This window comes from Micromonospora vulcania, from assembly GCF_042658605.1.
In the GTDB taxonomy this organism is placed as follows: Bacteria; Actinomycetota; Actinomycetes; order Mycobacteriales; family Micromonosporaceae; genus Micromonospora; species Micromonospora vulcania.
The window spans coordinates 337676-394841 of record NZ_JBHSQS010000001.1; the positions used below are offsets into that span (position 1 = coordinate 337676).

Sequence of the window (57166 nt, forward strand, 5' to 3'; positions counted from 1 at the left end):
GGCCGATGTGCGCAGCGTCGGCGTACAGGGTGACGGGCGCAGCTACGGGCATCCCGTGGTGCTGCGCCCGGTCTCCAGCGAGGACGCGATGACCGCCGACTGGTCACGGCTGCCCTACGAGGTGGTGGCCCGGATCTCCACCCGGATCACCAACGAGGTGGCCGAGGTGAACCGCGTGGTCCTAGACGTAACCAGCAAGCCCCCAGGCACCATCGAGTGGGAGTAACCCCCCCCGCCGCCCGCCCCCGCCGCCCGCCGTCGGCGGCCTGTCGCCGTCGATGCCTGTCGCCGTCGATCTAGGGAAAATCGTCGCGATCGGAGATCAACTAGCGGTGATTCTCCCTAGATCGACGGGGTGGGGGTGGTTGGCGCGGGCGGCGGGCCCTGCGGCGCGGCGGCCGTCGGATGCGGCCAGGCTGGGGCGGTGGCGGGCTCCTCGGGCATCAGGAACCACATGATCGGGTACGCGAGCAGTACGAGCCCGCCGGTGAGCAGGCCGCTGACCGCGAAGATCACCCGAACCAGGGTGGGGTCGACGGCGAAGTAACGGCCGAGGCCGCTGGCGACACCGGCCACCATGCGGTCGGTGGTGGGTCGTCGGAGCTGCTTGTACGGGGCGTGGGGAGCAGTGGTGGAAGTCATGCCTCCACGTTCCGCGCCGGTGCTCGATCCGACCTCGGTGACCGCCCGGATCCTTACCCTGACCGATCCCTGAGCGGCAGCAGACAGTCAGGAATCTGACTCTTTTCCGTCCCGGTAACCCGGCCCGGGGAGAATTTCCACCCGTGACCACCTTGCTGGAGCCGCTCCGCAGAATCGCGGCATACGCAGTTTGTGCTGATTCAGACGGCCGAGTGTTGCTGGTCCGCGCATCGGAGCGCTCCGGCACACCCGGCACGTGGTCGTTGCCGGGCGGTGCGGTCGACCACGGCGAGGACCCCAACCACACGGTGGTCCGGGAAACCGCCACCGAGACCGGTCTCTCGGTCGCCGTCTCGGGCCTGGCCGACGTCCTCGCCGACATGCGAGCGCTGCCGGAGCGCGGCATCACCATCCACACCGACCGGCTGATCTACCGAGTCGCGATCCGCGGCGGCACGCTGGCCGACCGGGTCGGCGAGCGCTCCACCGATCTGGCCCGGTGGTACACCCTCGACGAGGCGCGTGAGCTGCCGCTGCGCTCGTTCACCGCGCGTGCCCTCGGGCTGCCCGCCTCCGCGGCCGACGTGGTGCCGGACGAGGCGCCCGAGTTCCCCTCCTTCTACGCGGTGCCGGGCCCGGACGGGCTGCACCGGGCGCAGCGCTTCGCCGCGTACGCGGTGTGCACCGACCCGGACGGCCGGGTGCTGCTCACCCGGATCTCCGCCGGCTACCCGGGCGCCGGCTGCTGGCACCTGCCCGGCGGCGGCACCGATTACGGCGAGCAGCCCGGCGCGGCGCTGATCCGGGAGTTGGTTGAGGAGACGGGGCAGACCGGCCGTCTGGTCGAGCTGCTCGGGGTGGCCAGCCACCGGGACGCCGCCTCCCTCGGCCCGGAGGGCTACCCGATCGACTGGCACGGCGTACGCGCCTTCTATCGGGTGGTGGTCGACAAGCCCGACCCGCTGACCATCGCCGATGTGGGCGGCTCCACCTGCGAGGCCCGCTGGTTCGGCCGCGACGAGCTCGCCGCCCTTCCCACCCACCGCCTCACCGAGGTGACCGCCGAAGCAGTCCAAGCAGCCCACCTGTCCTAACCCCCGAGCTTCTCCCTCCCGCGGACCCCTTCGCTGCGTCGATCATGAAGTTATTGTCAGGGACACGCCGAAGTGGCGGCGATAACTTCATGATCGATGGGGTGCTTGGCGGGTGGGCGGGGTGGCCGGGGTGGAATTCGTGCGGCGGGTTGAGGTTTTTGGGGTTCTGGAAGATTCTGGGCGGGTTTTGGTTGTCCGGGGGACAGGTGCGGGGGACTGGCGGTTGCCGGGTGGTGTTGTCCCGCACGCCGAGCACCCGGAGCACGCCGTGGTTCGTGAGGTCGGCAGGCAGACCGGGCTGACCGTGACGGTGGGCCGCCTGCGGGCGGTGGTCGCGGACGTGACCACCTATCCGGAGGACGGCGTCGCGCTGCACGTCGACCGACTGCTGTTCGAGCTGGGCGGGCCCGGCGAGACGTCGTACAGCGGCCCGGCCGAACAGGTCCGCTGGGTTACCCCGGACGAGGCGGCCAACCTGCCGCTAGCGCCGTTCACCGCCGAACTGCTCGGCCTGCCGGTCACCCCGCTGTCGACCGGGGCGCACCGACACCACGAGCCGGTCGAGCCGCCGCACCCGGATCGCCGGTTGCGCTTCGGGGCGTACGGGCTGGTCACCGACCCGGCCGGGCGGATCCTGCTCACCCAGATCGCGGACGGCTACCCGGGGGCCGGCAAGTGGCACCTGCCCGGTGGCGGCACCGACCACGGCGAGCAGCCCACCGCCGGGCTGCTCCGGGAGTTGGTCGAGGAGGGTGGTCAGCTCGGCCGGGTGGTGGAGCTGCTCGGCGTGGACAATCTGCACAACCCTGCCGCGGTCGGCCCGGAGGGTCGCCCACTGGACTGGCACGGCGTTCGGGTGATCTATCGGGTGCTGGTGGACGTACCGACCGACGCGGTGGTCACCGAGTCCGCCGGCGGCTCGACGGCCAGGGCCGGCTGGTTCACCCTGAAGCAGGCCGCTGACCTGCCGTTGACCGGCATCGCTGCCTCGGCAATCGGACAGCTGGGCTGATACCACCACGCTCGCTGAGCCGAGATGGGTCCCTCCGGTACAGTCAATGGAGGGAATGGTGGAGGAAACGGGCAGCGAAGCCCGGGATGGGAATAAGAGGGCGGTTCGCGCGGTTTAAGCCAGATATACGTACCGCCGGCAGCTATCGCCAAGCCCCGTTTCCCTATGCGATGGTGTACTCCGCAAAACGGCTGCCGGGCCACGCAAGGTCCGGCACTAGACAGCCGGACACCCGCCCCACGGCGGCCAGCCGATCCGGTGATGGAGGAAACGTGCCGAGAGCCCCATGGCGCCGGCGTCGTACGACTGACAGTCCGCGCCCCGCAGGGCGTCGCTGGGCGGGCCGCTTGCGCCGCAGCAGCACGTTCGCCCGCCAGGTGCTACTGGTCCGGGTCGGTCGCCGTGACGGCGACCTGCGCACCACCGACGTGGCGCTGCCCGAGCACCGGTACGCCGACCGGCAGCGCCGTCGCTATGGCCTGGACCGGCTCGGCCGATCCTCGCTCCGGGTCGATCGGGGCGGCCTTGAGGCAATCATGCCGGTCAGCCCGGCACTGCCGACGGTGGCCGAGCCCGACGAGGCTGCGGCCGGGTCCATCCCGCTGCTCCCCGGCGAGCGCACCGCCGCCCGTCGGATGAAGTTCGGCCTGGTCAACGCCTGCACCCTGGCCAGCCTGATGCTCGGCATGCTGGCCATCTTCCTGGCCATGCAGGGCGACGTGCGGACCGCCGCGCTCTGCCTGATCGCCTGCGTCGGCTTCGACGGCCTGGATGGCGCGCTGGCTCGCAGGCTCGGCGTGGCCAGCCCGTTCGGCGCGCAGATGGACTCGCTGGCCGACATGTGCTCGTTCGGCCTCGCCGCGCCGGTCGTGGTCTACGCCTCGCTCGCCGGCTCGGTCTCGACCGCCGCAGCGGCGGTGGCCTGTGCCCTGGTCGCGGCGTGTGCCGCGATCCGGCTGGCCCGCTTCAACGTCTCGCCGAAGGACGGCCGGTTCTTCTGCGGGGTACCCACCACCATGGCCGCCGCGGTGCTCGCCGTGACGGTCGCGATCCGCCTGCCGGTGCCCGGCCCGGTGTTGCTCGCCGGGGTGGCGCTGCTGGCCTTCGCGATGGTCTCCAGCTTCCCGTACGCGAAGCTCGCTCGCCTGATCAAGCTGCCGCCGTGGCTCTGGCTGGCCCCGATCATCGGGGCGTTGGTCGACATCCGACTCACGTTCGCCCTGATCGTGGTGGGCTACCTGGTCAGCGGGCCGGTGCTCTGGCTGCGACAGCGTCGTACCGCCTGATCGAGCAGACGCAGAACGGGGCGCCGCGGAAAGCGGCGCCCCGTTCTCTCGTTGAACCGGTCAGCGCCAGCGGGCGATGACCGTGGACCCACCGACCACCTTGTCGCCCGGCCCGACCAGCGGGTCGGCGGCTTCGGCCGGCAGGTAGACGTCGGTCCGCGAGCCGAACCGGATCAGCCCGAAGCGCTCGCCCTTGGCCAGCAGCGCGCCGATCGGCGCGCGCTGCACGATTCGACGGGCGATCAGCCCGGTACGCTGCGCGACCACCACCGTGCCCCGGCTGGTGTCCAGCACGGTGTACGCGGCCACGTTGTGCTCGGCGTCCGGCTTCATCGCGTTGACGAAGCCGCCGTCGGCGACGAAGTAGTCCACCACCTTGCCGGCGACCGGAGCCCGGTTGACGTGCACGTCCAGCACCGACAGGAAGACCGCGACGCGCAGCCACTCGCCGTCGCCGAAGCGCTCGTCGTGCAGCCGCTGCACCGACAGGACCTGCCCGTCCGCGCTGGCGACCACGGCGGTCGGGTCCTCCGGCACGTCCCGCTCCGGGTCCCGGAAGAAGGCGGCGACCGGCCCGGCGGCCAGCGCCGGCAGCAGCCAGAGCTTGGACGAGGGACGTACCACCCGGGCCAGCGCGGCCAGGCCCAACGTGATGCCCGCCGCCGCCACGCCGTTGGAGTCGATGTGCATGCCACGGGTCAGCGGCACGCTCGACGGCCGGTACGCGGGTGCCAGCCGGTCCGCCGCAGCCGGGCTGGCCGGGGTGAACCGCAGCCGGTACACCCGTACCGGCGGGGAGTTGCGCAGCACCAGGTCGGCGCCGACGCCGTAGAGGGCGTCCTGCCGGGCCAACTCGGCGGCGGCACCGGGGGTACGGCCGGGCGTGGCGGTGGTGGCCACGCTGAGCACGCCGCCGTCGGCGAGATATTTGGCCAGGCCCTCGATGGCGGTGCGAGCCTGCTCCGCGGTGCCGGTGAACGCCTCGCCGGCGATGACGACCCCGGCGGCCTCGGCGTCGGCGAGCGAGTCGACCACCCGTACCCGGTCGGCGACCCACCGACCCTGGGCGGTGACGTGCTCGCGGAGCATGGTGACGCCGGACGACTCGGCGGGCACCACGGTGAGCCGGTCACCGGGGAGCAGCGCCTCGATCGCCGCGGCCAGCACCGCGGACTCCGGGCTCGCGCCGACCAGCAGGGCGGCCTTCGGATCGTTGATCCGGGCCAGCTCGGTGACGAGCGTACGGGCGGCTCGCTCGCCGATGCGGACCGGACCGGACCGGCCGGTGGTACGCACGGCGGGGGACTGGGTCATGTCGGGCGGGCTCCTGACGGGGGTAGAGACGGGAATCGCGGCGGGACCGCCATGGCGGGACGGGCCGGCCGGCGGAGGCGAAATCTCCACCGGCCAGCATATGCGCCTGCCCGCGTGGGCCGCACCGCCCGTGGCGGTGGAGAAGGCCGCTGCCGGCCGACGCCCGGTCAGGGCTCCCTCCGCCGCTCCTCCCGCTCGTCCGCCGGCTGGTCCCCGACCGCCTCGGCCGGGAGGTCGACCCGGGTCGGCTCGTCGTCTCCGTCGTCGGGCCGACCGGAGACCGGGGCGGTCTCCGGCTGCGCCGGCGGGTGCGCGAGCCAGGCCGGGTGGATCTCCTCCGTGGTCGGCGTCGGCAGCTGCGCGGTCGGCGTCGCCGGGACCGGCAGCTGCGCGTTCGCTGTCCCGGGTGCCGGAACCGGTCCGGGAGCGTCCCAGGTGGAGCGTTCGGCCTCCCAGGCCGGCAGGGCCGCACCGGAGGTGGGTACGCCGGAGGTCGGCTGGGTCGCCCCGGAGGTGGGCGCGATCGGCTCGGTGGCGATCGGTTCCGACCGGGCCGGTCGGCCGGAGCGCAGGGCGCCGACCAGACCGAAGACCCCGATCAGGATCAGCGCACCGGCCAGGAACCAGCCGACCGGTGGCAGGGCGAGCCCGAGCAGTTGGGCGAGCAGCCACCAGGCGGACAGGCCCAGGAACACCAGCCCGAAGGCGAACGACAGCAGATCCGTACGGTGGGCCTTCACCGGGTCACCTCCAGGTTGCCGGCATTGACATGGATGTACAGCCGCAGCTTCCCGCCGCCGGGGCCGTCGGCGCCGAGGTCGGTGGACTCCTGCAGGCGGCCGTCCAACCCGCCGGACCGGTTGCCGAAGATGGTCGCGTCGCCCGCGTTGACATCGGCCACGGTGGTGACGTCCACGTTCGGCGGGACGACCACGGTCGCCTGGCCGAAGTTGACCGCGACGGTCACCTGGGAATCCTGCTTGGCGAAGTCGAGCCCGCGTAGGTCGAGCACGGCGTCACCGAAGCTGTTCTCGTACCGGTCGGCGAGATCGCGGTGATCGGTTGGCGCCCAGGTCACCGCGCCGTCGACCCCACGGATCCGGTCGTAGGACTCGGCCACGGTGGCCGTACCCAGCGCGGCGGCGGTCACCAGGCCGAGCGCGATCAGCCAACGGGCCCGGCCGAACCACGTGCCGACCAGCAGCCCCAGCCCGATCGTGGCCAACGCGGCCGCGAAGTACGCCGACGCCCTGACGTCGAACACGTCCAGCAGGTCGAGCAGGGCGACCACGCCGAGGGCCAGGAAGATCAGCGAGAAGGTCACCGCGCCGAGCGGCGATCGCTCCCGGGGCCGCTTGGGCGGCTTGGGTGGCTTGGGCGGCGGGTACGCAGCCGCGCCCGGTGAGGCGTACGGGCCGTGCGGCGCGAACGGCGGGCGATACCCGGCCGACGGCGGCGCGGTGACCGGGTAGCCCGATGGTGCACCGGCAGCGGGTGCGCCGGTCACCGGTGCCGACGGCCAGCCGGCGCTGGACGCCTCGTTGGTCGGCCAGGCCGGCGCGGGGGGCGCCGGTGGCCAGCCCGCCTCCGGAGCCGTCGTGCCGGTCGGTCGCCCGTACTCCGGGCCCGCTCCGGACACCGGCTGTGCGCTGGTGAACGGCTGCGGACCGGTTGCCGGCCGCGCGCCGAAGGCCGGGGCGGGAACGGTCGGCGGCCCGCCCGGCGTCGCGGTGACGTACGCCGGTTCGTCGCCGGCCAGCGGTGCCGCCGACAGTGGGCCGGTGGGCGGCGCGACGGCAGGTTCCGGTGCCGGCCACGCGACCGGCGGGACGGGCCCGGGTGGCGTACCGATCGGCCCGGACGGCACGGGGCCGCCGGGCGTACCGGGCTGTGGCCCCCGGCTGTCCCGGTTGAGCAGCAGCGCACCGCCGATCAGGATGGCCGCGCCGAGCAGCACCGCGCGGAAGGCATCGGTGACGATGTAGCCGAAGCTGGCCGCGACCAGGATGCCCAGGACGATCACGGTCACCGGGGACATGCTGGACCGGCCGCGGCCGAGCATGGACTCCACCGGCGAGGCGGTGTCGCCCTCGTTCGGAATGATCAGCCACGCGGCGACGTACACCAGGATGCCGATGCCGCCGAAGAAGCCGAGCACCGCGAGCAGCACCCGCCAGAGCACCGGGTCGGTGTTGGTGGCCCGTCCGATCGCGGCGCAGACCCCGGCCAGGTAGCGCCCGTCGCGCGGCCGGACCAGCCCGTACCGCGAGGTGAAGCCGGCGCCGCCCAGCGGCGGTGGCGGCACACCCGGGCCGGAACCACCCGGCCCCGGTGGTGTCGCCCCGCCCCCGCCCGCCCCGTAGCCGGTGCCGGGCGCGAAGCCGGCGCCGGGCCCGTGGCCCGCGCTGGCGGCGCCGGTGGTCGGGCCGAACGTGGTGGGCTCGGTCCAGCCGGAGGGTGTGGTGGTTGGCGGGGGCGGTGATGCACCGCCCGGCTGTGCCGACCCGGGTCGGGGCGGCGGGGCAGCTTCCTCGGTCATGCCTCGATCCTGCTGCCCGGCTGGCCCGAGCGACCTCAGGATCCGACCCTGACCCCACCCTGAGATCCGGGGGGCCGGAATGTCGGGGGCGTCCCCGTGGTCGTGGGCGTCGCAGCGTGTGACGATCGAATCCACCGACCTCGACCAGCCCCGCCACCGTGACCAGGGAGCCTCCGATCAGCACCGTGACCCCGCCCTCGCGCCTCTACCGCGCCCCCGAGCACCGGATGGCCGCCGGCGTCGCCGCCGGTATCGCCGACCACCTCGGCATCTCGGTGCTGCGGGTGCGCGTCGCGTTCATGGTGCTGCTCGGGCTGAGCGGGCTCGGCCTGCTGCTCTACGCGGCCTTCTGGGCGGTGGTGCCGCTGCGGCCCGGCGACAGCGCAATGCCGCCCCGGCGGGACGTGGCTCAGCTCCTGCCGTTCGTGGGGATCGGGCTCGGCGTCCTGCTGATCCAGGTGATGGTCTTCGACTCGGTGGGCGCGGCGGGCACCGCCGGCTGGCTGGTGGCCATCATCGCGGTCGGTGCCGGGGTCATCTGGCACCAGTCCGCCCCCGAGCGGCGGCGACGGTGGGGCGACGCGCCGGTGCCGTGGCTCGGCGCGGTCGTCGAGGAGAGTGACCGGCGGGCCTTCGTGCTCCGGTTCATCGGTGGCGGGGTGCTGGTCGCGGTCGGCATCATCGGTGTCGCGGCGGTCTACTCGCCGGCGCAGAACTTCGACGCGGTGATCAACGGTGTGATCTTCGCGCTGGTCGGGCTCGCCGGGGTGGGCGTGGTCGCCGCGCCGGTGCTGTGGCGGACGTACAACCAGCTCCGGTCGGAGCGCGAGGGGCGCATCCGCGAGCAGGAGCGGGCCGAACTGGCCGCCATGGTGCACGACCAGGTGCTGCACACCCTGGCGCTGATCCAGCGCAACGCCAGCGACGTCAAGACGGTGCAGCGGCTGGCCCGGGGGCAGGAGCGATCGCTGCGCAACTGGCTCTACAAGCCCACCGCCTCGCCGAACGAGCGCCTGGCCGCCGCTCTCGAACAGGCCGCGGCCGAGGTCGAGGACACCTTCGCGATCACGGTGGAGGCGGTGGTGGTCGGTGACCGGGAAACCGACGAACGGGTCGGCGCGCTGGTCGCTGCCGCGCGGGAGGCGTTGGTGAACGCGGCCCGGCACGCCGGGGTGCAGACCGTGTCGCTCTTTGCCGAGGCGGAGCCCGATCAGGTCAGCGTCTTCGTGCGGGACCGGGGTGCGGGCTTCGATCCGGATACCGTGGAGGACCACCGGCACGGAGTACGCGGCTCGATCATCGGGCGGATGAAGCGGCACGGCGGACGGGCCGAGATCCGGTCCAGCCCGGGGGAGGGGACCGAGGTCCGGTTGATCCTGCCGATCTCCCGGGACTCCTCCACAGCGGAGAGGAACAGATGACCATGGCCGACCAGTCGACGGAGCACCTCGACCCGGCGGACGCCCGCCCCGAGCGGCTGCGGGTGTTCCTGGTGGACGACCACGCCATGTTCCGCGCCGGGGTGCGCGCGGAGTTGGGCGCACACGTCGAGGTGGTGGGCGAGGCGAGCACGGTGGCCGAGGCGGTCACCCGGATCGCCGCCACCGGACCGGACGTGGTGCTGCTCGACGTGCACATGCCCGACGGCGGCGGACGGGCGGTGCTGGAGGCGATGCGGCGTACCCACCCGCAGGTCAAGTTCCTGGCGCTCAGCGTCTCCGACGCGGCGGAGGACGTGATCGGGCTGATCCGCGCGGGTGCCCGGGGCTACGTCACCAAGACCATCTCCCCGGACGAGCTGGCCGCGGCGATCCGTCGGGTCGCCGACGGCGACGCGGTGTTCAGCCCTCGGCTGGCCGGGTTCGTGCTGGACGCCTTCGCGGCCCGGCCGGACGCCCCGGTGGCCGACCCGGAGCTGGACCAGCTCACCAACCGGGAGCGGGAGGTGCTGCGGCTGCTCGCCCGGGGGTACGCGTACAAGGAGATCGCGAAGGAGCTGTTCATCTCGATCAAGACGGTGGAGACGCACGTGTCGAACGTGCTGCGCAAGCTTCAGATGTCCAACCGCTACGAGCTCTCCCGTTGGGCGGCGGACCGCCGGCTGGTGTGACCGATTCCTCTGCACCGGCATTTGGGGCACATGCCACGGATGCCGCCGTTCGGGGCTGACAAACGATCAAGCTTCGTCCCATAATTCCCCGGTTCCACCTCCGCGTGTGGGTGCTGCGCATCCCGCGGAGGTGGTCCACGCGGTACCCGCGTCTGCGGGTGACCCCTGGGGAGAGGTGCACGAATCCTGATGTTCGGACAACGAGGACGACGCTGGGCGCGGATCGCGCTGGCGACCGTGGCCGGTGGCACGCTGGCGCTCGGCTTCGCCGGCCCGGCCGCCGCCGAGGGCCCGGCCACCGGTGTGGCCGAGGCGGTCAAGGGCACCGGCGTCACGCTGAAGCTCGACGGCAAGCAGCGCAGCACGTCGGCGCTCGCGCTGCGGATCGACGGCAAGTCGGTGCCGGCGTTCTGCATCGACTACCACACCAACGTGAAGCTGAACGGGTCGTACGAGGAGGGCACCTGGGACGAGTCCCAGGTGCAGAACCTCGGCAAGGTGCAGTGGGTGCTCACCCACGGCTACCCGAACGGCGAGACCGGCGCCCTGCTCACCGCCGCTGGCGCCACCGCGCCGACGGGGATCGACAAGGACCGGCTGGGCACGCTGCTCTACTTCGGCACCCAGACGGCCGTCTGGCACTTCAGCGACGGCATTGAGCTGGGCGACTGGGAGCAGGGCCTGCTCGCCCGCGAGCAGTACGACGTGATCCAGAAGGTCCGCAACTACCTGGTCCAGCACGCCACCGACCAGCCGGAGCCGCGCGCCGAACTGGCCGTGGATCCGGCCAACGCCACCGCGACGGTCGGCGGCAAGGCCGGCCCGTTCACGGTCAAGGGGCCGGCCGGTGACATCACCGTCGCGGCCACCGGCGGCGCGGCGGTCGACGCCGAGGGCAAGCCGGTCACCACGACTACCAACGGTGGCCAGTTCTGGCTGGCTGCCGAGGGCGCCGGCACGGTCACCGTGACGCTGACCGCGCAGGACTCGGTCTCCTTCGGCCGGGTGTTCCTGTTCACCGGTGGCAAGGCGCAGAAGCTGATCCTCGGCGGCAGCACCGGCGCCACGGTCACCGCCCGGGCAGCGGCCGCGTTCACCGCCGCCCCGTCGCCGTCGCCGTCCACCGCGACGCCGACCCCGAGCGCCTCGCCGTCGCCGGCCACCCCCTCGGCCACTCCGTCGGCGTCGACGCCGGTCAGCCCGGCCCCGTCCACCTCGCCGGCGAGCAGCGGCGGCGGCCTGCCGCTGACCGGCTCGCCGATCGCGACGGCGGCCACCGCCGGTGTGCTGCTGCTCGCCGCGGGCGCGGTGGCCGTCCTGCTGGTCCGCCGGCGCAAGGTCCGCTTCACGGCCTGATTCCCTCGGTCTCCGACGTCGGCCCTGGCACCGCCCCATGCGGTGCCGGCGCCGGTGTCGGTGGCGGGCAGTGTCCGTGTCACCACCCAGAGTTCACAATGGTCGCTGGCTGGCTGCGGCGAGGATCAGACGGCCGCCGTCGACGCCCTCCCCCGCCCAGCCGGTGATCGCGCCCGGGAAGCCGACGCCGGTATCGTCCGGACGGGCAGACCTGCCATCCGCGCGACGAGGATCGGGACGTGCGGGACCGGGGGCGGAACGGCTCGCTGGTACCGGGTCCACGCTTGAACGCCACGGCCCGGCGTGGCAACGTATTTCCTGCTCAAAGCAGCCCAAGCCGACCGGTTTATGATCATTTTTCAAGTATCGGCAACGTGGCGGGCAACTAACGGCTTGATAACGGCACCTTCACGGAAGCGGCCAGTGGGTGTCACAGTGGCAGCACCTCACCCTCGGTGTGTGGCACTCCGTACGGTCCATGACCACGTCTCTTGCCGTTCCGCGGCGGATTCGTGGCTGTGTCGCCTGCGTCGGGTCACACCTCGTCGGATGGGGAGCCCGGCGGATCGGTACATCAGGGGTGTCCCCGACTTCCCTGTGGATCTCGGCGACCCGCGCCCCCGGGTGGTCGGGCGGTGTCACCCCCATACGTGCGTGAAAACCACGACGGAACCAGGTTTGAGAAAGAGGAGGCCCCTCGGAATGAGAGTCTCGAAGCGGGCGACGGGCGCGATCGCGCTCAGCGCGGCCGCCGTGCTTGTCGCGAGCGGTTGCCAGACCAGTGATGACGGCGACGCTGCCGCCAGCACGGACGGCTCAATCGTCATCCACGGTGTCCAGCCGGAGAACCCGCTGGTCCCGGCGAACACCACGGAGACCGGCGGCGGGAAGGTCATCGACTGGCTGTGGACCGGCCTGGTCGAGTACCCGAACGACGGTGGGGCCCCGCGCAACGCGCTGGCCGAGTCCATCGACACCAAGGACTCGAAGGTCTTCACGATCAAGATCAAGAAGGGTACCAAGTTCCACGACGGTACCGAGGTGAAGTCGAAGAACTTCGTCGACGCCTGGAACTGGGCCGCCTACTCGCCGAACGGCGCGCAGAACGGCACCTTCTTCTCTGACATCCAGGGCTTCGACCAGACCTACACCTCCGACCCGGATGGTCCGGACGGCCCGAAGAAGGCCCCGGCGCCGACGGCCGAGAAGCTCTCCGGTCTGAAGGTCATCGACGAGCAGACCTTCGAGGTCACCCTGGCGGCGCCGACCGCGGTCTTCCCGACCAAGCTCGGCTACAGCGCCTTCATGCCGCTGCCGGACGTGTTCTTCACCCAGAAGCCGGAAGACTTCGGCAAGAAGCCGATCGGTAACGGCCCGGTGAAGTTCGTGTCGTGGGACGACAACGTGCTCATCAAGCTGACCCGCTTCGATGACTACAACCTGCGCGACACCATGAAGATCAAGGACGTCGACGTCAAGCTGTACCAGGACGAGACGGCGGCCTACAACGATCTGCTGGCCAACAACCTCGACTTCATGGAGACGGTCCCCACCTCGGCGCTCGCCGGCGACAAGTGGAAGACCGACCTCGGCGACCGTGGCCTCAACACCACCACGCCGTCGACCGCGCTGATCGCGTTCCCGCTGTACGACAAGCGCTTCCAGAACGCGAAGCTGCGTCGTGCCGTGTCGCTGGCGATCAACCGGCAGGAGATCTCGGACAAGATCTTCTTCGGTACCCGCAAGCCGGCCGACAGCTGGGCGAACCCGCTGACCCCGGGCGCCAAGCCGGGTAACTGCACCGCCTGCAAGTTCGACCCGACCCAGGCCAAGCAGCTCCTCACCGAGGCCGGTGGCTTCACCGGTGAGATGGTCTTCTACTACAACGCCGACTCCAGCCACAAGGACTGGATGGACGCGGTCGCGCAGCAGATCAAGACCAACCTCAACATCAACGCCCGGGCCGAGGGTGTTCCGACCTTCGCGGTCTTCCGTGCGAACATCAACGCGCACAAGATGGCCGGCCCGTACCGTGCCGCCTGGCAGCAGGACTACCCGGACGTGGAGAACTGGGTCAACCCGCTCTACGTCACCAACGGTTCCTCGAACGACGGCCTCTTCAGCAACCCGCAGGTCGACGCCCTGGCCAAGCAGGCCAGCGCCGCCCCCAGCCTGGAGGCCTCGCACGAGGCGTTCAGCAAGGCGGTCGAGATCGTCGACCAGGAGGTCCCGAGCATCCCGATCTACTTCTACGGTCAGCAGTCCGGCCACTCGGAGAAGATCAAGAAGCTCGAGCTGAACAACGTCGGTGAGCTCGACATCACCTCGGTCGTGCTCTGATCCGAACGGTCTGACCCCGGGTCGGGCTCGCCACATCCGGTGAGCCCGACCCGGGGCCGTTCCGCGAGTGAGTGTTACAACATGTCACTCGCCACGTTGTCACCACCGTGTCGGCCGTCCGACGCGCCCCCTGTCTGGAGGACCACCCCATGGGCCGTTATCTGTTGAGACGGCTGCTCCAACTCGTGCCGGTCTTCATCGGTACGACGTTCCTGATCTACACCCTCGTCTGGGCCGTTCCGGGCGATCCGTTCGCCGGTAAGTGCGGCGAGCGTCGCTGCCCGGACCAGTACATCGCCTTCATGACCGAGAAGTACCACCTCGATCAGAACATCATCGTGCAGTACGCCAACTACATGAAGAACCTGCTCCAGGGCGACTTCGGCCAGACGTTCTCGCAGCGCGAGATCAGCGACATCATCCTGACGTCGTACCCGAACACCCTGAAGCTGGCCCTGGTGGCGCTCGCCATCGAGGCCATCATCGGCCTCGGCGCCGGCGTGCTGACCGGTCTGCGGCGTAACGGCTTCCTCGACAACCTGGTCCTGGTCTCCACGCTCTTCCTGATCGCGCTGCCGGTCTTCGTGGTCGGCTTCCTGCTTCAGTGGCTGCTGGGCGTGCAGTGGGGCATCATCAAGCCGACCGTCTCCTCCGAGATGCGGATCTCCGAGCTGATCGTTCCGGGCTTCGTGCTCGGTAGCGCGTCAGTGGCATACATAGCCCGGGTCGCACGAACGAGCATCGCGGAGAACCGCCGTGCCGACTACGTGCGTACCGCCATCGCAAAGGGCCTCCCGATGCGCCGGGTGGTGGGTGTGCACCTGCTGCGCAACTCGCTCATCCCGGTGGTCACCCTGCTCGGCACCGACCTCGGTGCCCTGATGGGCGGCGCGATCGTCACCGAAGGCATCTTCGGCATCAACGGAATCGGCCGCCAGGTCTTCCGCGCGATCGTCACCAAAGAGAGCGCTACCGTGGTAGGGATCGTGGTCGTACTGGTACTGGTCTATCTCGTGATGAACCTGCTGGTCGACCTGCTCTACGCCGCCCTGGACCCGAGGATCCGCTATGAGTGACCCGAGTACCGCATCGATCGTCAGCACCCCTGCCGCGCATCCGACCGACACCCCGGTCGCCGCCGGGGCACCGCAGAGCAACGAGAAGCCGCGCGGCCTGCTCGGCGACGCCTGGCTGGACCTTCGGCGCAAGCCGTTGTTCTGGATCTCGGCCACGCTGATCGTCATCTTCCTGCTGATGGCGGCCTTCCCCGGGCTGTTCGCTCCGGGTGACGCGGTCAACGGCACGCTGGACCGCAGCCTGGTGAAGCCGGGCGCGGACGGCTGGTTCGGGTACGACCTGCAGGGCCGGGACGTCTACGCCCGGGTCATCTACGGCGCACGGGCCTCCATCGTGGTCGCCGTGCTCTCCGTGATCGGCACCCTGCTGGTCGGCGGCACCATGGGCATCATCGCCGGCTACCGCGGTGGCTGGGTCGACGGTCTGCTCAGCCGGATCGCCGACGTCTTCTTCGGTCTGCCCTTCGTGCTCGGCGCGATCGTCATCCTGACCACGTTCAACGGGTCGGGCAGCACCAACAGCAAGGCCGACATCATGGGCCTGGTGACGATCTCGCTGATCGTGCTGAGCTGGCCGGTCGTGATGCGGCTGATGCGTTCCTCGGTGCTCGCCACCAAGGAGGCCGACTACATCGTCGCGGCCCGTGCGCTGGGTGCCGGCACCGGCCGGATCATCCTCAAGCACCTGCTGCCGAACTGCCTGGCCCCGCTGCTGGTCTACGGCACGATCATGGTCGGCTCGTTCATCGGCGCCGAGGCCACCCTGTCGTTCCTGGGCGTTGGCCTGCGGTCGCCAGTGGTGTCCTGGGGCATCATGATCAACGACGGGCAGCAGTTCATCCGGGTCGCGCCGGGGCTGGTGTTCTTCCCCGCCGCGTTCCTCGTCACCGCTGTGCTGAGCTTCGTGATGCTCGGTGAGGCGGTCCGCGAGGCCCTCGATCCGAAACTCCGCTAGGGGAGATCCAGTTGTCCGACATTCTCGTGTCCGAGCATTCCGCGCCGGGAACCGGCGGATCCGGACGTCCCTCCGGCCGGCTGCTCGAGGTCGACGACCTGCGGGTGGAGTTCCGCACCCGGGACGGCGTCGCCAAGGTCATCAACGGGGTGACGTACCACGTCGACGCGGGGGAGACCCTCGCCGTGCTCGGCGAGTCCGGCTCCGGTAAGAGCGTCACGGCGCAGACCATCATGGGCATCCTGGACACCCCGCCCGGTTTCGTCACCGGCGGGCAGGTGCGCTTCCACGGCAAGGACATGCTGCGCATGTCCAACGAGGAGCGCCGCCGCATCCGCGGTGAGGGCATTGCGATGATCTTCCAGGACGCGCTCTCCGCCCTGAACCCGGTGTTCACCGTCGGGTTCCAGATCGCCGAGCAGTTCCGGATCCGGCGCGGCATGGGCCGCTCGGCGGCCAAGAAGCGCGCGATCGAGATGCTCGACCAGGTCAAGATCCCGAACGCCAAGGACCGGTTCAACAACTACCCGCACCAGTTCTCCGGCGGTATGCGGCAGCGCGCGATGATCGCGATGTCGCTGGCGCTCGACCCGGAGGTGCTGATCGCGGACGAGCCGACCACCGCGCTCGACGTGACCGTGCAGGCCCAGATCATGGACCTGCTCGCGGAGCTTCAGCGTGAGCGGCAGATGGGCATGATCCTGATCACCCACGACCTCGGCGTGGTCGCCGATGTCGCGGACCGGATCGCGGTCATGTACGCGGGCCGGATCGTCGAGGAAGCCGACGTGTACGACCTGTACGCCAAGCCGGCGCACCCGTACACGATCGGCCTGATCGACTCGATCCCGCGGCTGGACGAGAAGGGGCAGCAGCTCCGGACGATCAAGGGCCTCCCGCCGAACCTGATGAACATCCCGCCGGGCTGCCCGTTCAACCCGCGCTGCCCCATGGCTCAGCCGGTGTGCCGGGAGCAGCTCCCGCCGCTGCTGCAGGTCGGCAACGCCCGGGCCAGCGCCTGCCACTTCGCCGAGGAGCTGGTGAACCGTGTCTGACAACATCCTCGAGGTCCGTGACCTGGTCAAGCACTACCCCGTCACCCAGGGCGTGGTGTTCAAGAAGACCGTCGGTCAGGTCAAGGCGGTCGACGGCGTCTCGTTCGGTCTGCGTGCCGGCGAGACGCTCGGCGTGGTCGGCGAGTCCGGCTGCGGCAAGTCGACCCTCGCCCGGGTACTGATGAACCTGGAGAGGCCGACCGCCGGCAGCGTGGTCTACAAGGGCCAGGACATCTCCAAGCTCTCCGGTGGGGCGCTGCGGCGCCTCCGTCGGCAGATCCAGCTGGTGATGCAGGACCCGTACACCTCGCTGAACCCTCGGATGACCGTCGGTGACCTCATCGGCGAGCCGTTCGAGATCCACCCGGAGGTGGCGCCGAGGGGCAGCCGTCGGGGCAAGGTCCGGGAGCTGCTCGACCTGGTCGGGCTCAACCCGGAGCACATCAACCGGTACCCGCACCAGTTCTCCGGCGGTCAGCGCCAGCGCATCGGCATCGCCCGGGCGCTCGCACTGCGGCCCGAGGTCATCGTCTGTGACGAGCCGGTGTCGGCGCTGGACGTCTCCATCCAGGCCCAGGTGATGAACCTGCTGGAGCAGCTGCAGGGCGAGTTCGGGCTCTCGTACGTCTTCATCGCACACGACCTGTCGGTGGTTCGCCACCTGTCGGACCGCGTCGCGGTGATGTACCTCGGCAAGATCGTCGAGATCGGCACCGAGGACGAGATCTACGAGCGGCCGACCCACCCGTACACCCAGGCGCTGCTCTCCGCGGTGCCGGTGCCGGACCCGACCCAGCGCGAGAACAAGACGATCATCCGGCTCACCGGTGACGTGCCGTCGCCGATCAGCCCGCCCTCGGGCTGCCGGTTCCGGACCCGCTGCTGGAAGGCGCAGAACGTCTGCGCCGAGCAGGTTCCGCTGCTGGAGATCCGGCGCGACTCGGACCACCCGAGCGCCTGCCACTTCGCGGAACGACGCGAGATCGTCGCCACCCACGAGGCGTGAGTCATCGGAACCGCCTGCCGACGTCACCACGACGACGGCAGGCGGTTTCGTCTGTCCGGGGCCAGGCACCCCCGGATCGTCGCCGAGCGGGGCGGCCAGGGCGGCTCACAGCGGGCCGCGGCCCGCTCGCAGCAGCAGCAGCGCCAGTTGGGTGCCGTCGGCCCCGAGAGCGGTCCGGAAACGCTCCAGGATGTCCCGTTCCCGGGAGAGCACCAGGCGCGTCCCGCCGGAGGCCATCCGGGTCGCCCCGACCTCCTGGGACAGCGCGGCCCGCTCCTGCCAGAGCGCGACCAGCGCATTGTCGATCTCGTCGATCCGTTCCCTGATCTGCACGATCCGCGCGGCGGCCGTCGGCTCCGCGGTGCCGGTCAGCGCCCCGGCCGGCTGTGCCGTCGCCGGCTCACTCCCGCTCGCCGAAGGCTGCTCCGCCCCCGACCGGGTCGGCCCGCCGCTGTGATCCACCACGTCTGTCATCATCGGGTACCCCTCGCACTGTGGTGCCCGGTGCCCGGATCCCGGGACGAAAAAGCCCCGGGCTCCAGGAGCCCGGGGCTTTCGTAGGTCTGATTGATCAGGCGCGACCTACGGCTGCCGGACTCCCGGTGCCGTAGTAAAAGTAGTAGCGCTCAGCGATCACGCCGTCGAGTATGCCCATGCCGTCGGCCGGTTCGCAAGCGGTTCGCCCGGACGGCACCCGTGCGGCGACCCGAGCGGGCCGCCGCACGGCGCCGAATCAGCCCAGTCGGGTGATCCGGTCGGCCGGCCCGGGCACCACCGGGCCGCCGGCCCCGAGGTACGCGACCAGCGCGTCGACGTCGAAGCCGGGAGCGGTGGCCCGGTCCGTGCCGCCGGTCAGCTCACTGAACCCGTCACCACCGTTGGCCAGGAAGTCGTTGGTGGTGACCCGGTAGCTGGCGGCCGGATCCACCGGCGTGCCGCCCAGCGTGAGCGCGCTCACCCGGGAGCCGGCCGGTGCGGTGCTGTCGTAGGAGTAGGCGAACCCGGTGGAGACCTGCAGGACGCGCTGGGTGGTCTGCCCGTTGAAGCCGACGAACTGCTGCTCCAGGACGTTCTTGAGCTGAGCCCCGGTGAGCGTCTGGGTGACCACCAGGTTGTTGAACGGCTGGACCGTGAACGCCTCACCGTAGGTGATCTCACCCGGCGCCTCACCGCCCGCGGACGCCGCGTACGGCAGCGAGGCCCGGATGCCGCCCGGGTTCATCAGGGCGATCTGCGCACCGGCCGACGCGGTGTACGCCAGCTGGGCGTCGGCGATCACGTCGCCGAGCGGGCTCTCCTGGTTGGGACGCACGTCCCGGACGATGTCCGCACTGATCCGGCCCACCACCCGGTTGGCGATCGGCGCGACGGCCGTCCGGTACTTGTCGGCCAGCGCCTTGGCGCGCGGGTCCACCAGATCGGGGTTGCGCACGTAGCTGCCGGGCGCGCTCTGCTGCCAGGCGCCGTCCGGGTTGCGTACGCCGTTCTCGACGATCACGTTGCGGGCCGAGATGCTGGTGAACCGACCGCTGCGCCGGTCCAGCGAGTAGTCGATGTCGGTGACCAGCTGACCGTTGGTGCCGGCGCTGGTGACCACGCTCGGCGCACCTGAGGAGTTCGGCAGCGAGCAGGAGTAGAAGCGGTGCGTGTGCCCGGAGACGACCAGGCCGAACTCCGGTCGCAGGCCGCGGACGATGTCCACGATCGGGCCGGAGAAGTTGGCGCAGTCGGAGACGCCCGGGGTGCTCGGCGGCGCGGACTGCGCCCCGCCCTCGTGCACCAGCAGCACCATGGCCTTCACGCCGAAGAGCTTGAGCAGGCCGCCCCACTTGTTGGCGGTCTCCACCTCGTCCTTGAACTCGACCGAGGTGATGCCGGCCGGGTTGACGATGCCGGGGGTGCCCTCCAGGGTGACCCCGACGAAGCCGACCGGCACGCCGCCGACCAGCTTGATGTCGACCGGGGGCAGGATCGGCAGCTTGGTCTTCTTGTTGATCGTGTTGGCGGCCAGGTAGGTGAACTTGGCGCCGGCGAAGCCGTCGCCGTCCTGACATCCGTCGACCGGGTGGCAGCCGCCCTTGTTGATCCGGAGCAGCTCGCCGATGCCCTCGTCGAACTCGTGGTTGCCGACCGAGCTGATGTCCAGACCGATCTCGTCCATCAGCTCGATGGTCGGCTCGTCGTGGAAGGCCGCGCTGACCAGCGGGCTGGCGCCGATCAGGTCGCCGGCGCCGACCGTGGTCGTCTGCCGCCCCTCGGCGGCAGCTTCGGCGCGCAGCCGCTTCAACCAGGTGGCGAGGTATTCCACGCCGCCGGCCGGAGTGCCGTTGACCACCGCGCCGCTGCCACCCGGGGGGTCGATGGCGCCGTGGAAGTCGTTGTAGCTGAGCAGGTTGCCCCGGATCTCCCCGCCGGTCGAGGCGGCGTAGGAGACGGCGACCGGGGCGAGGGCACCGGGCCCGGCCGTGGCCGGGGCCGAGGTGCGGCCCGTGGCGAGCGGCAGCGTGGCGACGACGGCCAGCGCAAGGGCGGGCGCGGCCAGGTGGCGCAGCGCCCTGCGACCGCGCGAGCGCGGGTGGGTCATGGTGTTCTCCCAAAGGTGTACGAGGGGAGGAGCCGTGCTTTCACCGACATCGTTCTGCATCAAGGTCGGACGCGCCACCCGCGGCACCGGGCGATCCGGAAGTGTCCGGCCAGCGGCATAGAATTGGCGCGCGATGCATCCTCTCTTCGACATTCCCGCGTCCCCGCCTGCGCCGGAGTCCGCGCCGGCCCGTCCGGACCGGCCCCGGCCAGCCGCCGTCCGCCTCGATCCGCAGCAGCTCCTCGCCGGGCTGAACGGGCCGCAGCGCGACGCGGTCAGCCATGCCGGTTCGCCGCTGCTGATCGTGGCCGGCGCCGGCTCCGGCAAGACCCGGGTGCTCACCCATCGGATCGCCTACCTGTTGGCCGCACGGGACGTGCATCCCGGGGAGATCATCGCGATCACCTTCACCAACAAGGCCGCCGGTGAGATGAAGGAGCGGGTCGCCGCGCTGGTCGGCCCGCGGGCACGGCTGATGTGGGTGTCGACGTTCCACTCCGCGTGCGTCCGGATCCTGCGCGCCGAGCACGAGCACGCCGGCCTCAAGTCGACGTTCTCGATCTACGACGCGGACGACTCCCGCCGGCTGATGCAACTGGTCACCCGCGAGCTGGATCTCGACCCCAAGCGCTACCCGGCACGCGGGCTGGCCGCTCAGGTCTCCAACCTGAAGAACGAGCTGGTCGACCCGGAGCAGTTCGCCGCGCGGGCCACGGGGCCCAACGAGCGGGCGCTGGCCGAGGCCTACACGCTCTACCAGCGGCGGCTGCGCGAGGCGCACGCGCTGGACTTCGACGACCTGATCATGACCACGGTGCACCTGCTCCAGTCCCACCCGCACGTCGCGGAGAGCTACCGGCGTCGGTTCCGGCACGTCCTGGTCGACGAGTACCAGGACACCAACCACGCCCAGTACGTCCTGATCAAGGAACTGGTCTCCGGCACCGAGGGGTTGGAGCCGGCCGAGCTGTGCGTGGTCGGCGACGCCGACCAGTCGATCTACGCGTTCCGGGGCGCGACGATCCGCAACATCCTGGAGTTCGAACGGGACTTCACCGACGCGCGAACGATCCTGCTGGAGCAGAACTACCGCTCCACCCAGACCATCCTCAACGCGGCCAACGCGGTGATCGACCGGAACACCTCCCGAAAGCCGAAACGGCTGTGGAGCGAGGCCGGCGCCGGTGAGCAGATCGTCGGCTACGTGGCCGACACCGAGCACGCCGAGGCGGACTGGGCGGCCCGGGAGATCGACCGGCTGGTCGACGCCGACGAGACCCGTCCCGGCGACGTCGCGGTCTTCTACCGCACCAACGCTCAATCCCGCGTCTTCGAGGAGGTGTTCATCCGGGTCGGCCTGCCCTACAAGGTGGTCGGCGGGGTGCGCTTCTACGAGCGCAAGGAGGTCCGTGACGCGCTGGCCTACCTGCGGTCGGTGGTCAACGACGACGACACGGTGAGCCTGCGCCGGGTGCTCAACACGCCGCGCCGGGGGATCGGCGACCGCGCGGAGGCGTGTGTCGAGGCACTCTCCAGCCGCGACCGGATCTCCTTCGGCGCGGCACTGCGCCGGGCCCGGGAGGCTCCGGGCATCTCCAGCCGGGCGGCAAACGGCATCGCCGACTTCGTGGCGTTGCTCGACGGCGCCCGGGAGTTGGCCGAGACCGGCACCCCGGAAGAGGTGCTGGAGGCGCTGCTGACCCGTTCGGGCTACCTCACCGAGCTGGAGGAGAGCCTGGACCCGCAGGACGCCGGTCGGGTCGACAACCTCCAGGAGTTGGTCAGCGTCGCCCGGGAGTACACCGAGCGGATCGAGGCGCTGGGCGAGGAGGGGGAGCGGGCCACCCTGGCCGGTTTCCTGGAGCAGGTCGCGTTGGTCGCCGACGCCGACCAGATCCCCTCCGACGACCCCGACCACCAGGGCGTGGTCACCCTGATGACGCTGCACACCGCCAAGGGGCTGGAGTTCCCGGTGGTCTTCCTGACCGGGCTGGAGGACGGCGTCTTCCCGCACCTGCGCTCGCTGGGCGACACCCGTGAGCTGGAGGAGGAGCGCCGGCTGGCGTACGTCGGCATCACCCGGGCCCGGCAGCGGCTCTACCTGTCCCGGGCGGTGACCCGATCGGCCTGGGGGCAGCCGGCCTACAACCCGCCCTCGCGGTTCCTGGAGGAGCTGCCGACCGAGTTGGTGCACTGGGAGCGCACCGAGGGGTCGTACACCTCATGGGCTGGTGGGGGCGGCGGCGTCGGCGGTCGCGCGGACCGCGCGCCCGGCGGGCGGGGCAATTTCGCCGGGGGCACCCCGAAGGCCGCGCAGCTCGCCAAGCGGCTCGGCGTGGACGCCAGCCGCCTGACCACGGCCAGCGAGCTGCCGCAGGGGCCCAAGGTAGCGGCCGGCGACCGGGTCAACCACCAGCGCTACGGGCTGGGGCGGGTGGTCGCTGTCGAGGGGCACGGCCCGGGTGCCCGCGCGCAGATCGACTTCGGCGACCAGACCATGTGGTTGGTGCTGCGGCACGCCCCGATCGACAAGCTCTGACCGCAGGGCAACTGCGCCACATCCAGGAAAGAGTGGCCTCGGGCGGTGCTGAGGCCACTCTTTCCGGTTGTTGCGCGGAGTGTGCGGGGTGCTTCTTCAGCAGCCCAGGTCGACGCCGCGCGCCCGCATGAACGGGGCCGGGTCGATCTGGTTCCACATGCCCTGGTGCACCTCGAAGTGCAGGTGCGGGCCGGTGGCGTCGCCGGTCGCGCCCTCGTAGCCGATCACCTGACCGGCCTTGACCTTCTGGCCGACGGTGACCGCGATGCGGCTCTGGTGGGCGTAGTGGGTCAGGTAACCGTTGCCGTGGTCGACGAAGACGGAGTTGCCGTACCCGTCGTTGGCGTCGCCGGCCTGGACCACCGTTCCGGCGGCTGCGGCGTGGATCGGCGTGCCGGAGGGCAGGGCGAGGTCGATGCCGGCGTGCAGGGTGCCCCAGCGCTGTCCGTAGCAGGACGTGACCGGGGCGCCCGGCATCGGGTCGACCCAGGCCGGCGTGGGCTTGGTGGTCTTCTTCGGCTTCGGCTTGGGCTTCGCGGTGGCTGTCGTCGTCGGCGTCGGGCTGGCGCTGGCCGCCGTCGGGCTCGCCGAGGGGAGCACGGGCGCGGTCGACTCGCGGGCGGACCGGTCCGCCCGGCTGGCCGCCTCGGCCCGCGACTGGGCGTCGAGGGAGACGGCGGCGGGGGCCGAGTGCCCCGGCCCCGTGGTGGCGACGGCGACCCCGCCAAGGCCGAGCGCGACCAGGGCGGCCGCGCCGAGCACGATGAGGCGGTTCCGTCGGCGGGAGCGCTGTGGCTGCTCGGCGGTGCTGTCGGGGGTGTTCTCGTTCTGGACGGGGCTGTCTTCCTGCACGGCGGACCTTCACAGTCGAGGGGGCACTTGACCTCGAAATACTGGTGTCGGTCGGTGTGGCGCCGGGAGGTGGGACCGGCCGGTCGACCGGCCCGCGCGGCCACCCCTGCCCGCATTCGTCCTGCTCCGTGGAGACTCGTCCGTTATAAGGATCTTGTTCGGTTGTTGTGCCGCTCACAGTCGGTGGTGTGACCGGGGATACATCTCACCGGGTGCCGCAATGAAAAACCGCCCGGATCGACAGATCCGGGCGGTCAACGGTCGTGACGCAGCGTCAGGAGCCGGCTACCTCGCTGTAGATTGCCTCGACTTGCAGCTTGATGTCCACTCCGCGCTCCTGAAGGAACGGCACCGGGTCGGTCGGCTGGCCCTTGACATGGACCTCAAGGTGCAGGTGGACGCCGTACGCGTGGCCGGTGGCACCCACCAGGCCGAGCTGGTCGCCGGCCTTGACCTGCTGCCCCTCGCGGACGCTCACCGCGGAGGAGTGGCCGTAGATGGCCTCGCTGCCGTCGGCGTGCTGGACGATCACCGCGTTGCCGTAGCCGCCGAACCAGCCGGCCTTGGTGACCGTTCCGTCGTGGATCGCCACGAACGGCGTGCCCTCGGGGGCGACCAGGTCGACGCCGGTGTGCAGCTTGCCCCAGCGCAGCCCGTAGGGGGAGTTGAAGTCGTAGCCCTGCAGTGGCAGCAGCCAGACCTCGGGCTCGGCCGCATCCTTGCCCCGGCTGTCCCGGGAGGCGCGATCGGCGTTGTCGGCGCGGGCGGCGGCGTCCTGGCTGGTGACCGACGCCTGCTTGAGGTCGTCGAGGACCGCCGAGCTGACGTCCTTGGCGTCCGGCATGGCACCCGCGCCGAGCGCGACGATGCCGGCGCCGACGAACGCGGTGGTGACCACCGCGGCGTAACGGCTGCGTGGGGGGGTGGGTACGCGGCGTCGACCGCGATATCTATCGGGCTCAGACGACAGGCGCTGGCGCACGCACACCCTCCGTTGTCGGGGTTCCGAGGCGACCAGCGGGCGTTCGTGAAGCTCCAATGAACGTCTGCTGACCGCGTCGTCACCCGTCCATGGACCTGATGACAACCGTGGACACGTTAGCCAACCACCAGGCGAGTCACAAGCCAGACGGTAAAACTGGCGTGTCGATCTGTCCGTTTGCGTCCATGATTGTCATGCCTCGTGACGCCAAACGGTGCCCTCGTTACTGCCCGTTCGTCGCCGAGCGTGACCGGTCCGGCGGAGTCGTCCGGCTTCACGTCACGGGCCGCCGGATCACGTCGCGACGGCGCTTTGTCGGCGCGGCGGCCATGACCAGCGACGCCCCCGGCCGCCACGCGGGTTCCGGCCCGGATTTCCCGGGCCCGGTCGGCCGGGTTACCGTTCGTTCAGGTGAAGGCCGTGGAGCCGGTGAAAGGTGTGCGTTGATGAGCTCTCGCATTCGGGTCGTCGTCGCGAAGCCCGGTCTGGACGGCCACGACCGGGGCGCCAAGGTGGTCGCGCGTGCCCTGCGGGACGCCGGCATGGAGGTCGTCTACACGGGCCTGCACCAGACTCCCGAGCAGATCGTGGAGACCGCCATCCAGGAGGACGCCGACGCGGTCGGTCTGTCCGTCCTCTCCGGCGCGCACATGACGCTCTTTCGCCGGGTGCTGGAACTACTCGGTGAGCGGGACGCCCGCGACATCGTCGTCTTCGGTGGCGGCATCATCCCGGACGCCGACATTCCGGAGTTGACGAAGCTGGGTGTCGCCAAGATCTTCACGCCGGGCGCCACGACCGCGTCGATCGTCGAGTGGGTCCGGCAGAACGTCGCGCAGCCGGTCGGCTGAGGCACGCCGAAACGGGGCGTCGAACGATTTTGGGTACGGGGGAGGGGCCGGACGCACCCCTCACACGTCCGGCCCCTCTATGCACGATGCCCCGCCGCCACCCCTCGACCGACAGGGCATCGGCCGTATCCCGTCTTTGCGCTGCTCAGCGCGCCGACACCTGACTCAACGACGCCCCGACAGGCGGGTTACGGACCCCCGGCAACATCGCCCGGACGGTTGACGCCGCCCGCGCCGTGCCCGGAATTGGCCGCGATCGACGGCCGAATGTGCATTACCGCACACCGTGCACCCGCTCGGTTGCCGGCGGTGCCCACCTCGCTAGGCTGCGGCCAATGGCCTGTTTCAAGTGATGACAGGCGTCAAACTGTTTTTCGAACGCTGGTGGCGGCGCGACGGCGCGCCGCGGAGACGGGACGGGACGCGCAATCGTGGACCTGTACGAGTACCAGGGGCGGGACCTGTTCGAGCGGCACGGCTTGCCCGTGCTGGCCGGCGGCGTCGCCACTACCCCGGAGGAGGCCCGCGCGATCGCCGAACGCCTCGGCGGTCGGGTGGTCGTCAAGGCGCAGGTGAAGGTCGGCGGCCGAGGCAAGGCCGGCGGCGTCAAGCTCGCCGAGGGCGCCGAGGAGACGGTGGCCCGTGCCACCGACATCCTCGGCATGGACATCAAGGGTCACACCGTCCACAAGGTCATGATCACCGTGACCGCGGACGTGGCCGAGGAGTACTACTTCTCGTACCTGCTCGACCGGGCGAACCGCACCTTCCTCTGCATCGCCAGCGTCGCCGGCGGCATGGACATCGAGCAGGTCGCCGCGGACACCCCCGACAAGGTGGTCAAGGCCCCGATCGACGCCGTCAAGGGCGTGGACGAGGCGAAGGCCCGCGAGATCGTCACCGCCGCCGGCTTCCCGGCCGAGGTCGCCGACCAGGTCGTCGAGGTGGCCGTCGGCCTGTGGCAGGCGTTCGTCGCCGAGGACGCCACGCTGGTCGAGGTGAACCCGCTGGCCAAGAACGGTGACGGTCGGCTCCTGCTGCTGGACGCCAAGATCAGCCTGGACGAGAACGCCGCGTTCCGGCACCCGGACCACGAGGCGCTGGTCGACCAGGCCGCCGTGGACCCGCTGGAGCAGGCCGCCAAGGCCAAGGACCTCAACTACGTCAAGCTCGACGGCGAGGTCGGCATCATCGGCAACGGCGCGGGTCTGGTCATGTCGACCCTCGACGTGGTCGCGTACGCCGGCGAGCGGCACGGCAACGTCAAGCCGGCCAACTTCCTCGACATCGGTGGCGGCGCGAGCGCCGCGGTGATGGCCAACGGGCTGGAGATCGTGCTCTCCGACCCGGCCGTGAAGAGCGTCTTCGTCAACGTCTTCGGCGGCATCACCGCCTGCGACGAGGTCGCCAACGGCATCATCCAGGCGCTGGCCCTGCTCGAGCAGCGCGGCGAGCAGGTCACCAAGCCGCTCGTCGTCCGGCTCGACGGCAACAACGCCGAGGCCGGCCGGGCGATCCTGGACGGGGCGAACAACCCGCTCGTGCAGCGGGTGGACACCATGGACGGTGCGGCCGAGCGGGCCGCCGAGCTGGCAGCTGCGGGGGTCTGATCATGGCTATCTGGCTGACCAAGGACTCGAAGGTCATCGTCCAGGGGATGACCGGTTCCGAGGGTTCCAAGCACACCCGGCGGATGCTCGCCGCCGGCACCAACGTCGTCGGTGGCGTCAACCCGCGCAAGGCGGGCCAGAAGGTCGACTTCGACGGCACCGAGCTGCCGGTCTTCGCGTCCGTGGCGGACGCCATGGCCGAGACCGGTGCCGACGTGACGGTCATCTTCGTGCCGCCGCAGTTCACCAAGGCCGCCGTGGTCGAGGCGATCGACGCCGCGATCCCGCTGGCCGTGGTGATCACCGAGGGCGTGCCGGTGCACGACACCGCCGCGTTCTGGGCGTACAACGTGCAGCAGGGTGAGCAGACCCGGATCATCGGGCCGAACTGCCCGGGCATCGCCTCGCCGGGCGCGTCCAACGCCGGCATCATCCCGGCCGACATCACCGGCTCCGGCCGGATCGGCCTGGTCAGCAAGAGCGGCACGCTGACCTACCAGATGATGTACGAGCTGCGTGACATCGGCTTCTCCACCTGCGTCGGCATCGGTGGCGACCCGATCATCGGGACCACCCACATCGACGCCCTGGCGGCGTTCGAGGCCGACCCGGAGACCGACGCCATCGTCATGATCGGTGAGATCGGTGGCGACGCCGAGGAGCGGGCCGCCGAGTTCATCAAGGCCAACGTCACCAAGCCGGTGGTCGGCTACATCGCCGGCTTCACCGCGCCTCCCGGCAAGACCATGGGCCACGCCGGGGCCATCATCTCCGGCTCGGCCGGCACCGCCGAGGCGAAGCAGGCGGCGCTGGAGGCGGTCGGGGTCAAGGTCGGCAAGACGCCGACCGAGACCGCCCGCCTGATGCGGGAGATCATGTCCGGCAGCTGAGCCGGCCAGGCAGCAGCGAAAGGGGTCGACCGGAACCGGTCGGCCCCTTTCGGCGTACCACACCGGATGTGCGCGGCTGCGTATGCTGCCGGGCGTGCTGACGGTCGAGCGGTTGCGCGCCGGGTACCGGCGGCAACTCGTCGGGTGACCGCCCCGCACCGGCTCAGTCGTTGTTGTTCCAGAACGGGTAGTTTCCGGTCGAGTGCAGGATCGCGCTGCCGATGATATTGATCACGCCGAACGCGACGGCGAGATAGCCGAGCAGCGGGGACTGACCGGACCGCCGAGCGTCGCGGATGGACAGATAGCCGAAGATGATGCCGAGGACACCGCAGCAGATCAGGCCGAGCACGATGCCCAGCACACCCCAGAGCGTGGTGCGGTCCCGGCCTCTGGCCGGCGGTGGCGTGGGCGGCGGGTATGCGGTCGTCACGGCGTCCTCCGGGCGATGGTGGGCGGCGAGCCGGTCCGGATCGCGACCGGTGGGTCCGACCGGTTGGTGGCGACGGTCACCCTTCTGGGGCCGAGGCTAGACCGGCCCGGGCGGCGTGGAGCACGGTTCGGTCAACTCGCCGCCATTCGGGGCGGGTTAACGGACTGCCACCGCCCGCACGACGTGCCAGAGTAGAGCGGATGTCCCCCGTCACCCCTGACCATCCCAGCCGCGCCGGCGGTGTGCGCGCCGACGACCGGCCCGGCGGCCGTGCCGCGCCGGCCCGGCGGGTGCCCGCGCCCCGCGCGAGCGGGTCGCCGCGCGGGAGGGCACCGCTACCCGTCGCCGCCGGGGTGGCCGCCGGCTGGGCCGCCGTCACCTCCTACCTGCCGGTCGCCATCGTGCTCGGCCTGGTCCAGCTCGGCGCGGATTCCACCACCCTGACCGGCACGCTGCGCACCGCGCTGGCCGGCTGGCTGGTCGGTCACGGAGTGCCGCTGCACACCGAGTCCGGCCCGTTCGGGCTCGCCCCGCTGGCGCTGACCGTGCTCGCACTCTGGCGGCTGACCCGGGCCGGCGTGCACGTGAGCCGCGCGATCGGTGCCCGCGGCGTCCGCTCGCCGCGTCGGGCGCTGCTCGCCGCGGGTGCGGTCGGCCTGGCGTACGCGCTGCTCGGTGCCCTCGCCGCGCTGCTCGTCGGCACCGGCGGGCCCGAGGTCTCCCCGGTGCGGGCAGCGGCCACGTTCGCGCTGGTCGGCACCCTCGCCGCCCTGGTCGGCGCGATCCGGATCACCGCCGTGACCGACCTGCTCGTCGACCGGATGCCGGTGCCGCTGCGGGACGGCGTGCGTACCGGTCTGGTGGCCGGGCTGCTGCTGCTCGGCGCTGGCGCGGGCGCGGCCGGCCTGGCGGTGGCCACCGGCGGCGGGGACGCGGCGGACATGATCGGCGCGTACCGGACCGGGGTGGCCGGGCAGGCCGGGATCACACTGGTCAGCATGGCGTACGCGCCGAACGCGGCAGTCTGGTCGACCAGTTACCTGCTCGGGCCGGGCTTCGCGGTCGGCACCGACACCGCGGTGCGTACCAGCGAGGTGTCGGTCGGCGCGCTGCCGGCCGTACCCCTGCTCGCCGGCCTGCCGCGCGGCCCGGTGGACGGCTTCGGCACCCTGCTGCTCGCGGTGCCCGTGCTGGTCGGGATGGTGGCCGGCTGGCTGCTCGCCCGCCGGCTGGCCCGGCTGGCCGGGCCGGAGCGGGCCCGGCAGCGCTGGGCCGAACTGCTGGCACCGGCGGCGCTTGCCGGCCCGGTCGCCGGCGTGCTGCTCGGCGTCGCCGCGGCCGTCTCCGGCGGGCCGCTGGGCGCCGGTCGGTTGGCACAGGTCGGGCCGGTGGCCTGGCAGGTCGGAGCCGTTGCGGCCGGTGTCGTCGCGGTCGGCGCGCTGCTCGGCGCGGCCGCCACCCGGGTGCTCACCCGGGCCCCCGCCCAGTAGCCAGGCACGCACCGGAGTCGCCCCGGCCCTCGGCCGGCCCGCTTCCGGCGACGGTGCAGACGCCGCGGGGCGCCCCGGACAGGTCCAGGGCGCCCCGTCAGCGTCGGTTCGATCAGGGCTCGGTCGGCAGAGCGACGTTCGCCACGACGTTGAGGATGATCAGCAGAATGCCCACCCCGACGCCGACCGCGCCGCAGATCAGGCCGGCCTTGGCCTGCCCGGCGTTGCTGGCCTGACCCTGGGCGACCTTCTGCCGGCCCAGGTAGCCGGTCACCACGGCCGCGATGCCGACCGGAAGACCCAGGAAGAAGCAGCAGACCAGCGGGATCGAGGCGATGCCGAGGATCATCGACACCAGGCCGAGGGTGTTGTTCTGGCCCTGCGCCTGCGGGTAGCCGGCGTTCGGGTACCCCGGCGTGCCGTACGGAGCCGGCTGCTGGCCGTACGGGTCCTGGTAGGGCGGCGGCTGCCCGTACGGCTGCCCGGACGTGGGCTGCTGCCCGTACGGCTGCCCCGAGGTGGGCTGCTGGCCGTACGGGTTCTGCGGTGCCGCGTACGGGTCCTGCGGCTGCTGCCCGTACGGGGCCGCGGGCGGCTGCTGGCCGTACGGGGCGGCCGGCGGCTGGCCGTACGGAGCGGCCGGCGGCGGGGCGTACGGGTCGTGCGGCGGCTGAGGGGCGGTCGGGTCCTGGTTGGGCTGCTGGCCGTACGGGTCCTGACCGGGGTTACCGGGCTGCATTCGAGATGCTCCTTGAAACTGGTTCCGTTAGTTGTTGTTACCCATGATCGCGGTCAGGCCGCCCAAAGCGCAGCACAGCACGACGATGACATACCACGAGATACCGACAATGAGGGACCACTTCGACCATTTGCGCGACTCCGTCGCGGCGGCCTGGGCACCGGCGTAGTCACCCTGCTGCAGCAGCGGGTTGACCTTCGACGCGTTGATGATCGCCGGAATGGCCAGCGGCCAGAAGAGAAAGATGGCGACGATCGACATCGTCATGTTGTTGTCGATCTGCGGCGGTTGCTGGGGGTGGTGACCGGGCTGCATGGGGGTGCTCCTCATTCCAACGACACGGCTGGCGTGCCGGATCAGTGACGGGGGTGCGGGTCGACGAGGCGTCCGGCCCGAGCGACCGGCAGCGTACCGGGTCGATGCTCGTCGGCACTGTCAAAGATCGGCGCGCCGCCCAGCGCAAGAGCGCCCTGACCTGCCCGATAGGGTGGCCCGGTGACCGAGCCCGCGTCCGCCGCCCGCATCGTCGTCCTCATCTCCGGCTCCGGGAGCAACCTTCAGTCGCTGCTGGAAGCCACCGCCGACCCCGCGTACGGCGCGCAGGTCGTCGCGGTCGGCGCGGACCGCGACGGCATCGCGGGCCTGGACCGGGCCGACGCGGCCGGCGTGCCGACGTTCGTCGAGCGGGTCCGCGACCACGACACCCGGGAGGACTGGGACGTCGCGCTCACCGCGCACGTCGCGAAGCACCAGCCCGACCTGGTCATCTCCGCCGGGTTCCTCAAGCTGGTTGGCCCGCAGTTCCTCACCGCCTTCGGTGACCGCTACCTGAACACCCACAACACCCTGCTGCCGGCGTTCCCCGGCATCCACGGCCCGCGTGACGCCCTCGCCTACGGCGTGAAGCTCACCGGGGCCACGCTCTTCTTCGTCGACGCCGGCATGGACACCGGGCCGATCGTGGCGCAGGTCGCGGTGCCGGTGCTCGACGACGACGACGTGGACACGCTCACCGAGCGCATCAAGGAAGCCGAGCGGCGGCAGCTCGTCGAGCAGGTCGGCCGTCTGGTCCGCGAAGGCTGGACCATCACCGGAAGGAAGGTCACGGTTCCGTGAGTTCCACTCAGGACGGGCGCCGCCCGATCAGGCGGGCGCTGGTCAGCGTCTACGACAAGACCGGGCTGGTCGAGCTGGCCCAGGCCCTGCACGCGGCCGGCGTGGAGATCGTGTCCACCGGCAGCACGGCGGCCACCATCGCCGGCGCCGGGGTGCCGGTGACGCCGGTGGAGACGGTGACCGGGTTCCCCGAGGTACTCGACGGCCGGGTGAAGACCCTGCACCCCAAGGTGCACGCGGGTCTGCTCGCCGACCTGCGTAAGGACACGCACGTCGCGCAGCTCGACGAGCTGGGGGTGGCGGCGTTCGACCTGCTGGTCTCCAACCTCTACCCGTTCCAGGCGACCGTCGCCTCCGGCGCCGGCGTCGAGGAGTGCGTGGAGCAGATCGACATCGGCGGCCCGGCCATGGTGCGCGCCGCCGCCAAGAACCACGCCTCGGTCGCCGTGCTCACCGACCCCGCCGGCTATCCGGCGCTGCGCGCCGCGCTCGGCGAGGGCGGGTTCACCCTGGCCCAGCGTCGCGCGCTGGCGGCGCGAGCGTACGCCGACATCGCCGAGTACGACGTGGCGGTGGCCCAGTGGTGCGCCCAGGAACTGGCCCCCGCCGACGACTCGTGGCCGGCGTTCGCCGGGCTGGCCCTGCGCAAGTCGGCCGCCCTGCGGTACGGGGAGAACCCGCACCAGCCGGCCGCGCTCTACACCGACCCGGACGCGCCGGCCGGGCTGGCCCAGGCCGAGCAGCTGCACGGCAAGGAGATGTCCTACAACAACTACGTCGACGCGGATGCCGCCTGGCGGGCCGCGAACGACTTCACCGACCAGCCGGCCGTGGCGATCATCAAGCACGCCAACCCGTGCGGCATCGCCGTGGGCGCGGACGTGGCCGAGGCGCACCGCAAGGCCCACGCGTGCGACCCGGTGTCCGCGTACGGCGGGGTGATCGCCGTCAACCGGCCGGTCTCGGTCGAGCTGGCCCGGCAGGTGGCCGACATCTTCACCGAGGTGGTGGTCGCGCCGGGCTTCGACGAGGGCGCGATCGAGGTGCTCCAGGGCAAGAAGAACATCCGGCTGCTGCGCGCACCGGCCTGGAGTCCGGCGAAGGTCGAGTGGCGGCCGGTGACCGGTGGCGTGCTGAGCCAGGTCGCCGACCGGGTGGACGCCCCCGGCGACGACCCGGCTAACTGGCGGCTCGCGACCGGCGAGGCGGCCGACGAAGACTTGCTGCGCGATCTCGCGTTCGCCTGGCGGGCGGTCCGCGCGGTGAAGAGCAACGCGATCCTGCTCGCCAAGGACGGCGCCACCGTCGGGGTGGGCATGGGACAGGTCAACCGGGTCGACTCGGCGCACCTGGCGGTCAGCCGCGCCGGCGCCGACCGGGCCCGCGGATCGGTCGCCGCCTCGGACGCGTTCTTCCCGTTCGCCGACGGCCCGAAGATCCTCATCGACGCCGGCGTACGCGCCATCGTCCAGCCCGGCGGCTCCATCCGCGACGAAGAGGTCATCGCCGCAGCCAAGGAAGCCAACGTGACGATGTACCTAACCGCAACCCGCCACTTCTTCCACTAACCGCCCCACCCACCCCCACCCACTCGCCCGCGCGCCCCCGCGCCCGCGCGCCCCCGCGCGCCCCCGCGGCCGCGTCGATCCCGTCACGCCGCGTCGATCTAGGGCATATCACCGTGAGTTGATCTCCTGGGACAGTGATATGCCCTAGATCGACGGGCCTGACCGGCCTTGTGGGCCCTGCGGGCCCGGCGCGCGGCGCGCGCGTTCTGCCCGCGTCGATCTAGGGCAAATCACCGTGACTTGATCTCCTGCGACAGTGATATGCCCTAGATCGGCGGGCCTGACGGGCCTTGTGGGCGCGGCGCGCGGCGCGCGCGTTCTGCCCGCGTCGATCTAGGGCATATCACCGTGACTTGATCTCCTGCGACAGTGATATGCCCTAGATCGACGGGCCTTGTGGCGGCGCGGGCGCGCGTGGCGCGGGCGCGCGTGGCGGCGCGGGCGGGCGGGCGTGGGCGGGCGCGCGTGGCGGGGCGGTTAGGGGGTTGGGGTTGGGGGGCGGAGTTCGGCGAAGTGGCAGGCTGACGGGTGGGGGTCCGCTGCTCGGGGGACCGTTTGCGGGTCTTGGGTGGCGCAGATGTCCTGGGCCTTCCAGCAGCGGGTCCGGAAGTGGCAGCCGCTCGGCGGGTCGGCCGGGCTGGGCACGTCGCCCACCAGTCGGATCATGTTGCGCTGCTCGCGTGCCTCCGGGTCCGGCACCGGCACCGCGGAGAGCAGCGCCTGGGTGTACGGGTGGGTGGCCCGCTCGTAGATCTCGTCCTCGGTGCCGATCTCGACGATCCGGCCGAGGTACATCACGGCGACCCGGTCGGCGATGTGCCGGACCACGGACAGGTCGTGCGCGATGAAGATGTACGAGAGTCCGAACTCGTCCTGTAGCTGCTCCAGCAGGTTGATCACCTGGGCCTGGATGGAGACGTCCAGCGCGGAGACCGGCTCGTCGCAGACGATGACCTCGGGGCGGAGGGCGAGCGCCCGGGCGATGCCGATGCGCTGGCGCTGACCGCCGGAGAACTGGTGCGGGTAGCGGTTGATGTGCTCGGGGTTGAGCCCGACCACGTCCAGCAGTTCCTGCACCCGCCGCTGCTTGCTGCCCTTCGGCGCGGCGTCCGGGTGGATCTGGAACGGCTCGCCGATGATGTCGCCGACCGTCATCCGCGGGTTCAGCGAGGTGTACGGGTCCTGCATCACCATCTGCATGTTGCGGCGCAGCCGGCGCAGTTCGCCTCCGGAGGCCTTGAACAGGTCCTTGCCCTCCAGGGTCGCCCGTCCGGAGGTGGGGGTCTCCAACCGCATCAGCAGGCGGGCGAGGGTGGACTTGCCGCAGCCGGACTCGCCGACCACGCCCAGCGTCTCGCCCCGGCGCAGCTCGAAGCTCACGCCGTCGACGGCCTTGACCGCGCCGATCTGCCGCTGGAAGAGCACGCCCTGGGTGATCGGGAAGTGCTTCACCAGGTTGTCGACGGAGAGGATGGTCTCGCCCCGGACCTTGGTGGAGCTAGTGGGCGCTGTCATCACGGACCTCCTGCGCGAAGTGGCAAGCGCTGGTCCGGCCGTCGCCGAGGACCAGGTCGTGCGGCACCACGTCCACGCAGACCTGCTGCACGTACGGGCACCGGGGGTGGAACGGGCAGCCGGAGGGGATGCGCATGAGGTTCGGCGGCAAACCCTTGATCGTCGACAGTTCCTGGCCGCGCACGTCCATGCGCGGGATCGATTCCAACAACCCCTTGGTGTACGGGTGGGCCGGCGCCTTGTAGAGCGAGCGGACGTCGGCGTGCTCGACGATCCGGCCGGCGTACATGACCGCGATCCGGTCCGCGACGCCGGCCACCACGCCCAGGTCGTGGGTGATCAGGATCATCGCCATGTTGAGGTCCCGGCGCAGGTCGGCCAGCAGATCCATGATCTGGGCCTGGACGGTGACGTCGAGTGCGGTGGTGGGCTCGTCGGCGATCAGCACCTTCGGGTCCAGCGCGAGTGCCATGGCGATCATGACGCGCTGGCGCATGCCCCCGGAGAACTGGTGGGGGTAGTCGCCGATCCGCTTCGCGGCGCCCGGGATCTTGACCAGGTCCATCAGCTCGATGGCTCGGCGACGGGCGTCGCCCCGGGACAGGCCGCTGCGCTGGCGCAGCGTCTCGCCGATCTGCCAGCCCACCGGGAAGACCGGGTTCAGTGCGGAGAGCGCGTCCTGGAAGATCATCGCGATCTCCTTGCCGCGCACCTGCCGGCGCTGCTCCTCGGACTGGGTGAGCAGGTCCTGACCCTGGTAGAGGATCTGTCCGGAGCGGATGTGCGCCGGCGGGGTGTCCAGGATGCCCATGATCGCCTGGGCGGTGACCGACTTGCCCGAGCCGGACTCGCCGAGCACGGCCAACGTCTCACCGGCGTCCAGGTGGTAGGACACGCCGTTGATCACCCGGGCCACACCCTCGTTGGTCCGGAACTCGACGTGCAGGTCCCGCAGTTCGAGCAGGTGCCCGCCGTCGGGCGTCGCGGAGGCCGGCGTGGGTTGGACGGTGGAGTGGGTCATGATCTCACCGCAGCTTCGGGTCGAAGGCGTCACGGATCGCGTCGCCGAGCATGATGAACGCCAGCACGGTCAGCGCGAGGAAGGCCGACGGTACGAGCAGCGGGGTTGCCGCCTCCCGCATGTGGATGCGGCCGGTGTCGATGTCCTGGCCCCACGAGATGGTCGGTGCCTTCAGGCCGATGCCCAGGAAGGACAGCGTCGCCTCGGCGGCGATGAACGAGCCGAGCGCGATGGTCAGCACGACGATGGCCGGGGCCAGCGAGTTGGGCAGGATGTGCCGCCACATGATCCGGCCGTTGCCGGCGCCGAGCATCCGGGCCGCCGCCACGTAGTCCTGCTGCTTCGCGGTGATCACCGAGGAGCGGACCACCCGGGCGGCCGTGGTCCAACCGAGGATGGCCAGCACGAAGACGACCGCGCCGATCCGGGCCCACTGGCTGTCGCTGGACACCCGCTTGAGCAGCACGATCGCCGCCAGCAGCAGCGGGATGCCGAGCACCACGTCGATCACCCGGGAGAGGATCGCGTCGACCCAGTGGCCGAAGTATCCGGCCAGCATGCCGATCACCAGGGCGATCACCCCGGTGCCGAGCGCGGCCAGCGCGCCGACCAGCAGCGAGGCACGGGTGCCGTAGACCGCCCGGGCGTACGTGTCGCAGCCCTGGAAGTCGTACCCGAAAATGGCCCCGCCGGACGGCCCGGCGTGCTGCCGGGAGAGCAGGCAGTCGTTCGGGTTGTTGGCCGTGAACACGCCGGGGAGCAGGGCCATCAGCGTGAAGATGACGACCAGCGCCAGCGAGATCCAGAAGATCGGATTGCGGCGCAGGTCGCGCCAGGCGTCACCGGCGAGGCTGCGCGGCTTGTGCGCGGCGCCGACCTGGTTCGGCGTGCCCGGCTCGCCCGAGGGCCCACGCCGTGCGGCCTGGTTCTCGGTGGCCGCCACAGTTTCAAAGTCGCTCATGACTGCACCTCGCTGCGCTCGGCGCAGTCATGAGCGCTCGAACACGCTGCGCTGATGATTTGTTCGCTGCGCTCACTCATAGCGGATCCTCGGATCGAGTACGGCGTACAGGACGTCCACCACCAGGTTCGAGACCAGGTAGACCACGACGAGCACGCTGACGATGCCCACCACCAGGGGGCCGTCCTCGGTGCGGATGCCGCGGAAGAGGTTGAAGCCCACGCCGGGGATGTTGAAGACGCCCTCGGTGATGATCGCGCCGCTCATCAGGTTGCCCAGCTCGACACCGAGGAAGGTGACCACCGGGATGAGCGAGTTGCGCAGGACGTGCACGGTGACGATGCGGCGTTTCACCAGGCCCTTGGAGCGGGCCGTCCGGACGTAGTCGGCGCGCAGGTTCTCCGCCACCGATGCCCGGGTCAGCCGCAGGGCGGTGGCCAGCGACAGCGAGCCGAGCACGATGCCCGGCAGTAGCAGCGCGTAGAACGTCGGCTCCGCGCCGGCGGTGGGCGGGAAGAGCTGCCACTTGACGCCCAGGAAGTACTGCGCGAGCGGTGCCAGCACGATCGTCGGGATGCCCAGCACCAGCAGGGTCAGCACCAGCGTCGAGTTGTCGAAGATGCTGGCCCGGCGGATACCGGCGATCACACCGGCGGACACCCCGAAGATGATCGCCACGGCGAGCGCGATGAGCGCGAGCTTGACGGTCACCGGCCAGGCCGCCTGCAGGATGTCGCCGATCTGGCGGCCGGTCAGCGACTGGCCGAGGTCCCCCTGGAGCAGGTTCTTCACATAGTCGAAGTAGCGGTAGAAGAAGCCGCCGACGCCGGTGGCGTCCAGGTGGTACTTCTCGGTCAGGTACGCCCGTTGAGCTGCCGTCACCGGCCGCTCGCCGGCGAGAGCCTGGATCGGGTCGCCCTGCCCGGCGAATGTCAGCGCGTAGACGATCAAGGTGGTCCCGAAGAACGCGAGGACCATCTGCAGGAGGCGCCGCAGGATGTAGCGGAACATGCTTAGCAGTCTCTCCGGAAATATGCGAAAGGGTCGCAGGACGGCATCTCTGGTCGTACCCGAAATATCCGAGACGCCTGCCGTCCGGCCCGGGGGAGGCCGGCGCTACCACGGACGCCGGGTCCGCACGCGGCCCGGCCGGGATAGCGCGGTCCGGGCCACCCGGGCATCGTCGCCCGGGTGGCCCGCACCATGGTCAGCTCAGCTGGCCGCTTCGATCTTGACGAGGTTGACCCGCTGGAACAGGTCCATCTCGACGTTCTTGACCTTGGACGAGTGGCCGAACACGTTCTCGCCGAAGCGGAGCGGGATCACCGGCATGTCCTTGGCCAGGATGTCCTCCGCCTGCTGGTACTTGGCGATCGCCTCGTCCTGCGTCTTGGCGGCGGAACCCTCCTTGACGAGCTTGTCGAACTCCGGGTTGCTGTATCCGTAGTAGTTCGACGAGCCGTTGGTGCTGTACAGCGGGCCGAGGTAGTCCTCCATGGTCGGGTAGTCCATGACCCAACCCATCCGGAACGCACCCACCGGCTGCTTCTTCTCGACCTTGGTCAGCAGGTCGGCGAACTTCGGCTCGGCCGAGCCGACGGCGTCGACACCGAGGTTGGCCTTCAGCTGGTTGACGGTGGCGTCGACCCAGTCCTTGTGGCCGCCGTCGCCGTTGTACGAGATGACGATCTTCGACGGGCCGCCAGCGGCCTGGTAGAGCTTCTTGGCCTCGGTCGGGTTGAACTCCGCGGCCGCACCTGCGGTGTTGTCCCGGTAGCCCGGCAGCACCGGCGAGACGAACGAGCGAGCCGGCTGCTGCGAGCCCTTGAAGACCGACTTGGTGATCTCGTCCCGGTCGATCGCCATCGAGATGGCCTTACGCACGTCCGGCTTGCTGTAGTCCTTGTCGAACGTCGGGAACGCGAGGAACTGGAACGACGACATCGGGCTGGTCTTGTACCGGTCACCGAGGTCGGTCGGCGCGGTGCTCAGGCTCTCGGTCGGGATCGTGGGCAGCACGTCCAGGTTGTCCGCCAGCACGTCCGCGTAGGCCGCGGTGAGCTGCTGGTAGATCCGGAACTCGATCTCCTTGACCTTGGGCTTCTCGCCCGGGTACGCGTCGTACCGCTCGACATCGATCTTGCTGTCGTGCTGCCAGGTGCCCGTCATCTTGAACGGGCCCTGCCCGATCGGCGCCTGCTCGTAGGAGTCCTTGAGCACGCCCGGGGCGGAGAACGCGGCATCCGGCATCGGGAAGAACGCGTTGTAGCCCATCATCGTCCGGAAATCGATGTACGGCGCGGAGAGCGTCGCGGTGAAGGTCAGGTCGTCGACCTTCTTCAGCCCCGTCATCGTCTTCGCCTTCGGGGCCTTGCCCTGGAGGTCGTCGTAGCCAGCGATCTTCTCGAAGAAGAAGTTGCTGTCCTGACCGTTGGGGGCGTACGCGCCGTAGTTCCAGGCGTTGATGTAGTTCTGGGACGTGACCTTCTCACCGTTGTGGAAGGTGTAGCCGTCCTTGAGCTTGATCGTCCAGACCTTGTTGTCCGACGAGGTGATGGACTGGGCCGCGACCTCGTACGGCTTGTTCTGGGCGTCGTAGTCCACGAGCGGGGCGAACAGGCCGGCGATCACCTGCGAACCGGACGTCTCGGTGGTGTTGGTCGGAACCAGGTGCTTGGGCTCGCCGATCTGGATGCTGACCGGCGAACTGCCGCTGCTGGACCCACCGTCTCCGCCGCTGCCGCAGGCCGCGAGGCCCAGCGTCACCGCGAGCGGGAGGGCGGTCCAGGCGGCGAGTCTACGAACTCGCATTGAGCCTCCTCATCTCCTCACGCTGCGCAGTCAAGCCCGACGCTGGGTTACGCTGCGCAACAGGCGGCAACGGTAGGTCGGGCGATCGGCCTTCGACAACGAGCCGGTTGCGGGTGCGTAACGGTCCAGGGTGCCCTTCCTTGCCGGGCGCCAGGGAAACTGCTATAGCGGTCGGCGTCTAGCTGGCCTGAGCTGGGGGATATTCGGGCCCGGTCGTGAACCTGACGCGCCTCATCGGTCGGTCTCACCCGCTCTCGACCGGGCGCCCGGTCATTGCCCCGGGCGACCATGCTGCCCGGTTCGGCGGTGAGGGGCTCCACTAAACATCACCGAGAGTGACTAGCGACACGTCACAGATCGTCACTGCCGCCCCGGGTGTTCGCGGGTCGCCGGCCGGCCCGAACGAGGTCGTCCGAACGGCGGACGGCGGCCGTGAGACGATCAGGACGTGACGGCAACGCTTCTGGACGGCAAGGCAACCGCGGCGGAGATCAAGGACGAGCTGCGGGTGCGGGTCAAGGCACTGGCCGAACGCGGCATCACCCCCGGGCTGGGCACGGTCCTGGTCGGGGCGGACCCGGGCAGCCAGGCGTACGTCAACGGCAAGCACCGGGACTGCGCCGAGGTGGGCATCTCCTCGATCCGCCGGGAGCTGCCGGCCGACGCCACCCAGCAGCAGGTCGACGACGTGCTGGCCGAGCTGAACGCCGACCCGGCCTGCCACGGCTACATCGTCCAGCTGCCGCTGCCGGCACACCTGGACACCCAGCGGGTGCTGGAGCTGATCGACCCGGACAAGGACGCCGACGGTCTGCACCCGGTCAACCTGGGTCGGCTCGTCCTCGGTTACGACGGTCCGCTGCCCTGCACCCCGCGCGGCATCGTGGAGCTGCTCCGCCGGCACGACGTGGCGCTGCGCGGTGCGACCGTCGCGGTGGTGGGCCGCGGCAACACCGTCGGCCGCCCGCTCGGCCTGCTGCTCACCCGGCGCAGCGAGAACGCCACGGTGACCCTCTGCCACACCGGCACCCTCGACCTGGCCTCGCACACCCGGGCCGCCGACATCGTCATCGTGGCGGCCGGCGTACCGGGCCTGCTCACCAGCGACATGATCAGCCCCGGCGCGGTGGTCGTGGACGTCGGCATCACCCGGGTCATCGGCCCGGACGGCAAGGGCCGCTACACCGGCGACGTGGACCCGGAGGTCGCCGAAACGGCCGGCGCGCTGGTCCCGATGCCCGGCGGTGTCGGCCCGATGACCCGGGCCATGCTGCTCAGCAACGTCGTCGAGCGTGCCGAGCGCGGCTGACGTGTAAGGAAGGGCACCTTATTAACGCCTCGTGCAGGTGAAGGGGCCCTTCCTAACGCACTGACGTCGTAACCGTCCGACCCTGGCCCGATCGGTGCCAGGATGACTGATACGGTCCGGAAAACCGACTGGTATCAGGGAGTGGGACGACCATGGGTAAGAAGGTCACTGTCGTCGGGGCTGGCTTCTACGGCTCCACCACCGCACAGCGCCTGGCCGAGTACGACGTCTTCGACACCGTTGTGATCACCGACATCGTGGAGGGTAAGCCCGCGGGTCTCGCGCTCGACCTCAACCAGTCGCGGGCCATCGAGGGCTTCGAGACCAAGGTGGTCGGCGCGACGACCGGCCCGAACGGCGAGGGCTACGAGGCCATCGAGGGCTCCGACGTCGTAGTGATCACCGCTGGCCTGCCGCGCAAGCCGGGCATGAGCCGGATGGACCTGCTGGAGACCAACGCCAAGATCGTGCGGCAGGTCGCCGAGAACGTCGCCAAGTACGCCCCGAACGCCGTCGTCATCGTGGTCTCCAACCCGCTGGACGAGATGACCGCGCTGGCTCAGATCGCCACCCAGTTCCCGAAGAACCGGGTGCTCGGCCAGGCCGGCATGCTGGACACCGCCCGGTTCAGCAACTTCGTCGCCGAGGCGCTGAGCGTGCCGGTGGCGTCGGTCCGGACGCTGACCCTGGGGTCGCACGGCGACACCATGGTCCCGGTGCCGTCGCAGAGCACGGTCAACGGCAAGCCGCTGCGTGACGCGATGCCGGCGGGGCAGATCGAGGAGCTGGTCGTCAAGACCCGCAACGGTGGCGCCGAGGTCGTCGCGCTGCTCAAGACCGGCTCGGCCTACTACGCGCCGTCCGCCGCCGCGGCCCGGATGGCGAAGGCCGTCGCCGAGGACTCCGGCGAGGTCATGCCAGTCTGCGCCTGGGTGGACGGCGAGTACGGCATCTCCGGCGTCTACCTGGGTGTCGAGGCCCAGATCGGTGCCGAGGGCGTCAAGCGGGTCGTCGAGACCGACCTGGACGCCGACGAGCTGGCCAGCCTCAAGGAGGCCGCCGAGGCCGTCCGCGCCAAGCAGAACGACATCACCAGCATGTAACAGCACCAGACCTCCGCAGGGCGCGCCGGCTTCGCCGACGCGCCCTGCCGCGTCTTCCCGGCCCCCAGCCCTGTTGATCAAGAGGTTCGCGTCACCCCGACCGCGATTCCTGACGCAAACCTCTTGATCAACAGGGCGAAGGGGCGGGCGGGGGGCCTGGGACGGTGAAGGGGGTGTTTAGGTGGGGGGTTGCCAGGAGGGTGGGGTTGTGGGACTGGAGGGTTTCTAGTCGGCTTTGGCGGGCGAGCTCTGGGTCGACCTCGTGGGCGTACGCCAGGGTGGGGTCCACGAGTTGGATGGTGTGGACCAGCAGGTCGCCGGTGAGCAGCATTCGCTCGTCCGCCACGGTCAGGAGTACGGACTGGTGGCCGGGGGTGTGCCCGGGGGTGGGTAGCAGGCGTACCGCCGGGGTCAGGCTGGCTTCACCGTCGACCACCCGGAGCTGGCCGGCGGCGCGCAGCGGCCCGATCAGGCCGGCCGGCAGTCCGGGGTTGATGGTCTCCGCGGCGTCCAGTTCGGCGCGCTGGAGCAGATAGCTCGCGTTCGGGAAGTACGGCCGCCCGGGCGTGCCGGTGACCGCCCAGCCGATGTGGTCGCTGTGCAGGTGGGTCAGGACGACCGTCCGCACGTCGGCGGGGTCGATGCCGGCGGCGGCCAACTCGGCGGGCAGTCGGCCGGGCACCGGCGCCCAACTCGCGGCGGGCGCGTCGGTCGGGCCGATCCCGGCGTCGACCAGGGTGACCGGCCCGTCGCCGACGCGGATGGCGAAGCTGCGGAACGGCAGCCACCACCGCCCGTCGTCGGTCACCGAGGCGGGGTCGCGCCGGTCGGCTTCGCGCCAGTGTGCCGCCGTGGCGTGCGGAAACGCCTCTTCCCGGGGCTGGAAGAAGGCCCCCTCCCCGTCGGTGAGGGCCGTGACCGTGATAGACCCGAGGGTGCGGCTCAGAGGCATCGGCCGATGATGCCAGGGAATTTCTGCGCCGTGCAGCCCGGTTTCCGCCGGTCGGTCGAGGCCGGCTGGGGGCCGCCGGCCGCTTTCCAGTACGCTCGTACTGCTTGAGCACGTGTCCCCCGAGAGGAGCGCCGGCCGATGGCGAAGATCAAGGTAAACAACCCGGTCGTGGAGCTCGACGGCGACGAGATGACCCGGATCATCTGGAAGCAGATCCGGGAGCAGCTGATCCTGCCCTACCTCGACGTCGACCTGCACTACTACGACCTGTCGATCCAGCACCGCGACGAGACCGACGACCAGGTCACCGTTGACGCCGCCAACGCCATCAAGGAGCACGGCGTCGGCGTCAAGTGCGCGACCATCACCCCGGATGAGGCCCGGGTGGAGGAGTTCGGCCTGAAGAAGATGTGGCGGTCGCCCAACGGCACCATCCGCAACATCCTCGGCGGCGTCGTCTTCCGCGAGCCGATCATCATGTCCAACGTGCCGCGGCTGGTCCCCGGCTGGACCAAGCCGATCATCATCGGCCGGCACGCCCACGGTGACCAGTACAAGGCCACCGATTTCGTCGTCCCCGGCCCGGGCACGGTGACCATCACCTACACCCCGGCCGACGGCGGCGCGCCGATGGAGATGGAGGTCGCCAACTTCCCCGGCGGCGGCATCGCCATGGGCATGTACAACTACGACGAGTCGATCCGGGACTTCGCCCGGGCCTCGTTCCGGTACGGCCTGGACCGCAACTACCCGGTCTACCTGTCCACCAAGAACACCATCCTCAAGGCGTACGACGGCCGGTTCAAGGACATCTTCGCCGAGGTGTTCGAGACCGAGTTCAAGGCCGAGTTCGACGCCGCCGGCATCACCTACGAGCACCGGCTCATCGACGACATGGTCGCCGCCGCGCTCAAGTGGGAGGGCGGCTACGTCTGGGCCTGCAAGAACTACGACGGTGACGTGCAGTCCGACACCGTCGCGCAGGGCTTCGGCTCGCTGGGTCTGATGACCTCGGTCCTGCTCTCCCCGGACGGTCGTACCGTCGAGGCCGAGGCCGCGCACGGCACGGTCACCCGGCACTACCGGCAGTGGCAGAAGGGCGAGAAGACCTCGACCAACCCGATCGCGTCGATCTACGCCTGGACCCGGGGCCTGGCCCACCGGGGCAAGCTGGACGGCACGCCGGCGGTGACCGAGTTCGCCAACACCCTGGAGCAGGTCATCGTCGACACCGTCGAGGGCGGCCAGATGACCAAGGACCTCTCGCTGCTCATCTCGCGGGACGCCCCGTGGCTGACCACCGACGAGTTCATGAACGCGCTCGACGAGAACCTGTCGCGCAAGATCAACGGCTGATTTCAGGCGTACCCATCATCGGAGCCCGTCGGCACTCGCCGGCGGGCTCCGGCGTGTCCGGCGTCGACACGCGGCCGGCGTCACTCCGCTCGGCGCGCCTCGTTGACCAGGGTGGACGAGATGCCAGTCGCGTCCAGGAAGGTTGACGCGGTCGCCTCGCGATCTGCGCGCCGATCAGCCAGCCTTCCCCGGCTGTGTCGTGCACAGCCAGCCGTCCCTTCCCTGCGGGGGGCCCTGTCCCGGGCCCCCCGCGCCCTGTTTCCCGCCGTCTCAGGCGGCGCGCAGGAGTTCGGCGGCGCGCTCGGGGGAGATGTCGTTGATGAAGACACCCATCCCGGACTCGGAACCCGCCAGGTACTTCAACTTGTCCACCGCCCGCCGGATGCTGAACAGCTGAAGGTGCAGGTGACCCAGCTCGCGGTCGATCCGTACCGGGGCCTGGTTCCACGCCGCGATGTAGGGCATCGGCATGTCGAACAGCCCGTCGAAGCGGCGCAGCAGATCCAGGTAGAGTGGCCCGAAGGCGTCCCGCTCGCTGTCGCTGAGGGCCGGGATGTCCGGCACCGCCCGGTGCGGCGCCACGTGCACCTCGAACGGCCAGCGGGCCGCCGCCGGCACGAACGCCGTCCAGTGCTCGTTCTCGGCGACCACCCGATCGCCGGTCGCACGCTCGGCGGCCAGCACGTCCGCGTACAGGTTGCCCCCGCCGGTCCGCTCGGCGTGCCGGCGGGCCGCGGCCAGCAGCGCCCGGGTGCGCGGCGTCACAAAGGGGTACGCGTAGATCTGCCCGTGCGGGTGGTGCAGCGTCACACCGATCTCGACGCCCCGGTTCTCGAAGCAGAACACCTGCTCGACGCCGGGCAGTTCGCCGAGCACCTCGGTGCGGTCGGCGAGCGCGTCCAGCACGGTGCGGACCCGGCTCGGCGGGAGGCTGGCGAAGGAGGCGTTGTGATCCGAGGTGAAGCAGACCACCTCGCACCGCCCAAGACCCGGCCGGACCGGCGTGAACGGGGTGATCTGCCCAGGCTCGTCGGCCACCCGGCCGCTCAGCGACGGGAACCGGTTCTCGAAGACCACCACGTCGTAGTCCGGGGCCGGAATCTCGGTCAACCGGTCGCCCACCGACGGGTCGAGCGGGCACTCGTTCGCCGGCGGGAGGAACGTGCGGGTCTGCCGGTGCACGGCGACCGCCACCCACTCGTCGGTCAGCGGGTCGTAGCGCAGTTGGGACGCGGGGGGCGGCGGCGGCAGCTCCCGACGGTCCGGCTGGTCGCGGACGGCATCGTCGCGCTCGTCGAAGTAGATCAGCTCCCGGCCGTCGGCCAGGTCGATCGCGGTGCGCTTCACTGCGCCGTCCCCTCACTCGTCGGCGTGCCAGTCGCGCGGCCCGCCCCTGTTGCCTTCACCATGATCAATTCGCCCACCTGCTCGCCGAGTACCCGTCGTGCGGGCGGAGGCAACCGGTCGTCGCTGACCAGTACGTGTGCGGCGGCCAGCTCGACGATCGAGGAGATGCCCACCGTGCCCCACTTGCTGTGATCGGCGAGCACCACCAGCCGGTCGGCCGCGGCCACCAGCGCCCGGTCGGTCTCCGCCTCCATCAGGTTCGGAGTGGTGAACCCGGCCCGCTCGGTGATGCCGTGCACGCCGAGGAAGAGCAGATCCAGGTGCAGCGCGCGGACGGCGCCGACCGCGAGCGGGCCGACCAGCGCGTCCGACGGGGTGCGTACGCCGCCGGTCAGCACCACCGTCTGGTCCGGCCGGCCGCCGGCGTGCAGGATCTCGGCCACCGGCAGCGAGTTGGTCACCACGGTCAGGCCGGGCACGTCGACCAGCCTGCGGGCCAGCTCGGCGGTGGTGGTGCCGGCGGAGAGCGCGACCGCCGCGCCGGGTCGCACCAGCTGTGCCGCCCGGTCCGCGATAGCGGCCTTCTCGGACAGTTGGCGCACCGACTTGGCGTGGAAGCCCGGCTCGTCGGTCGAGCTCGGCCCGGCCACCGTGGCGCCGCCGTGCACCTTGGCCAGCAGGCCGCGCTCGTGCAACGCCTCCAGATCGCGCCGGATGGTCATGTCGGAGACGCCGAACTCGGTCGCCAGCTCGGTCACCCGGACCCCGCCGGTCGCCCGGACCCGCTCCAGGATGGCCGCCTGCCGCTGCTGAGCGAGCATCCGCCGTGCCTCCCCGGGGGTCCACGTACTCTCACGTGGTCGAACGTGTTCCAACAAGAATGAACACTATCGCGTAGCAGGCAGCGGTGGAAGGAACGGGGTACGACGACGACTCAGGCGGTCGGGATCTTCAGCTCCACCCAGCCGGTCTCGGTCAGGTGGTCCAGCACGGTCTGCACCGCCTCCGGCACGCTCAGATCGGTGGTGTCCACCACCAGGTCGGCGTCGGTGGGCGTCTCGTACGGGTCGTCGATGCCGGTCATGCCGGTGAGCAGGCCGGCCCGGGCCCGCGCGTACAGGCCCTTGCGATCCCGCTGCTCACACACCTCCAACGGGGTGGCGACATGGATCAGCAGGAAGCCCGCCCCGGCGGCCAGGGCCATCTCCCGGGCGGTGGCGCGGGCCGCCGCGTACGGGGCGATCGGGCAGCAGATCCCCACCCCGCGGTGCCGGGCGATCTCGGCCGCCACCCAGCCGATCCGGCGAACGTTGAGATCCCGGTCGGCCTTGGTGAAGCCCAGCCCCGCGGAGAGTTCCCGACGCACCACGTCCCCGTCGAGCAGGGTCACCGTCCGGTCGCCGCTCTCGCGTAACGCGTCCGCCAACCCCCGGGCGATCGTCGACTTGCCGGAGCCCGACAGGCCGGTCAGGAAGACCACCAGACCCCGGTGCCGGCGTGGCGGCCGGGCCCGGGCCAGCTCCTTCGCCACCGCCGGTGGAGTGTGCCACTCCGGCAGCGGGAAGCCCCGGTCCAGCAGGTCGTCGATCTCCTCCTGGGTCAGCGCGAGTCGACGGTTGCGCGGTGGGATGTCCTCCCGCCAGCGCCACTGCCCGTCCCGGTTGTCGTACGCCAACTCGCGGGGCACCAGCACCCGCAGCCCGGCCCCGGAGAGCATCTCGCCGGTGGAGAGCAGGTGGGTGACCCCGTACGCGGCGGAGACCCGGGCCCGCAGCAGCGCGTCGCTGATCTCCTCCCGGCGGTGCGACAACGGCACCGCGACCAGGGTGGCCGGCGGCATCCGGTCCCGGGCGGCGAAGATGCTGCGCACCAGTGCCTCCGGCGGGAGCCCACCGGCGCCGCCCTCGCCGACCGGGATCAGCACCAGCAGGTGCGCGGCCAGCGTGCGGGCGGCATGGGCGATCTGGGCGAGCTGCGGTCGGTGCAACGGCCGATCGGCGATCACCCCGAGCACCCGGCCCGGGGGCAGCAGCGCGCGGACCTCCTCCGGGCTACGGCGCAACCGCTGGAACGGGCCACGGCCACCGTCACCGAGCCGCCGGACCTGGCCGCCCACCCCGGCCACGCCGTCCCGGATCGGCCAGACGTCCGCCACATTCAGGGCGGCCACCGGCGCGCCCTCGCCGTCGGTCAGCACCAGCGCCCGGCGGGCCGGATCACGCGGGTCGAAGCCCTGGGCCAGCGCGGACGGCAGCTGGAGGGTCACCGCGACCTGCCACGGCGTGCCGTCGGCCAACCGGCTCCGCCGGCTCACCGAGACCAGATCGGCGCGGGTCATGAAGCCGGTCAGAGGGGCGTACGCGCCGGTCATCAGCAACTCGAGATCGGCGAGCTCACCGACGCGCGGCGTGTACGCCGGCGCGTCGCGGAGCACCTCGTCGGGCAGCACCCAGCCGTTGTTCATCCACACCCCCCACTCGCTGACCGGCACACAGTTTCGCAGCCGACCGCCGATCGGTCGAGGGCGCCACTCCACGATGGCGCCGAGCAGGCCGGCTTCTGTGCACCGGTGTGCCCGGCGCGGACGAAGCCGATCCGGCGGCGGGCGATCCCCGATCCTCCGGCGGACCCTAGGGGTACGCCGCCGGAGGATCAGGGGAGCACCGGGGGCGCGGCGGTATCGGTGGTGGCCATCGACTCCCTACGCTGGGAAGCGTGACACTGATCGCGACCCAGTCGCTCACCAAGACGTACGGAGGTCGGGTCACCGCGCTCACCGACCTCACCGTCGCCGTCGAGCCCGGGATCATCGGCCTGGTGGGCGCGAACGGCGCCGGTAAATCCACCCTGATCAAGATCCTGCTCGGCCTGATCGCTCCGACGACCGGTCAGGTCTCGGTGCTCGGCATCGACCCGACCGCCGACCCGGCGGCGGTCCGCGCCCGGGTGGGTTACATGCCCGAGCACGACTGCCTCCCACCGGACCTGTCCGCCGCCGAGCTGGTCACCCACCTCGGCCGGATGAGCGGCCTGCCGCGTACGGCGGCTCGGGAACGGGCCTCGGAGGCGCTGCGGCACGTGGGGCTCTACGAAGAGCGCTACCGCCCGGTCGGCGGCTACTCCACCGGCATGAAGCAGCGGGTCAAGCTGGCCCAGGCGCTGGTGCACGACCCCGACCTGCTGCTGCTCGACGAGCCGACCAACGGCCTGGACCCGGCCGGCCGGGACGCCATGCTGGCGCTGGTGCACCGGATCGGCACCGAGTTCGGCATCTCCGTGCTGGTCTGCTCGCATCTGCTGGGCGAGGTGGAGCGGATCTGCGACACGCTGATCGCCATCGACGGCGGCCGGTTGCTGCGCGCCGACCACATTTCTGCGATGACCACGGCGACCGACGTGCTCGCCGTGGAGGTCAGCGAGGGCACCGAGGAGTTGGCGGCCCGGCTCGCCGAACTGGACCTGCCGGTCGCGCGGGACGGCCGGCTGCTGCTGGTGCCACTCGCCGACGACGCCACCTACGACCTGATCCTCGGCGCGGTCGCCGAGCTGGACCTGCCGCTGCACCGGCTGGACCAGCGCCGGCACCGGGTGGCCGAACTCTTCGCCACGAGGGAGCTGTCCCATGCCTGAGCCGTCCGCCGCCGCGGTGCGGCCCGCGCCCAGCGGCGTCATCCACGACATCGGCTACCAGCGCTACGAGGGCCCACGGCTGGGCCGCCGGCACGTCTTCGGCGCGCTCTACCTGCACGGGCTGCGCACCACCTTCGGGTTCGGGCGCAGCGCCAAGGCCAAGATCTTCCCGTGGCTGGTGGTCGGCATCGTCACCCTGGTCGCGGTGGCCCTGGCCGCGGTGCGCAGCCAGATCGGCGAGCCGGTCGCCACGTACGCCCAGTTCGCCGACGCGATGAGCTGGCTGGTCATCTTCTTCGTCGCGGTGGCCGCACCCGAGCTGGTCTCCCGGGACCTGCGCAGCGGTGTGCTGCCGCTGTACTTCTCCCGACCGCTGCCGCGCTCCGACTACGCGCTGGCCAAGCTGCTGGCGCTCGTCACCGCGCTCTGGCTGCTGCTCGGTGGGCCGCAACTGGTGATGTTCCTGGGCGCCGCGTTCACCACCAAGGACGGCATGCGCGGGGTCTGGAACGAGCTGCTCGACCTGCTGCCCGGGCTGCTCTACGCCGGGCTGTGGGCGGTGGTCTTCGCCTCGATCGGCCTGCTTGTCGCTTCCCTGACCGGCAAGCGCGCCTTCGCCGCCGGCGGTGTGGTCGCGGTCTTCCTCATGACCACCCCGATCGTGGGTGTGCTGAGCATCCTGCCGTCGCAGACGGCCAACCAGCTGGCCGGGCTCGCCTCGCCGTCCACCCTGGTGCAGGGAGTCGGCATCTGGTCGCTGGGTGACCTGCTGGTCGAGGGCGATCCGGGCGAGATGATGATCGGCGGGTTCGGCCCGGTCTACGCCCTGGCCGCGGTGCTTCTGGTCGCCGGCGCGACCGCCCTCCTGCTGGCCCGCTACCGGAAGGTCGCCTCCTGATGAGCACGCTGAGCCTGACCGGGGTGTCCCGGTGGTACGGCAACGTGGTCGCGGTCAACGACATCAGCATGGACCTCGGGCCGGGCGTGACCGGGCTGCTGGGCCCGAACGGCGCCGGTAAGACCACGCTGCTGCACATGATGGCCGGGTTCCTCTCCCCGTCACGGGGCACGGTGACCCTGGATGACGAGCCGACCTGGCGCAACCCCGACGTCTACCGGCGGCTGGGTCTGGTCAGTGAACGGGAGGCGGTGCAGGGCTTCCTGTCCGCGTACGAGTTCGTGTTGGCCAGCGCCAAGCTGCACCGGCTGGCCGATCCGGCGGCCGCGGCCCGACGGGCGATCGGTCTGGTGGAGCTGGAGTCGGCACAGGACCGCCGGATCGGCACGTACTCCAAGGGCATGCGGCAGCGGGCCCGGGTGGCCGCCGCGCTGGTGCACGACCCGCAGGTGCTGCTGCTCGACGAGCCGTTCAACGGAATGGACCCACGCCAGCGGCTGCACATGATGCAGTTGCTGCACACCCTGGGCGACGCGGGCCGGACGATCCTGTTCAGCTCGCACATCCTGGAGGAGGTCGAGCAGGTCTCCGGGACGGTGCAGGTGATGGTGGCCGGTCGGCTGGCGGCCTCCGGCGACTTCCGGACCATCCGCCGGCTGATGACCAACCGTCCGCACGTATTCGCGGTGCGCTCCACCGACGACCGGGCGCTGGCCGTCGCACTGATCGCCGAACCGTCGGTGAGCGGGGTCGAGCTGGACCGCACCGGCCTGACCGTGCGCGCCGGCGACTACGGCGCCTTCACCCGGGCGCTGCCCCGGATCGCGCTGACCCGGGGCATCCGGGTGCGCCAACTGGTGCCGTCCGACGAGTCCCTGGAGAGCGTCTTCTCCTACCTGGTGGAGGCCTGAGATGTCGACCATTACCTGGATCACCGCGCGCGGGCTGTTCGGTCGGCGCCGGTTCCTGCTGCTGCTCCCGCTGCCGTTGGTGCTGCTCGGGCTTGCCGTGCTCTGCCGATCGCTGGCGGTGGACCCGGGCGAGTGGGGGCCGCCGGTGCTGGTCGGGCTCGGGTTGGCCGTGGTACTGCCGGTGGTCGCGCTGATCATCGGCACCGGCGTACTGGGCGCCGAGATCGACGACGGCACGGTGGTGCACATCCTGACCAAGCCGCTGCCGCGCTGGCAGATCGTGCTGCCCAAGCTCGCGGTGGCCGCCGGGGTCAGCGCGGCCACCGTCGCGGTGCCGCTCTACGTCGCGGGCGTGCTGGCCGATTCGGTACGCCTCGGACTGGCGCTCGCCGCCGCGGCGACGCTCGGTGCGCTGGCGTACTCCGCGCTGTTCCTCGCGCTCAGCCTGCTCACCCGGCGGCCGGTGCTGCTCGGGCTGGTCTACGTGCTGATCTGGGAGGGGCTGCTGGGCAATTTCGTCAGCGGCACCAAGGTGCTCTCCATCCAGCAGTACGTGATCGCCCTGGCCGACCGGATCGCCCCGACCGGGCTGCTGGAGACGAGCGTGTCGGTGCCGGTGGCGTCGGTGATGACCGCGCTGGTCAGCGTCGGCTTCACCGTGCTGGCCATCGACCGTCTGCGCTCCTTCAGCGTGGCCGGCGAGACGAGCTGACACCGGTGCGAGCTGCTGTTCCGGCCAGCCACCGCCCGGCGGTAGGGCTGGCCGGATGGACCGGGCGTGCTGCCGCGGGCCAGGCTGGTGGGCGTGAGCGTCGATGCGGAGCGGATGTCGTTGGCTGAGCCGTACTCCCGGAGCAGCCGGCCATGGCTGACCAGCCTGGCGGTCGCCGGGCTGGCCTGCGCCACGGTCGCCACGGCCGCACAGGGCAGCGGTCGGTTTCACTGGTGGGCCGGGTTCATCCTGATCCCGGCCGCACTGATCGCCGCCAGTGGCGGGCCGCTGCTGGCCCGGGGCGGCGGCCGGGCCTTCGCCGGGTACGTCATCGCCTGCGTCGGCACGCTGGTGTTCGCGGTGGGTGCGCTGCTGATGTTCGGCGTGATGGGCCGGGGCTGGCCGGTGATGGTGGTGCTGCCCTGCCTGGCGGTCGCCGGCACCTACCTGTGGGCCGCCGCTCATCCGCTGGCCCGGGGCCTGCACCGGGCCGTGGCCCTGCTGGCGCTGACCGGCGCGCTGCTCGGCCTGACCCTGCAACTGATCCACGTGAACCTGATCCACCTCAAGACCGGCTGGTGGGGTGCCTTCCTGATGCTGGCCGGGGCGATCGTGCTGGGCAACGCGGCCGAGCTGACCCGGCACCGGATGCCGTACCGGCTCCAGGCGATCACCCTGCTGGTCGGTCCTTCGGTGGTCGCGTTCCTGCTCGGCCTGCGCTTCCTGCGCGGTTGGTAGATGTTAGGAAGGGCCCCCTCCTATACCGCAGGCGTTAGTAAGGGACCCTTCCTTGCACCTCAACGGCGTGCACCTCAGAAGGCGCAGGCGATGACGAGCTCCGGTGTGCGGTCGGGGAGCAGGTCGAGTTTGCCGATCCGGCCGGCGGCGCGTAGGTCGTCGGCGACCAGGGTGAGCTGCTCCAGCAGCGCGGCCGGCCCGAGCGCCTCGGCCAGCGGCACCTCCGCCTTCATCGACAGCTTCCGCTCCGACTTGGCCCGCCGCACCTGGCTGAGCGCGTCGCCGGCCAGGCTCAGCAGCGCCGGCTCGCCCGTCCCCTCGATCGTCCGGTCCACCTCGTACGTGGTGGGCCAGGGCGCGCGGTGCACCGAGCCGTACCGCCACCAGGACCAGATCTCCTCGGTGACGTACGGCAGCACCGGGGCGAACAGCCGCAACTGCACCGACAGCGCCGAGGCCAGCGCCGCCCGCGCCGAGTCCGCTGCCGCTCCGGTGCCGTACGCCCGCTCCTTGACCAGCTCGATGTAGTCGTCGCAGAACCGCCAGAAGAACGCCTCGGTCACCTGCAACGCGGCCGTGTGGTCGTACGAGTCGAAGGCGGTGCTCGCCGCGCTCACCACGGTGGCCAGCTCGGCGAGCATGGCCCGGTCCAGCGGGGCGGTCGCAGGGGCCCGCAACGCGTCGGCGGCACCCAGCCCGAGCGCGAACTTCGACGCGTTGAGCAGCTTGGTGGCCAGCCGCCGGCCGACCTTGATCTGCGCCGGGTCGAAGGCCAGATCCGTGCCGGGTTTGCCGCTGGCCGCCCAGTACCGCACCGCGTCCGAGCCGTGCTGCTCCAGTAGCGCGAGCGGGGTGACGACGTTCCCCTTGGACTTGGCCATCTTCTTGCGGTCCGGGTCGAGGATCCAGCCGGAGAGCACGGTGTCCCGCCAGGGCAGCACGCCGTGCTCCAGGTGCGAACGGAGCACGCTGGAGAAGAGCCAGGTTCGGATGATCTCCTGCCCCTGCGGGCGCAGGTCCATCGGGAAGACCCGGGCGAACAGGTCCGGGTCGGTCTCCCAGCCGCAGACGATCTGCGGGGTCAGCGACGAGGTGGCCCAGGTGTCCAGCACGTCCGGGTCGCCGACGAAGCCGCCCGGCCGGCCACGCTGTGACTCGTCGTATCCCGGTGCCGGATCGCTGGACGGGTCGACCGGCAGCGCGGACTCGTCGGGCGTGAGAGGCTGGGACCAGTCCGGCTCGCCAGCGTCGTCGAGCCGGTACCACACGGGCACCGGCACCCCGAAGAAGCGCTGCCGGCTGACCAGCCAGTCGCCGGTCAGGCCGGCGACCCAGTGGTCGTAGCGGTGCTTCATGTGCGGCGGTATCCAGCGCAGTTGCTCGCCGCGGGCCAGCAGCGTCGCCCGCAGCTCCTCGTCCCGGGCGCCGTTGCGCAGGTACCACTGTCGGGTCGAGACGATCTCCAGTGGCCGGTCGCCCCGCTCGTAGAACTTGACCGGGTGCGTGATCGGGCGCGGCTCACCGATGAGGTCGCCCGCGTCCGCCAGCAGCCCGACGATCTCCCGCCGGGCACCGTTGATCGTCTGCCCGGCCAACGCGGCGTAGGGCTGCGCCGGCACCCCGGCCGGCGCCTCGGCGAGCAACCGGCCGTCCCGGCCGATCACCACCCGGGTGTCCAGGTGCAGGTCCCGCCACCAGGTCACGTCGGCCAGGTCACCGAACGTGCACACCATCGCGATGCCGGTGCCCTTGGCCGGATCGGCGAGCGGATGGGCCCGCACCGGCACCTCGACCGCGAACAACGGGCTACGCACCGTGCCGCCCACCAGGTCGGCGTACCGCTCGTCGTCGGGATGACAGACCAGCGCCACGCAGGCCGGCAGCAGCTCGGGTCGGGTGGTGTCGATGAGCACCTCGCGCCCGTCCGGCCCGGTGAAGCGCAGCCGGTGGTAGGCGCCGGGGCGCTCCCGGTCCTCCAACTCGGCCTGGGCGACCGCCGTGGCGAAGCCGACGTCCCACAGCGTCGGCGCCTCCGCCTGGTACGCCTCACCCCGGCGCAGGTTGCGCACGAACGCCCGCTGGCTGGTGGCCCGGGCGACCAGCCCGATCGTCGTGTACGTCAGGGACCAGTCGACCGAGAGCCCGAGCCGCCGCCAGAGGGCCTCGAAGACCTGCTCGTCGGCGACCGTCAACTGCTCGCACAGCTCGATGAAGTTGCGTCGGGAGATCGGGGTGGGTTCACGTCGGGCCGCCTCGCTGACCGGGGTGGCCGGAGCCCGCCACACCGGGTCGTACGGCAGCGCCGGGTCGCAGCGCACCCCGTAGACGTTCTGCACCCGGCGCTCGGTGGGCAGGCCGTTGTCGTCCCAGCCCATCGGGTAGAAGACCACCTTGCCGCGCATTCGCTGGTATCGGGCAGTGGTGTCGGTGTGCGTGTACGAGTAGACGTGCCCCATGTGCAGCTCGCCCGATACGGTCGGCGGCGGGGTGTCGATCGCGTACACGTCGCCCCGGTTCTTCGTCCGGTCGAACGCGTACGTGCCGTCCTCCTGCCAGCGGCGCGCCCAGCTCTCCTCGAGGCCGTCCAGGGTCGGACGCTCGGGGACGCCGGCGCGGGCCGTCCTCGCCGTGTCGGTCATCCTGCGATCGTAGGCACCACCCGGGTGCCGGGCCACGGAGTTGCCGCAATGCCCGTTCAGACCAGCGACTCGCGCCACTGCCGGTGCAGTGCGGCGTACCGGCCGTCGGTCTCGGCCAGCACGGCGGGTGGGCCGTCCTCGACCACCCGTCCGCCGTCGACGACGAGCACCCGGTCGGCGGTCTCCACAGTGCTCAGTCGGTGCGCGATGACCAGCGCGGTCCGGTCCCGCAGGATCGTGCCGAGTGCCCGCTGCACCAACCGTTCGGTCGGCACGTCCAGTGAGGACGTCGCCTCGTCCAGGATCAGCACGGTCGGGTCGGCCAGGAACGCCCGGGCGAACGCGACCAGCTGGCGCTGGCCGGCGGAGAGTCGGCCGCCGCGCCGGTGCACCTGGGTGGCGTACCCGTCGGGTAATGCGGTGATGAAGTCGTGCGCGCCGATGGCCCGGGCGGCGGCCTGCACCGCGTCGTCGTCGGCGCCCGGCCGCCCGAACCGGATGTTCTCCGCCACGCTGCCGCTGAACAGGTGGTTCTCCTGGGTCACCAGCACCACCGCGCGGCGCAGGTCGGCGTCGCTCACCTCGCGCAGGTCGACCCCGTCCAGCCGGACCGTGCCGGTGTCCGGGTCGTGGAAGCGGGCCACCAGCTTGGCGATGGTCGACTTGCCCGCGCCGGTCGGTCCGATCAGCGCGACGGTCTGCCCGGCCGGCACGGTCAGCTCCAGCCCGGCCAGGATCGGGGTGTCCGCGCGATAGCCGAAGGTGACCTCCCGGAAGGTCAGCTCACCGCGTCGGCCGCCGTTCGGCAGGGGCACCGGCCGGGTCGGCTCGGCGACCGCGGGCCGCTCGTCCAGCACCCCGGCCAGCTTCTCCAGCGCGGCGGTGGCCGACTGGAGTGAGTTGTAGAACTGGCTCAGCTCCTGCATCGGCTCGAAGAAGCGACGAAGGTAGAGCAGGAACGCGGCGAGCACCCCGACCTCGGTACGCCCGCCGAGCACCCGCCAGCCGCCGTAACAGAGCACCACCGCCACCGTGACGTTGCCGATCAGCTTGATCGCCGGGGAGTACGTGGCGATCAGCCGGAACGCGTACAGGCTGGTGCGCCGGTAGTCGTCGCCGAGCGCCGTGAAGATCCGCTGGTTGCGTGGCTCCCGACGGAACGCCTGCACCGCCCGGATGCCCCGCATCGACTCGACGAAGTGCACGATGACCAGCGCGACCGCCTCCCGGGTCCGCCGGTACGCGCTGGCCGACGACCGGGCGAACCAACGGGAGATCCAGTAGAGGAACGGAAAGGCGAGCAGCGTGACCGCGGCCAGCGGCAGGTCCAGCCAGAGCAGGATGGCGGCCACCGACAGGATGGACAGCGCGGCCAGCACCAGGCTGTCGATGCCGCCGTCGACCAGTTCGGCGATCGAGTCCAGGTCACTGGTGAGCCGGGAGACCATCCGGCCGGAGGTGTACCGCTCGTGGAAACCCACCGACAGCCGCAGGAAGTGCCCGAACACCCGCTGCCGCAGGTCCAGCAGGACGGCCTGGCCGATCCGGGCGGAGAGCGCGAGGAACCCGCGGCGGGCCACGTACTCGGTCACCGTGGCTGCGGCGAACGCCCCCGCGACGGCGATCAGCGGGACGGGATCGCCGGCCCGCAACGGCGCGATGCCGCGGTCGATACCGATCATGACGAGGTACGGGCCGGCCATCGCGCCGGCGTTCTGCGCCAACAGCAGGCCGACCGCGGCGACGAGCCGCCTCCGGTGCGGGCGGAGCAGGTCGGCCAGCAGGGCCCGGCTGTGCCGGCGCAACAGGGCGATCGCCTCGGGC

General features: G+C 71.0%; 48 protein-coding genes and 1 pseudogene (2 of these 49 cut by a window edge). 27 read left to right on the forward strand and 22 right to left on the reverse strand.

Annotated elements, in window-relative coordinates; all coding sequences use genetic code 11:
* Positions 1–226: the final stretch of a glutamine-hydrolyzing GMP synthase gene (gene guaA, locus ACFQGL_RS01685; RefSeq protein ID WP_377504223.1), read on the forward strand. The gene continues 1331 nt to the left of window position 1, outside the view; only the last 226 of its 1557 coding nucleotides appear in the window; its start codon lies off the left edge, out of view; its stop codon occupies positions 224–226.
* A 116-nt stretch (positions 227–342) separates the two neighbouring features.
* On the opposite strand, the gene ACFQGL_RS01690 is transcribed toward guaA, so the two are convergent.
* Positions 343–642, reverse strand: coding sequence for a PspC domain-containing protein (locus ACFQGL_RS01690; protein WP_377504225.1), 300 nt, complete (start codon positions 640–642; stop codon positions 343–345).
* Positions 643–785: 143 nt separating this feature from the next.
* On the opposite strand from ACFQGL_RS01690, the gene ACFQGL_RS01695 reads away from it, so the two are divergent.
* From ACFQGL_RS01695 to ACFQGL_RS01705, 3 genes are all read left to right on the forward strand, one after another.
* Entirely contained in the window at positions 786–1736 is a 951-nt protein-coding gene (locus tag ACFQGL_RS01695; protein WP_377504227.1) for an NUDIX hydrolase, read from the forward strand.
* 130 nt (positions 1737–1866) lie between these two features.
* Positions 1867–2748 (forward strand): NUDIX hydrolase, encoded by an 882-nt coding sequence (locus ACFQGL_RS01700; RefSeq protein WP_377504229.1) that lies wholly within the window; start codon positions 1867–1869, stop codon positions 2746–2748.
* Positions 2749–3095: 347 nt separating this feature from the next.
* A complete protein-coding gene (locus ACFQGL_RS01705; protein WP_377504231.1) occupies positions 3096–4034 on the forward strand; it encodes a CDP-alcohol phosphatidyltransferase family protein in 939 nt (312 codons plus the stop codon).
* A gap of 60 nt (positions 4035–4094) precedes the next feature.
* On the opposite strand, the gene ACFQGL_RS01710 is transcribed toward ACFQGL_RS01705, so the two are convergent.
* From ACFQGL_RS01710 to ACFQGL_RS01720, 3 genes and pseudogenes are all read right to left on the reverse strand, one after another.
* Positions 4095–5348: a phosphatidylserine decarboxylase gene (locus ACFQGL_RS01710; protein WP_377504233.1), complete on the reverse strand. Its 1254-nt coding sequence runs from the start codon at positions 5346–5348 to the stop codon at positions 4095–4097.
* Between the two features lie 503 nt (positions 5349–5851).
* Positions 5852–6088, reverse strand: a pseudogene (locus ACFQGL_RS01715) (hypothetical protein); the annotation flags it as partial.
* A complete protein-coding gene (locus ACFQGL_RS01720) occupies positions 6085–7887 on the reverse strand; it encodes a PspC domain-containing protein (RefSeq protein WP_377504235.1) in 1803 nt (600 codons plus the stop codon). The gene ACFQGL_RS01720 and the pseudogene ACFQGL_RS01715, both read right to left, overlap by 4 nt.
* A gap of 158 nt (positions 7888–8045) precedes the next feature.
* Between ACFQGL_RS01720 and ACFQGL_RS01725 the strand changes: the two genes are divergently transcribed.
* The 8 genes from ACFQGL_RS01725 (at position 8046) to ACFQGL_RS01760 (ending at position 17785) form a co-directional block, all read left to right on the forward strand.
* Positions 8046–9308, forward strand: coding sequence for a PspC domain-containing protein (locus tag ACFQGL_RS01725; protein ID WP_377504237.1), 1263 nt, complete (start codon positions 8046–8048; stop codon positions 9306–9308).
* A 2-nt stretch (positions 9309–9310) separates the two neighbouring features.
* Positions 9311–9997 carry a response regulator gene (locus ACFQGL_RS01730; protein WP_377504677.1) on the forward strand — a complete coding sequence of 229 codons (687 nt, stop codon included), beginning with the start codon at positions 9311–9313 and terminating at the stop codon, positions 9995–9997.
* 189 nt (positions 9998–10186) lie between these two features.
* A complete protein-coding gene (locus ACFQGL_RS01735) occupies positions 10187–11353 on the forward strand; it encodes a Cys-Gln thioester bond-forming surface protein (protein ID WP_377504239.1) in 1167 nt (388 codons plus the stop codon).
* Positions 11354–12055: 702 nt separating this feature from the next.
* Complete coding sequence (locus ACFQGL_RS01740) at positions 12056–13693, forward strand: peptide ABC transporter substrate-binding protein (RefSeq protein ID WP_377504241.1); 1638 nt, start codon at positions 12056–12058, stop codon at positions 13691–13693.
* A gap of 149 nt (positions 13694–13842) precedes the next feature.
* Positions 13843–14769, forward strand: a complete 927-nt coding sequence (locus ACFQGL_RS01745; RefSeq protein ID WP_377504243.1) for an ABC transporter permease — start codon at positions 13843–13845, stop codon at positions 14767–14769.
* Positions 14762–15724, forward strand: a complete 963-nt coding sequence (locus tag ACFQGL_RS01750; protein ID WP_377504245.1) for an ABC transporter permease — start codon at positions 14762–14764, stop codon at positions 15722–15724. The genes ACFQGL_RS01745 and ACFQGL_RS01750 overlap by 8 nt, the downstream gene beginning before the upstream one ends.
* Before the next feature lie 26 nt (positions 15725–15750).
* Positions 15751–16779, forward strand: a complete 1029-nt coding sequence (locus ACFQGL_RS01755; RefSeq protein ID WP_377504680.1) for an ABC transporter ATP-binding protein — start codon at positions 15751–15753, stop codon at positions 16777–16779.
* Positions 16772–17785 carry an ABC transporter ATP-binding protein gene (locus tag ACFQGL_RS01760; RefSeq protein WP_377504247.1) on the forward strand — a complete coding sequence of 338 codons (1014 nt, stop codon included), beginning with the start codon at positions 16772–16774 and terminating at the stop codon, positions 17783–17785. The genes ACFQGL_RS01755 and ACFQGL_RS01760 overlap by 8 nt, the downstream gene beginning before the upstream one ends.
* A 105-nt stretch (positions 17786–17890) precedes the next feature.
* On the opposite strand, the gene ACFQGL_RS01765 is transcribed toward ACFQGL_RS01760, so the two are convergent.
* Both ACFQGL_RS01765 and ACFQGL_RS01770 read right to left on the reverse strand, forming a co-directional pair.
* Positions 17891–18262: a chorismate mutase gene (locus ACFQGL_RS01765; protein ID WP_377504249.1), complete on the reverse strand. Its 372-nt coding sequence runs from the start codon at positions 18260–18262 to the stop codon at positions 17891–17893.
* Between the two features lie 256 nt (positions 18263–18518).
* The gene (locus ACFQGL_RS01770; protein ID WP_377504251.1) at positions 18519–20369 is read right to left on the reverse strand and encodes a bifunctional metallophosphatase/5'-nucleotidase; all 1851 of its coding nucleotides are present in this window, start codon (positions 20367–20369) and stop codon (positions 18519–18521) included.
* A gap of 133 nt (positions 20370–20502) precedes the next feature.
* Here ACFQGL_RS01770 and pcrA point away from each other — a divergent pair, with 133 nt between their 5' ends.
* Positions 20503–22908, forward strand: a complete 2406-nt coding sequence (gene pcrA, locus ACFQGL_RS01775; protein ID WP_377504253.1) for a DNA helicase PcrA — start codon at positions 20503–20505, stop codon at positions 22906–22908.
* A 96-nt stretch (positions 22909–23004) separates the two neighbouring features.
* Here pcrA and ACFQGL_RS01780 read toward each other — a convergent pair whose 3' ends face one another.
* The gene (locus ACFQGL_RS01780) at positions 23005–23760 is read right to left on the reverse strand and encodes a peptidoglycan DD-metalloendopeptidase family protein (RefSeq protein ID WP_377504255.1); all 756 of its coding nucleotides are present in this window, start codon (positions 23758–23760) and stop codon (positions 23005–23007) included.
* A 274-nt stretch (positions 23761–24034) separates the two neighbouring features.
* Positions 24035–24742, reverse strand: coding sequence for a M23 family metallopeptidase (locus tag ACFQGL_RS01785; protein ID WP_377504257.1), 708 nt, complete (start codon positions 24740–24742; stop codon positions 24035–24037).
* Positions 24743–25188: 446 nt separating this feature from the next.
* Here ACFQGL_RS01785 and ACFQGL_RS01790 point away from each other — a divergent pair, with 446 nt between their 5' ends.
* The 3 genes from ACFQGL_RS01790 to sucD all read left to right on the forward strand — a co-directional run bounded on the left by ACFQGL_RS01790 (position 25189) and on the right by sucD (position 28093).
* On the forward strand, positions 25189–25593 hold the full coding sequence (locus ACFQGL_RS01790) for a cobalamin B12-binding domain-containing protein (protein WP_377504259.1): 405 nt from the start codon (positions 25189–25191) through the stop codon (positions 25591–25593).
* Positions 25594–26024: 431 nt separating this feature from the next.
* The gene (gene sucC / locus ACFQGL_RS01795) at positions 26025–27203 is read left to right on the forward strand and encodes an ADP-forming succinate--CoA ligase subunit beta (RefSeq protein WP_377504261.1); all 1179 of its coding nucleotides are present in this window, start codon (positions 26025–26027) and stop codon (positions 27201–27203) included.
* Positions 27204–27205: 2 nt separating this feature from the next.
* Positions 27206–28093 carry a succinate--CoA ligase subunit alpha gene (sucD, locus tag ACFQGL_RS01800; protein ID WP_377504263.1) on the forward strand — a complete coding sequence of 296 codons (888 nt, stop codon included), beginning with the start codon at positions 27206–27208 and terminating at the stop codon, positions 28091–28093.
* Positions 28094–28256: 163 nt separating this feature from the next.
* Here sucD and ACFQGL_RS01805 read toward each other — a convergent pair whose 3' ends face one another.
* The gene (locus ACFQGL_RS01805; protein ID WP_377504265.1) at positions 28257–28526 is read right to left on the reverse strand and encodes a DUF4190 domain-containing protein; all 270 of its coding nucleotides are present in this window, start codon (positions 28524–28526) and stop codon (positions 28257–28259) included.
* A 200-nt stretch (positions 28527–28726) separates the two neighbouring features.
* Here ACFQGL_RS01805 and ACFQGL_RS01810 point away from each other — a divergent pair, with 200 nt between their 5' ends.
* Positions 28727–30016, forward strand: coding sequence for a cell division protein PerM (locus ACFQGL_RS01810; RefSeq protein ID WP_377504267.1), 1290 nt, complete (start codon positions 28727–28729; stop codon positions 30014–30016).
* A gap of 112 nt (positions 30017–30128) precedes the next feature.
* Here ACFQGL_RS01810 and ACFQGL_RS01815 read toward each other — a convergent pair whose 3' ends face one another.
* Positions 30129–30755: a DUF4190 domain-containing protein gene (locus ACFQGL_RS01815; RefSeq protein WP_377504269.1), complete on the reverse strand. Its 627-nt coding sequence runs from the start codon at positions 30753–30755 to the stop codon at positions 30129–30131.
* Positions 30756–30782: 27 nt separating this feature from the next.
* Entirely contained in the window at positions 30783–31070 is a 288-nt protein-coding gene (locus ACFQGL_RS01820; protein ID WP_377504271.1) for a CD225/dispanin family protein, read from the reverse strand.
* 180 nt (positions 31071–31250) lie between these two features.
* Between ACFQGL_RS01820 and purN the strand changes: the two genes are divergently transcribed.
* Both purN and purH read left to right on the forward strand, forming a co-directional pair.
* Positions 31251–31871 (forward strand): phosphoribosylglycinamide formyltransferase, encoded by a 621-nt coding sequence (gene purN / locus ACFQGL_RS01825; protein WP_377504273.1) that lies wholly within the window; start codon positions 31251–31253, stop codon positions 31869–31871.
* Positions 31868–33439, forward strand: a complete 1572-nt coding sequence (gene purH, locus ACFQGL_RS01830; RefSeq protein WP_377504275.1) for a bifunctional phosphoribosylaminoimidazolecarboxamide formyltransferase/IMP cyclohydrolase — start codon at positions 31868–31870, stop codon at positions 33437–33439. The genes purN and purH overlap by 4 nt, the downstream gene beginning before the upstream one ends.
* A gap of 477 nt (positions 33440–33916) precedes the next feature.
* Here the strand turns inward: purH and ACFQGL_RS01835 are convergent, their stop codons facing one another.
* The 5 genes from ACFQGL_RS01835 to ACFQGL_RS01855 all read right to left on the reverse strand — a co-directional run bounded on the left by ACFQGL_RS01835 (position 33917) and on the right by ACFQGL_RS01855 (position 39747).
* Positions 33917–34954 (reverse strand): ABC transporter ATP-binding protein, encoded by a 1038-nt coding sequence (locus tag ACFQGL_RS01835; protein WP_377504277.1) that lies wholly within the window; start codon positions 34952–34954, stop codon positions 33917–33919.
* Positions 34938–35975 carry an ABC transporter ATP-binding protein gene (locus ACFQGL_RS01840; protein WP_377504279.1) on the reverse strand — a complete coding sequence of 346 codons (1038 nt, stop codon included), beginning with the start codon at positions 35973–35975 and terminating at the stop codon, positions 34938–34940. The genes ACFQGL_RS01835 and ACFQGL_RS01840 overlap by 17 nt, the downstream gene beginning before the upstream one ends.
* Positions 35976–35979: 4 nt before the next feature.
* Positions 35980–36936 carry an ABC transporter permease gene (locus tag ACFQGL_RS01845; protein ID WP_377504281.1) on the reverse strand — a complete coding sequence of 319 codons (957 nt, stop codon included), beginning with the start codon at positions 36934–36936 and terminating at the stop codon, positions 35980–35982.
* Positions 36937–37008: 72 nt separating this feature from the next.
* Positions 37009–37947, reverse strand: coding sequence for an ABC transporter permease (locus tag ACFQGL_RS01850; RefSeq protein WP_377504283.1), 939 nt, complete (start codon positions 37945–37947; stop codon positions 37009–37011).
* Positions 37948–38148: 201 nt separating this feature from the next.
* A complete protein-coding gene (locus ACFQGL_RS01855; RefSeq protein WP_377504285.1) occupies positions 38149–39747 on the reverse strand; it encodes a peptide ABC transporter substrate-binding protein in 1599 nt (532 codons plus the stop codon).
* Positions 39748–40195: 448 nt separating this feature from the next.
* Between ACFQGL_RS01855 and ACFQGL_RS01860 the strand changes: the two genes are divergently transcribed.
* Both ACFQGL_RS01860 and ACFQGL_RS01865 read left to right on the forward strand, forming a co-directional pair.
* The gene (locus ACFQGL_RS01860; RefSeq protein WP_377504287.1) at positions 40196–41056 is read left to right on the forward strand and encodes a bifunctional methylenetetrahydrofolate dehydrogenase/methenyltetrahydrofolate cyclohydrolase; all 861 of its coding nucleotides are present in this window, start codon (positions 40196–40198) and stop codon (positions 41054–41056) included.
* 152 nt (positions 41057–41208) lie between these two features.
* Positions 41209–42159: a malate dehydrogenase gene (locus tag ACFQGL_RS01865; protein WP_377504289.1), complete on the forward strand. Its 951-nt coding sequence runs from the start codon at positions 41209–41211 to the stop codon at positions 42157–42159.
* Positions 42160–42286: 127 nt separating this feature from the next.
* Here ACFQGL_RS01865 and ACFQGL_RS01870 read toward each other — a convergent pair whose 3' ends face one another.
* Positions 42287–43111 carry an MBL fold metallo-hydrolase gene (locus ACFQGL_RS01870; protein WP_377504291.1) on the reverse strand — a complete coding sequence of 275 codons (825 nt, stop codon included), beginning with the start codon at positions 43109–43111 and terminating at the stop codon, positions 42287–42289.
* A 138-nt stretch (positions 43112–43249) separates the two neighbouring features.
* Between ACFQGL_RS01870 and ACFQGL_RS01875 the strand changes: the two genes are divergently transcribed.
* A complete protein-coding gene (locus tag ACFQGL_RS01875) occupies positions 43250–44467 on the forward strand; it encodes an NADP-dependent isocitrate dehydrogenase (RefSeq protein WP_377504293.1) in 1218 nt (405 codons plus the stop codon).
* Between the two features lie 270 nt (positions 44468–44737).
* On the opposite strand, the gene galT is transcribed toward ACFQGL_RS01875, so the two are convergent.
* From galT to cysC, 3 genes are all read right to left on the reverse strand, one after another.
* A complete protein-coding gene (galT, locus tag ACFQGL_RS01880; RefSeq protein WP_377504295.1) occupies positions 44738–45814 on the reverse strand; it encodes a galactose-1-phosphate uridylyltransferase in 1077 nt (358 codons plus the stop codon).
* Positions 45811–46635, reverse strand: coding sequence for a DeoR/GlpR family DNA-binding transcription regulator (locus ACFQGL_RS01885; protein WP_377504297.1), 825 nt, complete (start codon positions 46633–46635; stop codon positions 45811–45813). Before ACFQGL_RS01885 ends, galT begins: the two co-directional genes overlap by 4 nt.
* Before the next feature lie 113 nt (positions 46636–46748).
* Entirely contained in the window at positions 46749–48278 is a 1530-nt protein-coding gene (gene cysC / locus ACFQGL_RS01890) for an adenylyl-sulfate kinase (RefSeq protein ID WP_377504299.1), read from the reverse strand.
* Between the two features lie 251 nt (positions 48279–48529).
* On the opposite strand from cysC, the gene ACFQGL_RS01895 reads away from it, so the two are divergent.
* The 5 genes from ACFQGL_RS01895 to ACFQGL_RS01915 all read left to right on the forward strand — a co-directional run bounded on the left by ACFQGL_RS01895 (position 48530) and on the right by ACFQGL_RS01915 (position 52703).
* Complete coding sequence (locus ACFQGL_RS01895) at positions 48530–49444, forward strand: ABC transporter ATP-binding protein (RefSeq protein WP_377504301.1); 915 nt, start codon at positions 48530–48532, stop codon at positions 49442–49444.
* Positions 49437–50342 (forward strand): ABC transporter permease, encoded by a 906-nt coding sequence (locus ACFQGL_RS01900; protein WP_377504303.1) that lies wholly within the window; start codon positions 49437–49439, stop codon positions 50340–50342. Before ACFQGL_RS01895 ends, ACFQGL_RS01900 begins: the two co-directional genes overlap by 8 nt.
* Positions 50342–51253 carry an ABC transporter ATP-binding protein gene (locus ACFQGL_RS01905; protein ID WP_377504305.1) on the forward strand — a complete coding sequence of 304 codons (912 nt, stop codon included), beginning with the start codon at positions 50342–50344 and terminating at the stop codon, positions 51251–51253. Before ACFQGL_RS01900 ends, ACFQGL_RS01905 begins: the two co-directional genes overlap by 1 nt.
* A gap of 1 nt (position 51254) precedes the next feature.
* Positions 51255–51965, forward strand: coding sequence for an ABC transporter permease (locus ACFQGL_RS01910; RefSeq protein WP_377504307.1), 711 nt, complete (start codon positions 51255–51257; stop codon positions 51963–51965).
* A 93-nt stretch (positions 51966–52058) separates the two neighbouring features.
* Entirely contained in the window at positions 52059–52703 is a 645-nt protein-coding gene (locus ACFQGL_RS01915) for a hypothetical protein (protein WP_377504309.1), read from the forward strand.
* A gap of 74 nt (positions 52704–52777) precedes the next feature.
* Here the strand turns inward: ACFQGL_RS01915 and valS are convergent, their stop codons facing one another.
* Positions 52778–55342 carry a valine--tRNA ligase gene (valS, locus tag ACFQGL_RS01920; protein WP_377504311.1) on the reverse strand — a complete coding sequence of 855 codons (2565 nt, stop codon included), beginning with the start codon at positions 55340–55342 and terminating at the stop codon, positions 52778–52780.
* Between the two features lie 56 nt (positions 55343–55398).
* On the reverse strand, positions 55399–57166 hold the 3' portion of the coding sequence (locus ACFQGL_RS01925) for an ABC transporter ATP-binding protein (protein ID WP_377504683.1). Its footprint extends 65 nt past the window's final position; only the last 1768 of its 1833 coding nucleotides appear in the window; the start codon falls outside the window, past its right edge; its stop codon occupies positions 55399–55401.

What these genes read in the sequence shown, in the direction of transcription:
- ACFQGL_RS01690 (WP_377504225.1), bottom strand. Translation starts at nt 642, where the DNA reads ATGACTTCCACCACTGCTCCCCACGCCCCGTACAAGCAGCTCCGACGA.
- ACFQGL_RS01710 (WP_377504233.1), bottom strand. Translation starts at nt 5,348, where the DNA reads ATGACCCAGTCCCCCGCCGTGCGTACCACCGGCCGGTCCGGTCCGGTC.
- ACFQGL_RS01720 (WP_377504235.1), bottom strand. Translation starts at nt 7,887, where the DNA reads ATGACCGAGGAAGCTGCCCCGCCGCCCCGACCCGGGTCGGCACAGCCG.
- ACFQGL_RS01730 (WP_377504677.1), top strand. Translation starts at nt 9,311, where the DNA reads ATGGCCGACCAGTCGACGGAGCACCTCGACCCGGCGGACGCCCGCCCC.
- ACFQGL_RS01735 (WP_377504239.1), top strand. Translation starts at nt 10,187, where the DNA reads ATGTTCGGACAACGAGGACGACGCTGGGCGCGGATCGCGCTGGCGACC.
- ACFQGL_RS01740 (WP_377504241.1), top strand. Translation starts at nt 12,056, where the DNA reads ATGAGAGTCTCGAAGCGGGCGACGGGCGCGATCGCGCTCAGCGCGGCC.
- ACFQGL_RS01745 (WP_377504243.1), top strand. Translation starts at nt 13,843, where the DNA reads ATGGGCCGTTATCTGTTGAGACGGCTGCTCCAACTCGTGCCGGTCTTC.
- ACFQGL_RS01750 (WP_377504245.1), top strand. Translation starts at nt 14,762, where the DNA reads ATGAGTGACCCGAGTACCGCATCGATCGTCAGCACCCCTGCCGCGCAT.
- ACFQGL_RS01765 (WP_377504249.1), bottom strand. Translation starts at nt 18,262, where the DNA reads ATGATGACAGACGTGGTGGATCACAGCGGCGGGCCGACCCGGTCGGGG.
- ACFQGL_RS01770 (WP_377504251.1), bottom strand. Translation starts at nt 20,369, where the DNA reads ATGACCCACCCGCGCTCGCGCGGTCGCAGGGCGCTGCGCCACCTGGCC.
- pcrA (WP_377504253.1), top strand. Translation starts at nt 20,503, where the DNA reads ATGCATCCTCTCTTCGACATTCCCGCGTCCCCGCCTGCGCCGGAGTCC.
- ACFQGL_RS01790 (WP_377504259.1), top strand. Translation starts at nt 25,189, where the DNA reads ATGAGCTCTCGCATTCGGGTCGTCGTCGCGAAGCCCGGTCTGGACGGC.
- sucD (WP_377504263.1), top strand. Translation starts at nt 27,206, where the DNA reads ATGGCTATCTGGCTGACCAAGGACTCGAAGGTCATCGTCCAGGGGATG.
- ACFQGL_RS01810 (WP_377504267.1), top strand. Translation starts at nt 28,727, where the DNA reads ATGTCCCCCGTCACCCCTGACCATCCCAGCCGCGCCGGCGGTGTGCGC.
- ACFQGL_RS01815 (WP_377504269.1), bottom strand. Translation starts at nt 30,755, where the DNA reads ATGCAGCCCGGTAACCCCGGTCAGGACCCGTACGGCCAGCAGCCCAAC.
- ACFQGL_RS01820 (WP_377504271.1), bottom strand. Translation starts at nt 31,070, where the DNA reads ATGCAGCCCGGTCACCACCCCCAGCAACCGCCGCAGATCGACAACAAC.
- ACFQGL_RS01835 (WP_377504277.1), bottom strand. Translation starts at nt 34,954, where the DNA reads ATGACAGCGCCCACTAGCTCCACCAAGGTCCGGGGCGAGACCATCCTC.
- ACFQGL_RS01840 (WP_377504279.1), bottom strand. Translation starts at nt 35,975, where the DNA reads ATGACCCACTCCACCGTCCAACCCACGCCGGCCTCCGCGACGCCCGAC.
- ACFQGL_RS01845 (WP_377504281.1), bottom strand. Translation starts at nt 36,936, where the DNA reads ATGAGCGACTTTGAAACTGTGGCGGCCACCGAGAACCAGGCCGCACGG.
- ACFQGL_RS01850 (WP_377504283.1), bottom strand. Translation starts at nt 37,947, where the DNA reads ATGTTCCGCTACATCCTGCGGCGCCTCCTGCAGATGGTCCTCGCGTTC.
- ACFQGL_RS01855 (WP_377504285.1), bottom strand. Translation starts at nt 39,747, where the DNA reads ATGCGAGTTCGTAGACTCGCCGCCTGGACCGCCCTCCCGCTCGCGGTG.
- ACFQGL_RS01865 (WP_377504289.1), top strand. Translation starts at nt 41,209, where the DNA reads ATGGGTAAGAAGGTCACTGTCGTCGGGGCTGGCTTCTACGGCTCCACC.
- ACFQGL_RS01870 (WP_377504291.1), bottom strand. Translation starts at nt 43,111, where the DNA reads ATGCCTCTGAGCCGCACCCTCGGGTCTATCACGGTCACGGCCCTCACC.
- ACFQGL_RS01875 (WP_377504293.1), top strand. Translation starts at nt 43,250, where the DNA reads ATGGCGAAGATCAAGGTAAACAACCCGGTCGTGGAGCTCGACGGCGAC.
- ACFQGL_RS01885 (WP_377504297.1), bottom strand. Translation starts at nt 46,635, where the DNA reads ATGCTCGCTCAGCAGCGGCAGGCGGCCATCCTGGAGCGGGTCCGGGCG.
- cysC (WP_377504299.1), bottom strand. Translation starts at nt 48,278, where the DNA reads ATGAACAACGGCTGGGTGCTGCCCGACGAGGTGCTCCGCGACGCGCCG.
- ACFQGL_RS01900 (WP_377504303.1), top strand. Translation starts at nt 49,437, where the DNA reads ATGCCTGAGCCGTCCGCCGCCGCGGTGCGGCCCGCGCCCAGCGGCGTC.
- ACFQGL_RS01905 (WP_377504305.1), top strand. Translation starts at nt 50,342, where the DNA reads ATGAGCACGCTGAGCCTGACCGGGGTGTCCCGGTGGTACGGCAACGTG.
- ACFQGL_RS01910 (WP_377504307.1), top strand. Translation starts at nt 51,255, where the DNA reads ATGTCGACCATTACCTGGATCACCGCGCGCGGGCTGTTCGGTCGGCGC.
- valS (WP_377504311.1), bottom strand. Translation starts at nt 55,342, where the DNA reads ATGACCGACACGGCGAGGACGGCCCGCGCCGGCGTCCCCGAGCGTCCG.